The organism is Mycobacterium sp. 3519A (assembly GCF_900240945.1).
Taxonomy (GTDB): domain Bacteria; phylum Actinomycetota; class Actinomycetes; order Mycobacteriales; family Mycobacteriaceae; genus Mycobacterium.
Genome location: NZ_OESG01000014.1, coordinates 1,718,267 through 1,775,479, shown reverse-complemented (window position 1 = coordinate 1,775,479; position 57,213 = coordinate 1,718,267). Strand labels below are relative to the sequence as shown.

General features: G+C 65.3%; 56 protein-coding genes (2 of these 56 only partly in view). 28 read left to right on the top strand and 28 right to left on the bottom strand.

Features of this window, described 5'->3' with window-relative positions; all coding sequences use genetic code 11:
* On the top strand, positions 1-1,180 hold the 3' portion of the coding sequence (locus C1A30_RS29665) for a trehalose-6-phosphate synthase (protein ID WP_101951789.1). The gene continues 281 nt to the left of window position 1, outside the view; the window shows 1,180 of its 1,461 coding nt (coding positions 282-1,461); its start codon lies off the left edge, out of view; the stop codon is at positions 1,178-1,180.
* 39 nt (positions 1,181-1,219) lie between these two features.
* The gene (locus tag C1A30_RS29660; protein ID WP_101952973.1) at positions 1,220-2,191 is read left to right on the top strand and encodes an NAD(P)-dependent oxidoreductase; all 972 of its coding nucleotides are present in this window, start codon (positions 1,220-1,222) and stop codon (positions 2,189-2,191) included.
* Here C1A30_RS29660 and C1A30_RS29655 read toward each other — a convergent pair.
* The 13 genes from C1A30_RS29655 to C1A30_RS29595 all read right to left on the bottom strand — a co-directional run bounded on the left by C1A30_RS29655 (position 2,182) and on the right by C1A30_RS29595 (position 14,508).
* On the bottom strand, positions 2,182-2,748 hold the full coding sequence (locus C1A30_RS29655) for a helix-turn-helix domain-containing protein (RefSeq protein ID WP_101951788.1): 567 nt from the start codon (positions 2,746-2,748) through the stop codon (positions 2,182-2,184). The two genes, C1A30_RS29660 and C1A30_RS29655, sit on opposite strands and share 10 nt — an antisense overlap.
* A 6-nt stretch (positions 2,749-2,754) precedes the next feature.
* Positions 2,755-3,249 carry a mammalian cell entry protein gene (locus C1A30_RS29650; RefSeq protein WP_101951787.1) on the bottom strand — a complete coding sequence of 165 codons (495 nt, stop codon included), beginning with the start codon at positions 3,247-3,249 and terminating at the stop codon, positions 2,755-2,757.
* The gene (locus C1A30_RS29645; RefSeq protein ID WP_101951786.1) at positions 3,249-3,935 is read right to left on the bottom strand and encodes a mammalian cell entry protein; all 687 of its coding nucleotides are present in this window, start codon (positions 3,933-3,935) and stop codon (positions 3,249-3,251) included. The genes C1A30_RS29650 and C1A30_RS29645 overlap by 1 nt, the downstream gene beginning before the upstream one ends.
* Positions 3,935-5,602 (bottom strand): MCE family protein, encoded by a 1,668-nt coding sequence (locus C1A30_RS29640; protein WP_101951785.1) that lies wholly within the window; start codon positions 5,600-5,602, stop codon positions 3,935-3,937. Before C1A30_RS29640 ends, C1A30_RS29645 begins: the two co-directional genes overlap by 1 nt.
* The gene (locus C1A30_RS29635; protein WP_101951784.1) at positions 5,602-6,762 is read right to left on the bottom strand and encodes an MCE family protein; all 1,161 of its coding nucleotides are present in this window, start codon (positions 6,760-6,762) and stop codon (positions 5,602-5,604) included. Before C1A30_RS29635 ends, C1A30_RS29640 begins: the two co-directional genes overlap by 1 nt.
* Positions 6,759-8,165, bottom strand: a complete 1,407-nt coding sequence (locus C1A30_RS29630; protein WP_101951783.1) for an MCE family protein — start codon at positions 8,163-8,165, stop codon at positions 6,759-6,761. Before C1A30_RS29630 ends, C1A30_RS29635 begins: the two co-directional genes overlap by 4 nt.
* Positions 8,162-9,220, bottom strand: coding sequence for a virulence factor Mce family protein (locus C1A30_RS29625; RefSeq protein WP_101951782.1), 1,059 nt, complete (start codon positions 9,218-9,220; stop codon positions 8,162-8,164). Before C1A30_RS29625 ends, C1A30_RS29630 begins: the two co-directional genes overlap by 4 nt.
* Positions 9,213-10,247, bottom strand: coding sequence for an MCE family protein (locus tag C1A30_RS29620; RefSeq protein ID WP_101951781.1), 1,035 nt, complete (start codon positions 10,245-10,247; stop codon positions 9,213-9,215). Before C1A30_RS29620 ends, C1A30_RS29625 begins: the two co-directional genes overlap by 8 nt.
* Positions 10,247-11,446, bottom strand: coding sequence for an MCE family protein (locus C1A30_RS29615; protein WP_101951780.1), 1,200 nt, complete (start codon positions 11,444-11,446; stop codon positions 10,247-10,249). The genes C1A30_RS29620 and C1A30_RS29615 overlap by 1 nt, the downstream gene beginning before the upstream one ends.
* A 9-nt stretch (positions 11,447-11,455) precedes the next feature.
* Positions 11,456-12,298, bottom strand: a complete 843-nt coding sequence (locus C1A30_RS29610; protein WP_101951779.1) for an ABC transporter permease — start codon at positions 12,296-12,298, stop codon at positions 11,456-11,458.
* Positions 12,299-12,326: 28 nt separating this feature from the next.
* A complete protein-coding gene (locus C1A30_RS29605) occupies positions 12,327-13,091 on the bottom strand; it encodes an ABC transporter permease (RefSeq protein WP_101951778.1) in 765 nt (254 codons plus the stop codon).
* A 261-nt stretch (positions 13,092-13,352) separates the two neighbouring features.
* Complete coding sequence (locus C1A30_RS29600) at positions 13,353-14,312, bottom strand: 3-oxoacyl-ACP reductase (RefSeq protein WP_369974217.1); 960 nt, start codon at positions 14,310-14,312, stop codon at positions 13,353-13,355.
* 4 nt (positions 14,313-14,316) lie between these two features.
* Positions 14,317-14,508, bottom strand: a complete 192-nt coding sequence (locus tag C1A30_RS29595; protein ID WP_101951776.1) for a ferredoxin — start codon at positions 14,506-14,508, stop codon at positions 14,317-14,319.
* A gap of 151 nt (positions 14,509-14,659) precedes the next feature.
* Between C1A30_RS29595 and C1A30_RS29590 the strand changes: the two genes are divergently transcribed.
* The 3 genes from C1A30_RS29590 to fadD17 are packed head-to-tail and all read left to right on the top strand — an operon-like array spanning position 14,660 to position 18,486.
* Positions 14,660-15,844, top strand: a complete 1,185-nt coding sequence (locus tag C1A30_RS29590; protein ID WP_101952972.1) for an acyl-CoA dehydrogenase family protein — start codon at positions 14,660-14,662, stop codon at positions 15,842-15,844.
* An 8-nt stretch (positions 15,845-15,852) separates the two neighbouring features.
* Positions 15,853-16,944, top strand: a complete 1,092-nt coding sequence (locus C1A30_RS29585; protein ID WP_101951775.1) for an acyl-CoA dehydrogenase family protein — start codon at positions 15,853-15,855, stop codon at positions 16,942-16,944.
* Between the two features lie 3 nt (positions 16,945-16,947).
* Entirely contained in the window at positions 16,948-18,486 is a 1,539-nt protein-coding gene (fadD17, locus tag C1A30_RS29580) for a long-chain-fatty-acid--CoA ligase FadD17 (RefSeq protein WP_101951774.1), read from the top strand.
* Here fadD17 and C1A30_RS29575 read toward each other — a convergent pair.
* Complete coding sequence (locus C1A30_RS29575) at positions 18,450-19,025, bottom strand: hypothetical protein (protein ID WP_101951773.1); 576 nt, start codon at positions 19,023-19,025, stop codon at positions 18,450-18,452. The genes fadD17 and C1A30_RS29575 overlap by 37 nt on opposite strands.
* A 23-nt stretch (positions 19,026-19,048) precedes the next feature.
* Between C1A30_RS29575 and C1A30_RS29570 the strand changes: the two genes are divergently transcribed.
* A complete protein-coding gene (locus C1A30_RS29570) occupies positions 19,049-19,777 on the top strand; it encodes a helix-turn-helix transcriptional regulator (protein WP_101951772.1) in 729 nt (242 codons plus the stop codon).
* On the opposite strand, the gene C1A30_RS29565 is transcribed toward C1A30_RS29570, so the two are convergent.
* Positions 19,714-20,112: a VOC family protein gene (locus tag C1A30_RS29565; protein ID WP_101952971.1), complete on the bottom strand. Its 399-nt coding sequence runs from the start codon at positions 20,110-20,112 to the stop codon at positions 19,714-19,716. The two genes, C1A30_RS29570 and C1A30_RS29565, sit on opposite strands and share 64 nt — an antisense overlap.
* Positions 20,113-20,239: 127 nt before the next feature.
* On the opposite strand from C1A30_RS29565, the gene C1A30_RS29560 reads away from it, so the two are divergent.
* A complete protein-coding gene (locus C1A30_RS29560; RefSeq protein ID WP_101951771.1) occupies positions 20,240-20,899 on the top strand; it encodes an LpqN/LpqT family lipoprotein in 660 nt (219 codons plus the stop codon).
* A 125-nt stretch (positions 20,900-21,024) separates the two neighbouring features.
* Here the strand turns inward: C1A30_RS29560 and C1A30_RS29555 are convergent, their stop codons facing one another.
* Positions 21,025-22,146, bottom strand: coding sequence for a nitronate monooxygenase family protein (locus tag C1A30_RS29555; protein ID WP_101952970.1), 1,122 nt, complete (start codon positions 22,144-22,146; stop codon positions 21,025-21,027).
* The gene (locus C1A30_RS29550; RefSeq protein WP_101951770.1) at positions 22,146-23,798 is read right to left on the bottom strand and encodes an acyl-CoA synthetase; all 1,653 of its coding nucleotides are present in this window, start codon (positions 23,796-23,798) and stop codon (positions 22,146-22,148) included. The genes C1A30_RS29555 and C1A30_RS29550 overlap by 1 nt, the downstream gene beginning before the upstream one ends.
* 69 nt (positions 23,799-23,867) lie before the next feature.
* Between C1A30_RS29550 and C1A30_RS29545 the strand changes: the two genes are divergently transcribed.
* Positions 23,868-24,668, top strand: coding sequence for a crotonase/enoyl-CoA hydratase family protein (locus tag C1A30_RS29545; RefSeq protein WP_101951769.1), 801 nt, complete (start codon positions 23,868-23,870; stop codon positions 24,666-24,668).
* A 25-nt stretch (positions 24,669-24,693) separates the two neighbouring features.
* Positions 24,694-26,085, top strand: coding sequence for an MFS transporter (locus C1A30_RS29540; protein WP_101951768.1), 1,392 nt, complete (start codon positions 24,694-24,696; stop codon positions 26,083-26,085).
* Here the strand turns inward: C1A30_RS29540 and C1A30_RS29535 are convergent.
* From C1A30_RS29535 to C1A30_RS29520, 4 genes are read right to left on the bottom strand one after another with little or no spacing between them, the layout of a single operon-like run.
* Positions 26,066-27,820: a fatty acyl-AMP ligase gene (locus C1A30_RS29535; RefSeq protein WP_101951767.1), complete on the bottom strand. Its 1,755-nt coding sequence runs from the start codon at positions 27,818-27,820 to the stop codon at positions 26,066-26,068. The genes C1A30_RS29540 and C1A30_RS29535 overlap by 20 nt on opposite strands.
* A 55-nt stretch (positions 27,821-27,875) precedes the next feature.
* On the bottom strand, positions 27,876-29,069 hold the full coding sequence (locus C1A30_RS29530; protein WP_101951766.1) for a cytochrome P450: 1,194 nt from the start codon (positions 29,067-29,069) through the stop codon (positions 27,876-27,878).
* Positions 29,066-29,785 (bottom strand): acetoacetate decarboxylase family protein, encoded by a 720-nt coding sequence (locus C1A30_RS29525; RefSeq protein ID WP_101951765.1) that lies wholly within the window; start codon positions 29,783-29,785, stop codon positions 29,066-29,068. Before C1A30_RS29525 ends, C1A30_RS29530 begins: the two co-directional genes overlap by 4 nt.
* 43 nt (positions 29,786-29,828) lie before the next feature.
* Entirely contained in the window at positions 29,829-30,869 is a 1,041-nt protein-coding gene (locus C1A30_RS29520; RefSeq protein WP_101951764.1) for an LLM class F420-dependent oxidoreductase, read from the bottom strand.
* Positions 30,870-30,927: 58 nt separating this feature from the next.
* On the opposite strand from C1A30_RS29520, the gene C1A30_RS29515 reads away from it, so the two are divergent.
* From C1A30_RS29515 to C1A30_RS29490, 6 genes are read left to right on the top strand one after another with little or no spacing between them, the layout of a single operon-like run.
* Positions 30,928-31,917: a Zn-ribbon domain-containing OB-fold protein gene (locus C1A30_RS29515; RefSeq protein WP_101951763.1), complete on the top strand. Its 990-nt coding sequence runs from the start codon at positions 30,928-30,930 to the stop codon at positions 31,915-31,917.
* Between the two features lie 13 nt (positions 31,918-31,930).
* On the top strand, positions 31,931-32,986 hold the full coding sequence (locus C1A30_RS29510; protein ID WP_101951762.1) for a thiolase domain-containing protein: 1,056 nt from the start codon (positions 31,931-31,933) through the stop codon (positions 32,984-32,986).
* Positions 32,986-34,155, top strand: a complete 1,170-nt coding sequence (locus C1A30_RS29505) for a thiolase domain-containing protein (protein ID WP_101951761.1) — start codon at positions 32,986-32,988, stop codon at positions 34,153-34,155. The genes C1A30_RS29510 and C1A30_RS29505 overlap by 1 nt, the downstream gene beginning before the upstream one ends.
* 5 nt (positions 34,156-34,160) lie before the next feature.
* On the top strand, positions 34,161-35,039 hold the full coding sequence (locus C1A30_RS29500) for a TIGR03619 family F420-dependent LLM class oxidoreductase (RefSeq protein ID WP_101952969.1): 879 nt from the start codon (positions 34,161-34,163) through the stop codon (positions 35,037-35,039).
* A complete protein-coding gene (locus tag C1A30_RS29495; protein ID WP_101951760.1) occupies positions 35,036-35,440 on the top strand; it encodes a nuclear transport factor 2 family protein in 405 nt (134 codons plus the stop codon). Before C1A30_RS29500 ends, C1A30_RS29495 begins: the two co-directional genes overlap by 4 nt.
* Before the next feature lie 28 nt (positions 35,441-35,468).
* Positions 35,469-36,428 (top strand): aldose 1-epimerase family protein, encoded by a 960-nt coding sequence (locus C1A30_RS29490; protein WP_101951759.1) that lies wholly within the window; start codon positions 35,469-35,471, stop codon positions 36,426-36,428.
* Here C1A30_RS29490 and C1A30_RS29485 read toward each other — a convergent pair.
* A complete protein-coding gene (locus C1A30_RS29485) occupies positions 36,406-37,398 on the bottom strand; it encodes a zinc-binding dehydrogenase (protein ID WP_235010259.1) in 993 nt (330 codons plus the stop codon). The genes C1A30_RS29490 and C1A30_RS29485 overlap by 23 nt on opposite strands.
* Before the next feature lie 113 nt (positions 37,399-37,511).
* Here C1A30_RS29485 and C1A30_RS36250 point away from each other — a divergent pair, with 113 nt between their 5' ends.
* Positions 37,512-37,757, top strand: a complete 246-nt coding sequence (locus tag C1A30_RS36250) for a LacI family DNA-binding transcriptional regulator (protein ID WP_235010258.1) — start codon at positions 37,512-37,514, stop codon at positions 37,755-37,757.
* A gap of 25 nt (positions 37,758-37,782) precedes the next feature.
* Positions 37,783-38,553, top strand: a complete 771-nt coding sequence (locus C1A30_RS29480) for a substrate-binding domain-containing protein (RefSeq protein WP_235010257.1) — start codon at positions 37,783-37,785, stop codon at positions 38,551-38,553.
* Here the strand turns inward: C1A30_RS29480 and mmsB are convergent.
* From mmsB to chvE, 3 genes are read right to left on the bottom strand one after another with little or no spacing between them, the layout of a single operon-like run.
* Positions 38,550-39,794, bottom strand: coding sequence for a multiple monosaccharide ABC transporter permease (gene mmsB / locus C1A30_RS29475; RefSeq protein WP_101951758.1), 1,245 nt, complete (start codon positions 39,792-39,794; stop codon positions 38,550-38,552). The genes C1A30_RS29480 and mmsB overlap by 4 nt on opposite strands.
* Complete coding sequence (gene mmsA, locus C1A30_RS29470) at positions 39,795-41,324, bottom strand: multiple monosaccharide ABC transporter ATP-binding protein (RefSeq protein ID WP_101951757.1); 1,530 nt, start codon at positions 41,322-41,324, stop codon at positions 39,795-39,797.
* Complete coding sequence (gene chvE / locus C1A30_RS29465) at positions 41,321-42,415, bottom strand: multiple monosaccharide ABC transporter substrate-binding protein (protein ID WP_101951756.1); 1,095 nt, start codon at positions 42,413-42,415, stop codon at positions 41,321-41,323. The genes mmsA and chvE overlap by 4 nt, the downstream gene beginning before the upstream one ends.
* A gap of 334 nt (positions 42,416-42,749) precedes the next feature.
* Here chvE and C1A30_RS29460 point away from each other — a divergent pair, with 334 nt between their 5' ends.
* From C1A30_RS29460 to araA, 8 genes are read left to right on the top strand one after another with little or no spacing between them, the layout of a single operon-like run.
* The gene (locus C1A30_RS29460; RefSeq protein WP_101951755.1) at positions 42,750-43,724 is read left to right on the top strand and encodes an ABC transporter substrate-binding protein; all 975 of its coding nucleotides are present in this window, start codon (positions 42,750-42,752) and stop codon (positions 43,722-43,724) included.
* A 33-nt stretch (positions 43,725-43,757) separates the two neighbouring features.
* A complete protein-coding gene (locus tag C1A30_RS29455) occupies positions 43,758-45,293 on the top strand; it encodes a sugar ABC transporter ATP-binding protein (RefSeq protein WP_235010256.1) in 1,536 nt (511 codons plus the stop codon).
* The gene (locus tag C1A30_RS29450; protein ID WP_101951754.1) at positions 45,290-46,363 is read left to right on the top strand and encodes an ABC transporter permease; all 1,074 of its coding nucleotides are present in this window, start codon (positions 45,290-45,292) and stop codon (positions 46,361-46,363) included. Before C1A30_RS29455 ends, C1A30_RS29450 begins: the two co-directional genes overlap by 4 nt.
* Positions 46,360-47,361, top strand: coding sequence for a sugar ABC transporter permease YjfF (locus C1A30_RS29445; protein WP_235010255.1), 1,002 nt, complete (start codon positions 46,360-46,362; stop codon positions 47,359-47,361). The genes C1A30_RS29450 and C1A30_RS29445 overlap by 4 nt, the downstream gene beginning before the upstream one ends.
* On the top strand, positions 47,358-48,377 hold the full coding sequence (locus tag C1A30_RS29440; protein ID WP_235010254.1) for a LacI family DNA-binding transcriptional regulator: 1,020 nt from the start codon (positions 47,358-47,360) through the stop codon (positions 48,375-48,377). Before C1A30_RS29445 ends, C1A30_RS29440 begins: the two co-directional genes overlap by 4 nt.
* Before the next feature lie 8 nt (positions 48,378-48,385).
* Positions 48,386-50,053, top strand: a complete 1,668-nt coding sequence (araB, locus tag C1A30_RS29435; RefSeq protein ID WP_101952964.1) for a ribulokinase — start codon at positions 48,386-48,388, stop codon at positions 50,051-50,053.
* Positions 50,050-50,754 carry an L-ribulose-5-phosphate 4-epimerase gene (locus C1A30_RS29430; protein WP_101951753.1) on the top strand — a complete coding sequence of 235 codons (705 nt, stop codon included), beginning with the start codon at positions 50,050-50,052 and terminating at the stop codon, positions 50,752-50,754. The genes araB and C1A30_RS29430 overlap by 4 nt, the downstream gene beginning before the upstream one ends.
* Positions 50,751-52,262: an L-arabinose isomerase gene (gene araA, locus C1A30_RS29425; protein ID WP_101951752.1), complete on the top strand. Its 1,512-nt coding sequence runs from the start codon at positions 50,751-50,753 to the stop codon at positions 52,260-52,262. The genes C1A30_RS29430 and araA overlap by 4 nt, the downstream gene beginning before the upstream one ends.
* Before the next feature lie 240 nt (positions 52,263-52,502).
* Here araA and C1A30_RS29420 read toward each other — a convergent pair whose 3' ends face one another.
* Positions 52,503-53,489 carry an MOSC domain-containing protein gene (locus C1A30_RS29420; RefSeq protein WP_200828463.1) on the bottom strand — a complete coding sequence of 329 codons (987 nt, stop codon included), beginning with the start codon at positions 53,487-53,489 and terminating at the stop codon, positions 52,503-52,505.
* 19 nt (positions 53,490-53,508) lie between these two features.
* Positions 53,509-54,039: a gamma carbonic anhydrase family protein gene (locus C1A30_RS29415; protein WP_101951751.1), complete on the bottom strand. Its 531-nt coding sequence runs from the start codon at positions 54,037-54,039 to the stop codon at positions 53,509-53,511.
* Positions 54,040-54,172: 133 nt separating this feature from the next.
* Here C1A30_RS29415 and C1A30_RS29410 point away from each other — a divergent pair, with 133 nt between their 5' ends.
* From C1A30_RS29410 to C1A30_RS29400, 3 genes are read left to right on the top strand one after another with little or no spacing between them, the layout of a single operon-like run.
* The gene (locus C1A30_RS29410; protein ID WP_101951750.1) at positions 54,173-55,333 is read left to right on the top strand and encodes a Rieske 2Fe-2S domain-containing protein; all 1,161 of its coding nucleotides are present in this window, start codon (positions 54,173-54,175) and stop codon (positions 55,331-55,333) included.
* Complete coding sequence (locus C1A30_RS29405) at positions 55,334-55,795, top strand: hypothetical protein (RefSeq protein WP_101951749.1); 462 nt, start codon at positions 55,334-55,336, stop codon at positions 55,793-55,795.
* Positions 55,770-56,417, top strand: a complete 648-nt coding sequence (locus tag C1A30_RS29400; RefSeq protein ID WP_235010252.1) for a sensor domain-containing protein — start codon at positions 55,770-55,772, stop codon at positions 56,415-56,417. The genes C1A30_RS29405 and C1A30_RS29400 overlap by 26 nt, the downstream gene beginning before the upstream one ends.
* A gap of 4 nt (positions 56,418-56,421) precedes the next feature.
* Here C1A30_RS29400 and C1A30_RS29395 read toward each other — a convergent pair whose 3' ends face one another.
* Positions 56,422-57,213 carry the 3' portion of a sulfotransferase gene (locus C1A30_RS29395; protein ID WP_101951748.1) on the bottom strand. The gene runs 357 nt beyond the window's last position, so only the last 792 of its 1,149 coding nucleotides appear in the window; its start codon lies off the right edge, out of view; it ends in the stop codon at positions 56,422-56,424.

Genomic DNA, 57,213 nt, shown 5'->3' with positions numbered 1-57,213 from the left:
CGAGGGCTTCTCGAACGCGACGCTGTGGCCGCTGTACCACGACGTCGTCGTCAAACCGATCTACCACCGCGAGTGGTGGGACGCCTACGTCGCGGTCAACCGCCGGTTCGCCGAGGCCACCGCGAAAGTGGCGGCCGAAGGCGCCACGGTGTGGGTGCAGGACTATCAGCTGCAGTTGGTGCCGAAGATGTTGCGGATGCTGCGGCCCGACCTGACCATCGGCTTCTTCCTGCACATCCCCTTCCCACCGGTCGAACTGTTCATGCAGATGCCGTGGCGGACCGAGATCACCGAAGGTCTGCTCGGCGCCGACCTCGTCGGCTTCCATCTGCCCGGCGGCGCACAGAACTTCATGATTCTGGCCCGTCGGCTCGTCGGGGCGAACACCTCTCGAGGGTCGGTCGGCGTGCGGTCAAAATTCGGCGAAGTCAACGTCGGCTTCCGGACCGTCAAGGTCGGCGCCTTCCCGATCTCGATCGACTCCACTGCGTTGGACCACCAGGCGCGCACCCGCGCGATCAGGCAGCGGGCCCGCGCCATCCGCAGCGAGTTGGGCAACCCCCGCAAGATCCTGCTTGGCGTGGACCGCCTCGACTACACCAAGGGCATCGACGTCCGGCTGCGGGCGTTTTCGGAGCTGCTGGCCGAGAACAGGGCCAAGCGTGACGACACGGTCCTGGTGCAGTTGGCGACACCGAGCCGGGAACGCGTCGAGAGCTACATCGAGATGCGCGAGGACATCGAGCGTCAGGTCGGGCACATCAACGGTGAGTACGGCGAAATCGGCCACCCGCTGGTGCATTACATCCACCGGCCGGTCCCCCGCGACGAGTTGATCGCGTTCTTCGTGGCCGCCGACGTGATGCTGGTGACGCCGCTGCGCGACGGCATGAACCTGGTCGCCAAGGAGTACGTGGCCTGTCGCAGCGATCTGGGCGGCGCATTGGTGCTCAGCGAATTCACCGGCGCCGCAGCCGAACTGCGCCAGGCGTACCTCACCAACCCGCACCACCTCGAGGGCGTCAAGGACGCTATCGAGGCGGCCCTGAATCAGACGCCGGAGGAAGGCAGGCGGCGGATGCGGGCACTGCGCAGGCAGGTGCTGGTGCACGACGTCGACCGCTGGGCCCGGTCGTTCCTGGACGCGTTGGCCTCGACGAAGGACGACGACGCTACCTGAGTGCAATTTCGGTACCACTGGCACGCTAATATGACGGCCATGCGGATAGCCGTCACCGGGGGAACGGGTTATGTCGGTGCCCAGTCGACGAAGGCGTTGCTCGCTGCGGGACATTCCGTGCGCCTTCTGCTCAACCCGAACCCCGCCGACGAATCGGCGGCGGGACACCTGGCTCAGCTGGGCAAGGTCGAACTCGTCCGGGGCGACATCCGCGACCGCCATTGTGTGGCCACCCTGCTTGAGGGTTGCGACGCACTGCTACACGGTGCGGGGGTGGTCGGTACCGACGGCCGACGCGAGAAGCTGATGTGGGAGATCAACGCATACGCCACCGAGGCGGTCCTGCAGCAGGCCGTCCGCAACGGTCTGGATCCGGTCGTTTCCATCAGCAGTTACAGCGCATTGTTTCCGGCTCCCGACGGCGTCATCGGCCCGAATACGCCGACCGCCGTTGGACGTAGCGCATACGCCAAGACGAAAGGATACGCCGACGCGGCCGCCAGGCGGCTGCAGCGAGACGGCGCGCCGGTCGTCGTCACCTACCCGTCCAGCGTGGTGGGGCCTGCCTTCAACACCGCACCCGGAGTGACCGAGCGCGGCTGGGCACCGATCGCGCGGTGGGCGGTGGCGCCTCGGCTGAGCGGCGGCATGCAGATGATCGACGTACGCGACGTCGCCGAGGTACACCTCCGCGCCATGGTCCCCGGACGAGGCCCGCGCCGATATGTCTGTGGCGGTGTGATGATCCCGTTCAACGAGATGATAGACACGCTCGAGCGGGGTATCGGCCGCCGAATCCGGCGAATCCCCTTGACTGCGAACGCTTTTCTGGCTCTGGGGCGTGTCGCTGACGCCTTGGGCGGCCTGGTGCCGCTCGGGGACGGCTTCAGCCTCGAGGCCGCCCTGCTGCTGACCGCCGCGACCCCGACCGACGACTCGGCCACGTTACGCGAGCTGGAAATGACGTGGCGGTCACCGCAGCAGGCGATGCTGGCGTCCTTTCAGCGCTGAAGCATCGCCTCAACCCGCCGCAGGATCGCTGCCGAATCCTGCTCCTCGGCAACGGTTGTCAGGAACAGCGCGGCGCCCGCCGCCATCGCGAGTAGTGCGCGCGCCTCGAGTTCGGCGTCCGCCGCGTCGGCTTCGGTCGCTGAGTCCGCGGCGAACAGCCGCACCGCAGGCCCGGTGAAATCCGACCACATCTGGTGGCGCAGTTGACTGTTCTCCTCGAGCGCGCGCATCAACCCTGGGACGGCTGCCTTCATGTCCGGCCTGCTGAAGAGCTCGAGACTACCCCTGACCACCCAGGAGATCCATCCGTTGCGGTCGGTGCCCTCGAACGGCGTCAGGTCCGGCGAGGCGCCCAGGATCGCATGCAGGACGAGTTCGGCCTTCGACGGCCAGCGCCGGTTCAGGCTGGAGCGGCTCACGCCTGCCCGCGCGGCGACCAACCGGATACTCAGTCCGTCCCAACCGAGTTCGACGAGAAGTTCCCGCGTCGCTGACAGCACTCGTTCATCGATCGACGAATCCCGCGGCCTGCCCGCGGCGGCGCGATTGGGCGGCATCGCGGATCAGATGGGCGTGATGTACTGGATGAGCCACTTGCCGCCGATCTTCTGATAATCGACGCGCAGCCGGCTGCCGTCGTAGATCGGCTCCTTGGACTTGTCGGTGAGCGTCCGGTTCATGTACACCATCACCGATGCTGAATCACGTTCGGCCTCAAGGACTCCCACGCCAACCACGTTGGCCTGACTGACCAGCTGACGATCCCGCGCCTGCGGGATGATGTCCCTGGTGGCGCGGTCCTCGAATTCGTGGCGGTAGGCCGGCGTCAGCATCGGATAGACCTCGTTGAGGCTGCGCTCGACGGTCTGATAGTCGTAACCGAACACCTTCGGAATCTGCTGGGCCGCCAGGGAGCCGAGCTGCTCGCGGGCTTGTTGTTCGGACTTGAGTTCGACTCGATGCCAATAGACCCATCCGCCGACGCCGGCGACCGCGACGAAGCCCGCGGCGATCAGCACGGTCACGGTGGCGAGCAGCCGAGCCACCCAGTTGCGCATCAGTTGCCGCCGTCCGGGTACTTCAGGTCGTACGCGGTCATGTTGCCGTTGTCGTCCTCGTGCACGATCACCCGCAGCCGATACGGCTTCGACGGCGCGTTCACCCCGTCGAGGTCGGTGACCGTCACCCGCACCGACACCAACACCTTCGCGTTCTTGGCCACCTCGTCGATGTCGCCCTCCATCGCGGCACCGTTGATGACGGCCTCGGAACTGGCGTTGGTGTCCCGGAACAACGCCTTCAGGTTGTCCACGTTGCCCGGCTGGGTCATCATCGCGCGCAATGGCCCACTGGTGCCGTTGACGAACCGGTTCACGCTTTCGTCGATGTTGTTCTGGTTGTAGCTGAACATGTTCACCACGGCCTGCGACGCGGTGTCGACGAAGCGCTGCTGACGATCCGCGCTTGCCTCCATCTGCCGGTTCGAGTCGAACGTCAGCCAGGCGAACACCGCGGTGACCGCCGCCGCGATGGCCACGGTGGTCAATGCCACCGCCGCCACCAACGTCCGCTGCGGTTGCCGTCGCCGCGGCGGCGCAGGCCTACTGACACGCACCGCGATCGGCTTGGGCGCCTCGACGCTGACGCCCGACGGCGCCGCCCCGTTCGCGGGGCCCGCTGCTCGGGACGCACGCCGCCGCCGCACCGGCTTCGACGCGGCCGCCGAAACCGTGTCTTCTGCCATCACGCCTGCCTTGGAGCCAACATCAGATCAACCCAGTTCTCTGCAGGCGCCAGTTTGTCAGCACCGGCAGCGAACACGCCAGTTCCCCCGGCTGGGTCGACGAATTTACCGTTCTGGTCGTAGGTGGCGATCGCCGGCCCTGCTGCCTGCGGCGCCTCCGCAGGCAGTGGCGGCGGCGCGGGCGGCCCCGGAGGAGGCTCAGGGGCCGGCCTGCCGTACGGCGGCACCACCTGGTCCGGCGGCGCGTAGTAAGGCAGCGGAGGCGGCGGGCCGTTGTCATTCGGAGGCACCGGCAGCGGGAACGGGGCGTGCGGCGCAGGGCCCGGCCCCGGCGGAACTCCCGGCGGCAACTGCACCACAGGCGGTCCCGGGTCCGGGTCGACTTGCGGCGGGATGAAGGGGAACTTGTTCATCGGCAGCGTCATCCGCGGATCCTCGACCGGCGTGCCGTACGGCACCGGCGGCCCGCGCCACGGGTTGGTCCCCAACGGCACGTATCCCTTGGGATCGCGGCACAGCTGGATGGTGGGAGCGCGCTTGCCAGGGAACTCCTGGCACGGGTAGTTGCGCGCACCGCGCACCACGGCCGGGTCGTTCGGCGCGGTCTTGCAGTACAAGTCGGTCGGCAGGTCGCGCAGGGTGGTGTCGGCGGGCGACCGGATCTCTGTCGGCGGGATGAAACCCGTGGAGCAGGGCGGCGGGTCCTGCAGATCGATCTTGAAGTCCAACTTGCCGCCCTCGTCGGCGGGCAGGCCACCGCCGACGGTGATCAGAGCCGCCATCAAGGCGGGGAAGATCACCAGCGCCTGTTCGATCGACTTGCGGTAGATCACCCCGATCCGACCGAAGTTGGCGAGGTTCGCCGCCAGCACCGGGAACGTCGGCCGGATGCCCTCGAACGTCGTGTTGGCGGCCTCGGTGGTGCCCGGCACGTTCTGCAGCACCGACCGCACCTGCGGATCGGCACCGGCCACCTCGCCGGTGAACCGGGCCAGCCCTTCGGCCAGTGACTTGATGTCGTCACCGCTTCGGATCTGCGAATCCAGGAACGGGCCCGCTTGTTCGATCAGCTGGTTGACCTGGGCATAGTTGGAGTTGGCCTCGTCGATCAACAGCCTCGACGACTGAATCAGCCGGGCCAGTTCGGGCCCAGAACCGTTGAACGCCTTGAACGTTTCGCGCAGCAGGTCCTGAATCCGGCTGTCACCGACGCTGCTGACCAACTTGTCCGCTTCGGTCAGCAACCCGGCGATGTCCTGGCCAATCCGGGTGTGTGCCTGGTCGATGGTCGCGCCATTGCGCAGCTTGCCCTTCGAGGGCTGATCGGGCGGCACCAGGTCGACGTACTGCTCGCCGACCGCCGACACGCTCTTCACGGTCGCGATGACATTGTCGGGCACCGGGGTGCCGCTGTTGAGCCGCATGTCGGCAACGACACCGTCGTTGGACAGGCCGACCGACTCCACCCGGCCGACGGTGACGCCGCGGTACGTGACGTTGGCGTTCTGGTAAAGACCGCCGCCCGCAACGAAATTCGCCTTCACGTTGTACGAGCCGATACCCAGTGCCGACGGCACGTGCAGATAGAAGATCGAGATCGCACCGACGGTGAGCACCGTGACGATCGCGAAGATCGTCAACTGCAAACGGGTCAGCCTGTCGAGCATCAGGGCTTCCCTCCGTGCTGGGTGGCGGTACCCGGCGGGATCTTGAACGGATCGGCGGCCTGTCCCGACAGATTCGCCATCGCGCCGGTGAGGAAGTCGGGCGGATTGACCACCTCGGACAGGTGCTTCATGTTCGGGTCCAGCCCCAGCGACGTGGTGAACAGCGATTCGCCGGTGCGCCGAAGCGTCAGGTCGAAGGTGGTGTACACGTTGAGGTAGTCACCGCGCACCGCGTTGCGGAGGTACTTGTAGTGGAACGGGAATGTCGGCAACAACTCGAGGTCTTTGATCACGTCGTCGGCATTGTCGTTGAATGCCTTGATGATCGGGTAGAGGTCCTTGAAGTCGGCCGCGAAGTCGTCCTTCGTCTGTTGCAGGATCCGCGACGCGACGGTGGCGAAACTGCGCAGCGCACCGAACGCGTCGACGATGTTGGCGCGATTCTTGTTCAGCACCTCCAGCGCCGCTGGAAGCGAGTCCAACGTGCGACCGATGCTGTCCTTGCTGCGGGCCAGGATCCCTGCGAACCGGTCGAGCCCCTCGGCCGATCTGATGATGTCGTCGGTCTGCTGCTGCAGCGAGCTGGTCAGCTCCGCCAGCCGCGGTATCAGGTCGGCGAAGGTACCCTGGCGTCCCGCGATGGCGTTGAACGTCTCGTCGGTGATATCTTGCAGCGCACCAAGATTGCCCTTGTTGACCACCACCCCGAGTGAGGACAGCACCTCTTCGGTGGTCGGATACCGGCCGGTGCGGTCCATTCCGATGTTCGACCCGTTGGTCAGCTTCCCCGTGCCCGCCTCACCGACCGGCGGCGCCAATTCGATGTGCTGCGAACCAAGCAGTGAGGTCTGCGCGACCTTCGCGGTCGCATTGGCTGGCAGGTTGACGTTCTTGTCGAGGGACAGTTGCACCGCGGCGTAGAACGTTCCGTCCGGTCGCTGGACCGCATCGATGCCGGACACGCTGCCGACCGTGACGTCGTCGACCATCACCGGCGAGTTCTGCGGCAGCGTCGCCACATCGGGCAGTTCGACGGTGACCTTGTACGAGCCGCTGCCGTGTCCGGCCGTACCCGGCATGTTGAGCGAGTTCAACCCGCCGAACGAGCAGCCCGTCAAGACCACCGCACTCGACGTGACGACCAGAACCTTGCGCATCATCCGCCCGCCACCTCCGCAGGAAGCGGCGCCCCTGGCACCGGCGCGTCCGGATCGGCGGGCGCGGGGGCGGCGGGCGCGGCCGGGCCACCCGCGTGCGAGGTCGCGGCCGCTCCTTCTGGGGCCGGTGGCACCAGAAGCGAAGTGAGGTCGGCATCCGGCGGTATTTCGCGCGGGGTGACGCCGGGCGCGTTCTGCCACTGCAGATAAGGCACCGGGGTCTGCGCCTTCGCCTCGGTCTCCGGGCTGTCGTAGATGATCTGTCCCTTGTACGCCGTGATGCTGTTGATCGGATGGAACATCAGCGGCGGGTAGTTCATCGTGATGCGCTTGAACACAGGGCCCATCCGTTGCCTGCAGATGTCGGCGCGCTTGTAGTTGTCCGGCGAAGCACCGGCATCGAATGTGCCGCAGATGAATTGGACGGGGTTGGCGAAGTTCGGCAGCGTCAGCAAACCGCCGACGGTGCCCTGCGCCGGGTTGTAGATGTTGTAGAAGTTCGCCAGACCGTTCGGGGTGACGTGCAGGATCTGTTCGATGTCGTCGCTGTGGTCGGTCAGGATCTGGGTGAACTCGGACAGCTTCGAGACCTGTTTGATCAGCGCGTCATTGTTCTGGTTCAAGAATCCCTTCACGTCAGACAGCGCCTGGTTCAGCGTCGCCAGCGTCTGATCGAGGCCCGCCGAACTGTCCGCGAGCACCTGCGACACCGATGCGACGTGGCCGGAGAACTGCACGATCTGCTCGTTGCTGTTGGACAGGGCATTGACCAACACCTGCAGATTGCGAATGGTGCCGAACAGATCGGTGCGTGAATCACCAAGCCGGCCTGCGGTTTGCGAGAGTTCGCGCAGCGCCTGGCGGAACGAGTCGCCGTTGCCGTCGAACGTGTCGGCGGCTTGGTTCACCACCGACGCGAGAGGGCCCTGCAGCGACCCGGGCTGCGGTCCGAGCTGACTCGACAGTGCCGTCAGCTGTTCCTTGACCTCGTCCCACTCGACCGGCACCGCGGTGCGGTCAAGGCCGATCTCGGCACCGTCGGCCATCGCCGCACCGCCGGTGTACGCGGGCGTCAGCTGAACAAAGCGGGCGGACACCAGATTTGGCGCGATGATCAACGCCTTCGCATCGGCGGGAACCTTGACGCCGTCCTTCACCGACATGGTGATCTTGACGTCGGTGGCCCGCGGCTCGATCGAGTCGATCTTGCCGACGGGCACGCCGACGATCCGCACGTCGTCACCCGGATACAGGCCGACGGCGGAGGTGAAGTAGCCCACCACCTTGTGTCCGGCGCGCGACGGCCACACCGTGAAGACACCCAGGACCAGCAGCGCCACCAGCGCGGCAGCCAGGGACACCCGCACCCAGCGGCTGCGCATACCGGACGAATTGTCGTATGTCATGGCGACTTCGGCCTCACGATCAACCGCTCGGAGATGTATCCGCGCAGCACGTCGGCCAGGCTGTCCGGCAGCTTGCCGGGCTGGAAGTAGAAGTCCATCATCGCCTCGGCGATGCTTGGTGGCGGCAGGCCGTACAGGTTGATCTGGAAGCCCGGCCCCGAGCCGACCACCTCACCGAGCGCGGTGGCGTACGGCGGCAGCCGGCGAAGTGCCTCGCCGATGTGTTCCTTGCGCTCCAGAAGGTTGTCCATCACCGCGTTCAGCGCATCCAGCGCGGGCTTGAACTCGCGCTTGTTGTCCGCGACGAAGCCGGAGAGCTGGCGCGAGACGTCGTCGATGCCCGCGATCAAATTGCTCAGCGCCTGGCGGCGCTCGTCCAACGCCGCGAACAGCATGTTGCCGTCGGTGATCAACTGGTTCACCTGACCGGCCCGCTGGGCCAGCGTGTCAGTGACGTTCTTGGCGTGCGCGAGAAGCTGTTCGAGAGCCTCGTCGCGCTTGTTCAGCGTGCGCGACAGGTTCGCGATGCCGTCGAGCGCCCCGCGCAGCTGCGGAGTCGCATCGCGCAGGGTGTCGGTGATTGTCTGCAGAGCCTGCTCGAACTTCGGTTTGTCCAATTCGCTGGCGTTCTGCCCGAGATCTTGCAGCGCGGTGTTCAGCGTGTACGGGGTTGTCGTGCGGCCCAACGGAATGACGGTCGCGCTGCCCGCACCCTTCGGTGTGACTGCGAGCGACTTCTCACCGAGCACGGTGTCGGTCTTGATCGCGACCAGCGACTGGTCGCCCACCCGCACGTCGCGGTCGACGGTGAACGTCACTTTGGCTGCGTCCCCGGCCAATTGGATGTCGGTGACCTTGCCGACCCGGATGCCTGAGACGTTCACGTCGTTGCCGGGCGAGATTCCGCCCGCATCGGTGAAATACGCCTCGTACGGTTTGCCCTGCGGCCAGAACGGCAGTTCGGTGTAGCCGAACGAGACCAGCACCAGGCAGCCAACCAGGGCGATGCCGAAGATCCCGGTGCGCAGCGGATTTCCGCTGTCAGGCCTAGCCATTCTCCGAACACCTCCCCTTCGACGGATCCGGCGGGCCACCGGCCGGGATCAGGATGTCGCTGCCTGCCGGCCCGTTGATCTTCAACCTGACCGAGCAATAGTAGATATTGAAGAACGAGCCGTATGCGCCAAGGGCGTTGAGCCGCAAGTAGTTTTCCGCCAACGGTTCGATGACTTTGTTGACGTCGGCCTTTCTCTCGTCGACCCGCTGCGCGAACGGCCGGACGTTCTCGAGGACACCCTGCAGCGGCCTGCGTGATTTGGTCAGCATGTCGGTGAGGTCGTTCTCGGCTGACGCGAGCGGACCGATCGCGCCCGCAATCGGGTCACGGCCCTCGGCGAGGCCGGTGATCAACTGCTGCAACTGGTCGACGCTCGCGTTGAACTGTGCGCCCTTTTCGTCGATGGTGCCCAACACGGTGTTCAGATTGTTGATCACGTCGCCGATGAGTTGATCTCTGGCAGCGAGGTCGGAACTGAATGCGCTGGTGCTGGACAACAGGTTCGACAGCGCACCACCCTGTCCCTGCAGCAGTTCGATGACGGCGTTGCTCACCTCGTTGATCTTGTTGCCGTCCAGGCCCTTGAGTACCGGCCGCAACCCGCCGAGCAGTGCATCGAGATCCAGCGCCGGCTGGGTGTTCTGCTTCGAGATCGTCGAACCCGGCGGCAGCTTGCGCAACTCGCCAGGACCGGACGTGATCTCGAGATACCGGTCCCCGACCAGGTTTTCGTAGCGGACCACGGCCCTGGTGGACGTGTACAGCTGATAGCGCTTGTTGATGTTGAAGGCGACGTCGACGGTGTTGTCCGGATTCAGCGTCACCTTCTTGACGCTTCCGACCGGCACACCGGAGATGCGCACGTCCTGACCGGCCTTCAACCGACCGGCGTCGCTGAAGGTGGCGTGATACGACTTGTCTGACGCGAACCGGAACTCGCCGAACACGACCACGAGGAAGCCGGCCACCAGCAGCATCGCCACCGTGAAGACGACGACCTTGAGCAACGTCCGGTCGCGCCGCATCAGTACTCGTCCCTTTCGGCGAAGGCGCCGTTGAACAGGAACTGGATCGTGGAGGGTGCGTCGAACTGCAATTCGGTGTTCGGTTGGTATGGCACGTAGGCGTTGTCGGTCACCAGGAACGGGGTGTGGTACCAGGAGCCGCCGTATTGCTTGGAGGGCACGTTCGGAAGGCCACGGCAGTTCGGCCCGCCCGATGCGTTCACGTAGGGAAGGCTTTCCGGGTAGGTGTACCCCGGCGAGCCGGGAAGGAAGTTCGACGCGACGAACAGGCCAGGCCGGATGCCGCCGATGATCGGAGCGAAGGTGTCGATGGCTTTCCGGACGCCCTGGAACAGGCAGCCGAACTCAGGTGAGTAGTCGGCCGACACCTTCAGCGGGGCACGCAACCGCTGGATCGCGGCGATGTAGTCGTTCTCGGCAGGCTCCAGCGTCGCGGTGCCGTTGTTGGCCAGGCCGGTGGCTGCCAGCAGGGTGGCGTTCAGGTTGTCCTGTTGGTCGACGATGGTGTTGCTGATGGTGGGTGCGTTGTCGAAGATGCGAGCCAGATCCGGGCCTGCGTCGCCATAGATGTTGGCGACCTCGCCTGTCTTCCGGATGTCCTCACGCAGCGTCGGCAGGTTCGGGTTCAGTTGCTGCAGATAGTAATTCAGCCCTGACAGGGTGGCGCCGAGGTTGTCCCCGTTGCCGCGCAGGCCCTCCGCGAGCGCCGACAGCGTCGCATTCAGGTTGATGGGGTCGACCTTGTGCAGCACGTCGGTCAGCGTCTGGAACAACGTGTTGACTTCCAGCTGAACGTCTTTCGCCTCGACGTTGGCGCCAGGCCGCAGTTGTCCGCTGGGCTGCTCGGGTGGCAGGAACTCGACGGACTTGGCGCCGAACACCGTGGTGCCGCCGATCCGAACCAGCGCGTTGGCAGGCACGTACGGCATTTCGCTGCTCTTGATCGACAGCGTCAGCTTGGCTTGATTTCCGGCGTATTCGATGTTTTTCACTTCACCGATCTGGATGCCGCGGTATTTGACCTTGGCATCCTTCTCCATCACCAAACCGGCCCGCGGGGAGGTCACGGTCACCGTTTCGGTGTCGGTGAAGGCGGCGGTGTAGGCCAGGTAGGTGAACACGGTGGCGGCCACCAGGATCGCCGCCAGAATCGCCGCCGCGATCCTGACGTGGCTGCGCTTGGCTTCAATGTCTGGCATCTTCGCGGCCTACCCGGACAGATTGAAGTTGCCGGACGCGCCGTAGACGGCGAGTGAGATGAACAGCGTGATGGTGACCACGACGATCAGCGAGGTGCGCACCGCCTGACCGACGGCGATGCCGACACCGACTGGGCCGCCGGATGCGTTGTATCCGTAGTAGGTGTGCACGAGCATCACGGCGATCGCCATCACGATCGCTTGCAGGAACGACCACAACAGGTCGGTGGGCACCAGAAAGGTGTTGAAGTAATGGTCGTAGAGGCCCGCCGACTGATTGTTGATGAACACCGTCGTGAATCTGGCGGCGAAGAACGCGGCCAGCACCGACAGCGAGTACAGCGGAATGATCGCGATCATGCCTGCCATCAACCTGGTGGACACCAGGTACGACACCGAGTGCACAGCCATCGATTCGACGGCATCGATCTCCTCGGCGACCCGCATGGCGCCCAATTGCGCCGTGGTGCCCGCACCGATGGTGGCGGCCAACGCGATTCCTGCGATCACCGGCGCGACGATGCGGACATTCAGGAAGGCCGACAGGAAGCCCGTCAGCGCCTCGATACCGATGTTGCCGAGCGAGGAGTAGCCCTGCACCGCGATGACGCCGCCGGACGCCAGGGTCAGGAACGCGGCCACACCGACGGTGCCGCCGATCATCACCAGCGCACCGGTGCCCATGGTCATCTCGGCGATGTTGCGGATCGTTTCCTTGCGGTAGCGGGTCAGCGCGTTCGGGATGTAGCGAATGGTCTCGCCGTAGAACAGCGCCTGCTCGCCGATCGAGTCGACGGTCTTCGGCACGCCGCGGAACGCGCGACGCAGGCGGACAGTCAGGTCGTAACTCATCGAGGCCCTCGGCTCTTCACGCAAGCGTTCATCGCACCAGCACCCTCACGCCCACCGCCGTCATGATCACATTGATGACGAACAGGCAGATGAACGCGTAAACGACGGTCTCGTTGACCGCCGTTCCGACACCCTTCGGGCCGCCCTGCACCGTCAGCCCGCGGTAACAGCCGACCAGTCCGGCGACCACCCCGAACAGCAGCGCCTTGAACTCGGCGAGCACCAATTCACCGAGGCCGGTCAACACGGTCAGCCCGTTGATGAACGCGCCCGGGTTGACGCCCTGCAGGAACACGGAGAAGACATAGCCGCCGGCCAACCCGATGAGGCAGACAAGGCCGTTGAGGAGAAGCGCGACGAACGTCGACGCCAGCACGCGCGGCACCACCAGACGCTGGATCGGATCGATGCCGAGCACCCGCATCGCGTCGATTTCCTCGCGGATGGTGCGAGCACCCAGATCCGCGCAGATGGCGGTGGCGCCCGCGCCCGCCACGACGAGCACCGTCACCACCGGGCCGAGCTGGGTGATGGTGCCGAACGCCGTGCCCGCGCCGGACAGGTCGGCGGCGCCGATCTCGCGAAGCAGGATGTTGAGGGTGAACGCGACCAGCACGGTGAACGGGATGGCGACGAGCAGCGTCGGGACCAGCGAGACGCGGGCGATCATCCAGGTCTGTTCGAGGAACTCCCGAAATTGAAATGGCCTGCGGAAGATCTTGACGAACGTCTCCAGGGACATCTCGACGAACCCGCCCACGGCCCGAGCCGGTGCCGCAAGCTGTTCGATCAACCTCGGCTCCGTTCTCGGTGCGGTGGGTTTCGCGCGTGCGCCACGGCGAAGAGTTTCTGACTCCTCGGCTCGGCGGTTCTCCCACCCCTAAGTTAAGCGTGGCTCGTAGTGAGCCGGATCATACTAACTAGAACACGTTCGCAGTGTCAAAGAACAGGAAATCTAGTCGAAATTGTGACCTTTGCGCAGGTCAAGGCCACTGTGACCTGGATCATTCTGTAACACGTTCTAGCTCGCTCACAGCGTGGCGAACTGAGAACGTCATTCTCCCTGGGACATCAGTGCCGTCGCCGAGAAATTGCGCTCGAAATCGCGATTAGCAAAGTAATTCTCGAGTGTTGTCGACAGGTCCGCCGGGTCCCACGCGTCGGATTCCGCACTGAACCGGTGCTCGGCCGTCGGTGCCGCAACAAGGCTCACTGTCGGACCATAGACGATGAACAACTGGCCGTTGACGTTTCTTGACGCGGGCGATGCCAGGAAGCGCACGAGGTTGACGACGTGCTCGGGCGACAGCGGGTCGATCTGCCCGTCGGCCAGTTCAGGTGAGTCACCGAAAACGTCAGCGGTCATCGCGGTGCGGGCGCGGGGCGCGATCGCGTTCGCCCGCACCCCGTAACGCTCCAGCGCGCGCGCCGCGGTCAGCGTCAGCGCGGTGATGCCGGCCTTGGCCGCCCCGTAGTTGGCCTGCCCGACCGGCCCTGCCAGTCCCGCCTCCGAGGAGGTGTTGATGATGCGGCCGTACACGGTGCCGTCGCTGTTGCCTGATGTCGCCGGCCTTCCGGCTCCGGCTTTGGCTTTGGCCCGCCAGTACGTGGCCGCGTTGCGGGTCAACAGGAAGTGGCCGCGCAGGTGGACGGCGATCACGGTGTCCCAGTCCTCGTCGGACATGTTGAACAGCATCTTGTCGCGGGTGATGCCGGCGTTGTTGACGACGATGCCGAGACCACCGAGACCGTCGGCGGTCTCGACCAATTCGTCGGCCGTCGAACGCTCGCTGATGTCTCCGGCCACGGCGACGGCTTTGGCGCCCGCCGCCGTGATCTCGTCGATGACGTCGGACTTGTCGAGCGCGCCGGGGATGTCGTTGACGACGAGCGTCGCGCCCGCGCGGGCAAGTCCGACGGCCTCGGCCCGGCCGAGGCCCGCGGCCGCACCGGTCACCACCGCGACCAGTCCGGACAGATCGGTCGCGTCCTGCGAAACAGTCACTTTATGAATACCTCTAGTCTCTGCGGATCAGGGCAGCTCGTGGGCACTCGTTGATCGACTGCTCCGCCACGTCCTCCCGGTCGGCCGGCACCGGGTCGGCCTTCACGACGGCGTAATCGTCGTCATCGAGTTCGAACAGGTCGGGGGCGATTCCGACGCAAACGGCGTTGCCCTCACAGCGGTCGCGGTCCACTTCCACTCGCATGAGAACCTCCTCGTGGTCGACGCGGGTATGCGCGCCAGTGCGGCACCGGCCTAGACCCCAAGACTAGAACGTGTTACAACCGGGGGTGAAAGCGGGCCACCTGACGGCTTTCTTAATACACCAGAAGTACCCCCGAAGTGAGGACATGGCGATGCGGATCGGCTACACCCCGGAGCAGGAGGAGTTGCGCCGCGAACTGCGGTCCTACTTCACCAAACTCATGACGCCGGAGCGCGCCGAGGCGCTGAGCGCCGGCGACGGCGGCGAGATGGGCCGAGGCAACGTCTACCGCGAGACGGTCGCGCAGATGGGTAAGGACGGCTGGCTGACGCTGAACTGGCCCAAGGAGTACGGCGGGCAGGAGCGCTCGCCGATGGACAGCCTGATCTTCAACGACGAAGCCGCAATCGCGAACGTTCCCGTGCCGTTCCTGACCATCAACAGCGTCGCGCCGACGATCATGCATTTCGGCAGCGACGAGCAGAAGAAGTTCTTCCTGCCCAAGATCGCCGCGGGCGAACTGCACTTCTCGATCGGCTACTCCGAGCCCGGCGCAGGCACCGACCTCGCCGCGCTGCGCACCACGGCGGTGCGTGACGGGGACGACTACGTCATCAACGGCCAGAAGATGTGGACCAGCCTGATCGCGTACGCGGACTACGTGTGGCTGGCCGTGCGCACCAACCCGGAAGCCAAGAAGCATCGCGGCATCTCGATGCTCATCGTGCCGACCACCGCCGAGGGCTTCTCGTGGACGCCGGTGCACACCATGGCGGGTGTCGACACCAGCGCCACCTACTACCAGGACGTCAGGGTGCCCACCAGCAACCTGGTCGGCGAGGAGAACGCCGGCTGGAAACTGGTCACCAACCAGCTCAACCACGAACGCGTCGCGCTCGTGTCGGCGCAGCCGATCTTCCTGGCGCTCAACGGTGTTCGCGATTGGGCGCAGAACACCAAGGACATCCATGGCAATCGGGTGATCGACTCGGAGTGGGTGCAGCTGAACCTGGCCCGCGTGCACGCCAAGGCCGAGGTGCTCAAGCTGATCAACTGGGAACTCGCGTCCTCCGACGACGCCGCACCGTCGCCCGCAGATGCGTCGGCGGCCAAGGTGTACGGCACCGAACTCGCCACCGAGGCGTACCGACTGCTGATGGAGGTGCTCGGCACGGCAGGCACGCTGCGCACGAACTCCCCCGGCGCGCTGCTTCGCGGACGTGTCGAACGCATGCACCGCAGCTGCCTGATTCTGACGTTCGGCGGCGGCACGAATGAGATTCAACGCGACATCATCGGAATGGTCGCCCTCGGCCTGCCCCGCGTCAATCGGTAAGGAACATCATGGATTTCAAGACGACGGAAGCCGCTCAGGATCTGGGCGGTCTGGCCCGCACCATCACCGACTCGGTCTGCACCAACGAACACCAGCGTGAGCTCGACAAGCTCGACGAACGGTTCGACCGCGACCTGTGGGCCAAGCTGATCGAGGCTGACATCCTGTCGGCCGCCGCGCCGGAGTCGGTGGGCGGCGGCGGTTTCGGCGTGCTGGAGCAGGTGGCGGTGCTCGAGGCGCTGGGCCGCCAGTTGGCCGCGGTGCCTTACCTGGATTCGGTGGTGCTCGGCGCGGGCGCACTGGCGAAGTTCGGCTCCGAGGCGCTGCAACAGGAATGGGCGCAGCCCGCGGTCAGCGGGGAGAAGATCCTCGCGGTCGCGCTCGACGGCGAGATGGGCGAGGGCCCGGTGAAGGCCACCGGTTCCGCCGCCGGGTACACGCTGACAGGCGCCCGTACCCAGATCGGTTTCGGGCCCGTGGCAGATGCGTTCCTGGTTCCGGCGGAAACCGATTCAGGCATCAAGGTCTTCGTGATCCCCAAGGGCGATGCCGGGGTGACGGTGACCAGTCTGGACACCACCGGTCTGGGCAGCGTCGGCCACCTCGAACTGCAGGGTGTCGAATCGGATCGGGTCGTCGGCGGCGAGGACGTTCTCGGGTGGCTGACCACCCACGGAGCTCTCGGCCGCAGCGCATACCAACTGGGGGTGCTCGACCGGGCGTTGGAGCTCACCGCGCAATACGCGCGTGAGCGTGAGCAGTTCGACCGGCCGATCGGCAGCTTCCAGGCCGTGTCGTCGCGACTGGCCGACGACTACATCAACGTCAAGGCGCTGCGCCTGACGGTGACACAGGCGGCTTGGCGGCTGTCCGAGGATCTTCCGGCGGACATCGACGTCAACACGGCCGCATTCTGGGCGGCCGACGCCGGTCATCGCGTCGCGCACACCACCGTTCATGTGCACGGAGGCGTCGGCATCGACCTCGACCACCCGGTGCACCGGTACTTCCTGGCGGCCAAGCAGAACGAATTCGCCGTCGGCAGTGCGACTGGCCAGCTGTTGCGCATCGGCCGCGAATTAGCCGATACCCCAGCGTGACTCGTGGCTGAAGGCCTGCCGACCGTCACCGAACTGCTGGCCCCGCTGATCGACGTCGACGAGCGGGGGGTGTACTTCGAGGACACCTTCACCAGTTGGCGTGACCACATCCAGCAGGGCGCCGCGATCGCTGCGGCGTTGCGGGCACGCCTTGATCCGGGCAAGCCGCCGCACGTGGGTGTGCTGCTGCAGAACACGCCGGTGTTCTCCGCTGTGCTGGTCGCGGCGGCGCTGACAGGGATCGTGCCGGTGGGCCTGAACCCGGTGCGGCGTGGCGCGGCCCTGGCTCGCGACGTTGCACATGCGGATTGCCAAGTGGTGCTGGCGGATTCGGCATCGGCCGACGGCCTGGACGGCGACTACGTCGACGTCGACTCGCCGGGGTGGGCGAACGAGGTCGCCGCCTTTTACGACGTCCCGGTCGAACCGTACGACGCGGACCCCGGCGACCTGTTCATGCTGATCTACACGTCGGGCACCAGCGGTGACCCCAAGGCCGTGAAATGCAGCCAGGGCAAGGTCGGCATTGCGGGCGCGATGATGACGCAACGCTTCTCGCTCGGGACAGCCGACATCTGCTACGTGTCGATGCCGCTGTTCCATTCGAACGCGGTACTGGTCGGTTGGTCGGTGGCGGTCGCGTGCGGTGGCTCACTTGCGTTGCGGCGCAAGTTCTCCGCGTCGCAATTCATGCCCGATGTCCGACGCTTTCGTGCCACGTACGCCAATTACGTCGGCAAGCCGCTGTCCTATGTGCTCGCCACTCCCGAGCGCCCCGACGACGCGGACAATCCGCTGCGCGCGGTGTACGGGAACGAGGGCGCACCGGCGGATGTCGAGCGGTTCGCCGAGCGGTTCAACACCGTGGTGATGGACGGGTTCGGGTCGACGGAGGGCGGCATCGCGATCGGCCGAACGCCGGACACTCCGCCGGGGGCGCTGGGCCCACTGCCGCCGGGCACCGAGATCATCGATGTCCAGACCGGCGAGCCGTGCCCGGCCGGCGTGACCGGTGAGCTGGTGAACACCTCGGACGCAGGACGTTTCGAGGGTTATTACAACGATCCCGATGCCGAGGCCGAACGGATGCGCGACGGCGTCTATCACAGCGGCGACCTCGCCTACCGCGACGAGAACGGCTACGCGTACTTCGCGGGGAGGCTCGGCGACTGGTTGCGGGTGGACGGCGAAAATCTCGGGTCTGCCCCGATAGAACGCGTGCTGCTGCGTCATCCCGATGTGGTCGAAGTGGCGGTGTACGGCATCCCCGCCCCCGATGTCGGCGATCAGGTGATGGCTGCGGTGGTGTTGCGCGACGGCGCACGATTCGACGCCGACGAGTTCAGGACCTTCCTGGCCGAGCAGTCGGATCTCGGGCCCAAGCAATGGCCGTCGTTCGTCCGCGTCGGCACGGAGCTGCCGAGGACCGAGACCTTCAAGGTGGTCAAACGGCAGCTCCAGGCCGAGGGCACCGAGTGCAAGGACCCGGTGCACCCGATCGAACGTCAACGTTCATGGACGAATGGGCCGCTCCACAACTGAGGGCGGTAGCGGCGCACTGCATTCTCGACGCGCGCCGCGTCGTCGCCGTACGGCGAGACGTTGTAACGGAAGCAGCCTGAGGAGTAGCCCGCTGCCGGTGGATCGACGCGATGCCAGTCACCGCGTATACGTCGCCGTCCAGCCGCGAAATCCGGTTGTGTCAAATAGATTTCCAAAGCCGACAATGTCTTGGTCTTGATGCCGCGGTAGGTGCCTTCGTACGAGCCGAAACCGACAGCCGCGATCTCCGACCATTCGATCGTGTCGCCTCGCCTGCCGTCGAACGGGTGGATTCCTTCGTCATCGATCGCAATACCCATGCCGCGCAATGTCTTCGGCACCCGCCACGCCGTCCATAGAAACGGGATGGCGAAGACGACGGTGAGCACGCCCATGACCGCCTGTTCGACGCGCGTAGTCGTGCCCGACAACAGCGTGATCAGCGGTCCGGCGGCCAACGCCGCCGTCACCGCCAGCACACCGAATGCCATCCACGGGCTCCAGCGGGTGAGGACAATGCGCTCCTCCGCCGTTGTCATGGGGCAACGGTAACCTGGCCACCGTGGGCTATCGCGAGTTTCTGCCCCCGAACGCGCTGCGCGACCTGGTCGAATGCGCGTGGGTGGTGGATGGCCCCGCCGAAGAGGTGCGTGTGCTGCCCGACGGCTGTATGGACCTGATACGCATGAACGGCCGCGTCGTGGTGGCCGGACCCGACACCAGCGCATCGGTCAGTCCGCGCGATGGAGAACCGTTCGTGGGCTTGCGGTTTCATCCGGGCACGCTGCCGCGCCTGCTTGGCGTACCCGCTGCCGAATTGCGCAACGAGCGCGTGCCCCTGGCCGAACTGCGCAGCGGACTGTCCCGGCACGCGTCGCTGACCGACCTGGCAACGGCCCTGGCATCGCGGGAACCAACCGTCGAGACGGCGCCGTGGCCGCTACCGCTCCTGCAGTTCGTCACCAGCAGGGTGGCCGCGGGGTGCGCGGTCGGTGACATCGCGAGTGAAATCGGTTGGTCGCGTCGAAGCCTGCAGCGCCAATGCGCTTCGGTGTACGGCTACGGTCCGGCGATGTTGCGTCGCATCCTGCGATTCCGGCGCGCGCTTGTGCTGTTGGATCGCGGCCTGCCGCCCGGCGAGGTGGCCGCCCGCGCCGGGTATGCGGACCAACCGCATCTGCACCGCGAAGTGCGCAACCTCGCGGGTGTCCCGCTTGCGTCTTTCCGTCAGGACGGTAGTGCGGCGAACACGTCGACCCAGTTGCCGTCCGGGTCGGCGACGGTCGCGTAACGCATCCCCCACGGCGCGTCGTAGGGCGCCAACGGACCGGCATGCCCCGCCGCGGTCACCTTCTCGAACAGCGCGTCGACCTGCGCGGGCGACCCGACGCCAAGCGCCAGCGCCAGCCTGCCCGCCGAGGGCGGTGGCGGTGTCCAGCCTGGGTGCATTCCGGCGATCGTCTCGTCTGTGTCGAGCGAGAGGGTATTTCCGCCGGGCAACTCGACCGCCACGTGCGGCACCTCCGGGTCCGGCACCGGCAGGCCGAGGAGTCGGTAGAACTCGATCGAACGGGCCAGGTCGCTGGCGAACACCTGGAAAACGGCTGAAGTGAGCGCAATGTCCATGCCCAGCACGCTAGGCGGGCGGGCGCGGACCCGTCGTGAACAAATCGGACAAAGCTGACTTTCAGGACCACCGGCTAGCCTCGCCACGTCGGCGACCGCCGGCACCGGACTGACAGGAGTCTTTTTCGTGAAGCGCGCAGCCATCGGTGGTGCCGCCGCGGTAGTCGCCGGGATCGCGATCGTGCTGTCCGGCTGCGGCTCTGACACCAAGACGGCACCCACCGCCTCGACGCCGCCCACCCATTCGTCGACAACCGCCAAGGGCCCGCAGCCGACGATCGCCAGCTACATCGCGGAGAACAACATCCAGGAGACGCCGGTCAAGCACGGCGACGCGGGGTCACCCAAAATCGATCTGACGCCACCGGCCGGCTGGGCGGACGCGGATTCCGATACACCTGATTGGGCTTACGGCGCACTCGTTTACAAGGGTCCGGGCGCCGGTGACTACACGCCAAGCATCGTCGCGCTGATGTCCAAGCTGACCGGCAGGGTCGACCCGCAGAAGATCCTCGACGTCGCGCCCGGTGAGCTCACCAACCTCCCGGGCTGGAAGCCGATGAGCGCGGCCCGGCCCAGCACTCTCGGCAACTACCGCGCGGTCCAGCTCAGCGGCACGTGGACGCAGGACGGCCAGACGAAGGTCGTCGCGCAGAAGACGGTCGTCATTCCCGAGAAGGACGGGGTCTACGTGCTGCAACTCAACGCCGACGGTCTGGAGGCCGAGAAGGAGATCGTCGGCGCGGCGACCGATGTGACGGATTCGGACACCAAGATCACGCCGTGACCCTGCGATCGTCGAAAGTGACGTTTTGCAGATGTCCACTCGAACTTTCTCTGCGAAACGTATCTTTCGCGATTCCAGGCTAAGCGAGCCGATCCAGTGCGGCGGCCAACTCAGCGGGACTCTAGCTAACCCTCGCGGATTTCGTCGAGCTTGCGCGTGGCGTCCTCGAAACCCGCGACCAGCTCGGCGATGATGTCGGCCACCGGCCGGATCTCGTTCATCCGGCCGACGATCTGGCCTACCGGCATCGCGACGGTGTCCGGGTTGTCGGACTCGTTCATCCGCTGATGGGCCTCGCTGACGAGGATGTTCTGCAACGGCATCGGCAATGGCTCCGGCGCGTCGGGGGCGTCCCATGCGTCGGTCCATCGAGACTTGAGCAGGCGGGCCGGCTTGCCGGTGTAGATGCGGCGGCGCACCGTATCGCTGGAGGTGGCTCGCAGCAGCGCCTCCTGGATCGTCGACACGCCGGTGGGTTTGCGGTGCCCGAGGTCGTACTCGGCCGACGTCAGGAACGCCGAGCCCATCCAGACCCCTTGCGCGCCAAGGGCCAACGCTGCGGCGACCTGCCTGCCGGTACCGATACCGCCCGCCGCGAGCACCGGCGCCCTGCCGCCCAACGCGTCGACGATCTCAGGCCACAGCACCATCGACCCGATCTCGCCGGTGTGCCCGCCGGCCTCGTGACCCTGCGCGACGACGATGTCGACACCGTTGTCCACATGGCGTTGCGCGTGTTTGGCGCTGCCTGCCAGCGCGGCAACCGGGACACCGGCCCCATGCGCCTGGTCGATGACGTCCTTCGGCGGCGAGCCAAGAGCGTTGGCGATCAACTTGATCGGATGCTTCAACGCCACCTCGACGTGCGAACGCGCCACCGAGTGCAGCCAGCCAAGCACCCCTTCGTTGCGCTCGCCGTCTTCCGGCAGCGGCGGAACGCCAAGATCGGCAAGGGTTTTGGCGACGAAGTCGCGATGGCTCTGCGGGATCAGCTTGTCGATGTCGACGGCCGAACCCTCCTGCGGCACCTGGGCAGGCATCACCACGTCGACGCCGTACGGCTTGCCGTCGGTGTTCTCGTCCATCCAGCGAAGCACGTTCTCGAGGTCGTCGGCGTCGTTGAACCGCACGCATCCGAGCACCCCGAGGCCGCCCGCCTTGCTGACCGCCGCCGCCACCTTCTCCGACGGCGTGAAGACGAAGATCGGGTACTCGATGCCGAAGCGGTCACACAGCGCGGTCCGCATCACGTACTGGACCCCACATGGTTTGCGTGCGCGTCATCGGCAGGGCGCTCCTCGGTGGTGTCCTTGGCCCACCGGTAATCCGGCTTGCCCGCCGGGGTGCGGTGAATCTCGTCGACCCACCAAACCTTGCGCGGCACCTTGTATCCCGCGATCTCCTGACGGACGAACGCGTCGAGCTCGGCCAGCGTCGGATTGGTGCCCGGCCTGCGGTGCACGACGGCGGCCACACACTGTCCGTAACGCTCGTCAGGCACCCCGACCACCAGCGCGTCGAACACGTCGGGATGTCCCTTGAGCGCGGCCTCCACCTCTTCGGGGTAGATCTTCTCGCCGCCGCTGTTGATCGACACCGAACCGCGGCCGAGCATCGTGACGGTCCCGTCGGCCTCGACCTCCGCGTAGTCACCCGGGATCGCGTAGCGGACACCGTTGAACGTCTTGAATGTCTCCGCGGTCTTTTTCTCGTCCTTGTAGTAGCCGACCGGGATGTTGCCCTTCTTGGCGATGACGCCGCGCACGCCCGACCCGGGTTTGACCTCGTTACCGTTCTCGTCGAGCACCACGGTGCGATGGTCGATCGTGACGCGCGGTCCGCCGGTGTGCGACTGGCCCTTTGCGACGATGCTCGTTCCACCGAACCCCGTCTCGGACGAACCGATCGAGTCGGTGATGACCCGGTTCGGCAGCAGTTCGAGGAACTTTTCCTTGATGCTGGTCGAGAACAGCGCCGCGGTGCTGGCGAGCAGGAACAGGCTCGACAAGTCGGGCTCGTGCCCGTCGTCGTGCAACTTGGTCAACGCGTCCAGCAGCGGCCGCGCCATCGCGTCGCCGGTGAAGAACAACAGATTGACCTTGTGCTTCTCGATGGTCCGCCACACCTCGTCGGCATCGAATTCCGGTGCGAGCACGGTGGTTTGGCCCGAGAACAGCGACATCCAGGTCGCCGATTGCGTGGCGCCGTGGATCATCGGCGGGATCGGGTAGCGGATCATCGGCGGATTCTCGGCGGCGGCCTTCGCCAGGTCGTACTCGTCCTTGACGAATTCGCCGGTGGCAAAGTCCGTGCCGCCGAACAGGACTCGATAGATGTCCTCGTGGCGCCACATCACGCCCTTCGGGAAACCAGTGGTGCCGCCGGTGTACAGCAGGTAGATGTCGTCGGCGCTGCGCTCACCGAAGTCGCGCTCCGGCGAGCCCTGCTCCAGGGCCGTGTAGAACTCCACACCGCCGTAGCGCTCGAAGTCGTCGTCACTACCGTCCTCGACCACCAGGACGGTCTTCACGTTCGGCGTCTCGGGCAGCACGTTGGCCACCCGGTCCGCGTACCGGCGCTCGTGCACGACCGCGACCATGTCGGAGTTCTCGAACAGATACTTCAGTTCGCCCTCGACATAGCGGAAGTTGACGTTGACCAGAATGGCGCCGGCCTTCACGATGCCAAGCATCGCGATCACGATCTCGATGCGGTTGCGGCAATACAGACCGACCTTGTCGTCCTTCCGCACGCCCTGGTCGACGAGGTAGTGAGCCAACCGGTTGGCCTTCTCCTCCAACTGGGCGTAGGTGATCTGTTCGTCACCGCAGATCAGGGCGACACGGTCAGGCACAGCGTCGATGGCGTGCTCGGCGAGGTCGGCAATGTTCAGGGCCACGAGACCTAAACTAGAACGTGTTACATTTTCATTCAAGTCTGTGGCATCGACGCAGGAAGGCGGACGCCCGTGAGCCAACCCGAAAAGGGTCCCGACGCCCTCATTGAGCAGCGCGGACACACGTTGATCCTGACGCTGAACCGGCCCGAGGCGCGCAACGCGCTTTCCACCGAGATGCTCTCGATCATGGTCGAGGCCTGGGACCGCGTCGACAACGATCCGGAAATCCGTTCCTGCATCCTGACCGGCGCGGGCGGCTACTTCTGCGCCGGCATGGACCTGAAGGCCGCGACGGCCAAGCCGCCGGGCGACTCGTTCAAGGACGGCAGCTACGACCCGTCGCGCATCGACGCCCTGCTCAAAGGTCGACGGCTGACCAAGCCGCTGATCGCCGCGGTCGAAGGCCCGGCGATCGCGGGCGGCACCGAGATCCTGCAGGGCACCGACATCCGGGTCGCCGGCGACAGCGCCAAGTTCGGCATCTCCGAGGCCAAGTGGAGCCTGTACCCGATGGGCGGCTCAGCGGTTCGACTGGTGCGCCAGATTCCCTACACCGTCGCGTGCGATCTGCTGCTGACCGGCAGGCACATCACCGCCGCCGAGGCCAAGGAGATGGGCTTGATCGGCTACGTGGTGCCCGACGGCACGGCGCTGGACAAGGCGCTGGAGATCGCCGAGGTGATCAACAACAACGGGCCGCTCGCCGTACAGGCGATCCTGCGGACCATCCACGAAACCGAGGGTCTGCACGAGAACGAGGCGTTCAAGATCGACACCAAGATCGGTATCGAGGTGTTTCTGTCCGACGACGCCAAGGAAGGGCCCTTGGCGTTCAAGGAGAAACGTGCGCCGAACTTCAAGATGAAGTAGGGCAAGCGCCACTACAGTCATCCCGATGGTCCCCCTGTCGGGCAAACGCGTTGCGTTCATGGTCGCAGCGTTGCTCGTTGCGGTGATGTCGTTCCAACTCAACGCGACCATGCTCGCTCCCGCGATCCGCGACATCGAAACCGAACTCGGCGACGGCGCGTTCGCGGCGATGTCTACGTACTTCTATCTCGCGGGTGCAGTCGGCAACGTGGTGCTGGTCCGGTGGAGCGATTTCGTCGGACGCAAACGGATGATCTTCGGTGTACTCGGCGTGCTGTTCATCGGCTGCCTGATGTGCGTCGTCAGCACGTCGCTGCCGATCGTGCTGATCGGCCGGTTCCTACAGGGTGTCAGTAACGTGACGTTCGGGCTGGCGTTCCTGATCATGCGAGAACGCCTGGACGGCAAGACATTCGGATTCTGCAGCGGCCTGGTCACCGCGATGTCGGGCGGGGTCGCGGGTGTCGACGGCCTGGTCGGCGGTTATCTGTCGGACAACTTCGGCTACCGGTCGATTTTCGCCCTGATCGGCGTCGTGGGCCTACTCGGCATCGTGCTGTGCGCGGTGTCGGTGCCCGCCGACGAACCGGACCGGGTCGCGCCGGGCCGGATGGATTGGGCCGGTGCCGCCTTGATCGCACTGGGCGTGGCGGGCATCAACCTGTTCTTCTCGTCGGGCGGAAATTCGGGATGGACGTCGCCGCTCGCGCTCGGGTTCATCATCGCCGCCATGGTGGCGCTCGTGGCACTCGTCGTCGTCGAGAAGCGGTTGGCGCATCCGCTGGTGAACATCGACCAGATCCGGTCGCGCGAGGCGTGGCCGCTGATCGTCTTGACCATCCTCAACATGGGGTCGTTCCTGGTGGTACTCGGCTTCATCGTGCCGTACATCGCCGAGGACAAGGACTCCGGTTTCGGTTTGAGCGGCGTGATGACGGCGCTGCTGTTCATCACGCCCGCGGCCCTCATCCAGTTGGTCGTCTCACCGTTGGCCGGGCGCACGGCGGTACGCATCGGTTTCGTGACGCTGCTGCGCGTCGGTATGGTCAGCGCATTGGTCGTGATGGTGCTGCTGGCGCTCTTCGCGCACAGCTTGGCGCTGCTCGCGATCTTCGTGGCGCTGCTGGGCGTCACATACTTCGGAATGGCGATGACCGCGATGGGGATCCTGGGCGTGGTGCAGGCCCCCGAGGACGAACCCGGATCGCTGCCCGGTATCAGCAACGCGGCCTACGGCATCGGCTCGTCGCTCGGATTCGCCTGGGCCGGCCCGATCGTCGGCTCGGGCACGGCATCGAGTTTCCAATTGGCGCTGTGGATTTGCATCGGCATCGGCTCCGTGTCGCTGGTGATGAGCCTGATTCTGCGGCCGCGGAAGAACGCGAGAGTCGCAGGGCCTATTGCTCTGCACCACTGAGATAGCGGGCGCGACTGGCCCACCGGGCGAGCTTGCCGCTGGTGGTGCGCGGGATGGCGCCTGCGGGCACGAAGCGGACCTCGAACACCGGCAGGCCGTGTTTGTGCGCCACCAACTTACGGATCGCGTCGATCGCCGGTGCGGGATCCTCGCGGGCGGTGCCCGCCGCCCGCTCGGCGATGATCACCAGGCGCTGCTGGTCGTCGGTGAACGCGGCGACGTAACCTCGCCGCACCATCGATGATGCCTCGGCCGTGGTGGCCTCGATGTCCTGCGGATAATGCTGCGCACCGTCGACGGTGATGAGGTCCGCGATTCTGCCGGTCACGTACAGTTCGCCGTTGAGGTACACGCCAAGATCGCCGGTACGAAGCCAATTACCTGGCCGGGTCGGCAATTTCGCCTCAAACGTGCGGCGGCTTTCTTCGGGCCTGCCCCAGTAACCCCGGCAGACGTTGTCGCCCTGCAGCCAGATTTCGCCGACGCGCCCCTCGGGCAACTCGGCACCGGCGCAGGGGTCGACGATGACAGCGCGCTGGCTGCGTGCCACCTGACCGCACGCCACATGAGCCATCGCGTCGGGACTGTCAGCACTGGTGCGCACCGCTTCGCCGTGGGCCAACCGCCGCCGGTCGAAGTAGCTGACGCCTGCCTGCGCCGCCGGTGCGATGGTCGAGACGAACAGCGTCGCCTCGGCGATCCCGTAGGACGGTTTGATCGCCGTTCGCGGTAAACCAAAGGGCGCGAACGCGTTACTGAACGCTTCGACGGCGTCCATGCTCACCGGTTCGGACCCGATGATCATCACGACGTTGCTCAGGTCGACGTCGTCACCGGCCTGCGGTACGCCGCGCTGGGCGGCCCACTCGTAGGCGAAGTTGGGTGCGGCGGTGACGACGCGACCGTTGCGAGAACCTGCGGACAGCGCCCTGATCCACCGCTGCGGCCTACGCAGAAACGCAGTGGGCGCCATCAGCGTCGAGTGGCCGCCGTACACCGCGGGGAAGCCGATCATGGACAGCCCCATGTCGTGGTAGAGCGGTAACCAACTGACGCCGTGGGTGTTTCGGTCCAACAGGTCGATCGACAGAATCATCTGGATCAGGTTGGTTCCGACCGCCCGGTGTGTGACTTCGACGCCGACGGGAGGTCGCGTGGCACCGCCGGTGTACTGCAGATGCGAGACGTCGGCGACATCGAGGACTATCGGGGTGAACGCGTCCGCCGCGGAGTCAGGTATCTCGTCGATCGCAATGACGGGCGGCCGACGGGCGGCGGGGACGGTCGCCAAGAACTCTTCCACCGGCCCCCTCGCTGCCGCGGTGGTGAGCACCAGCGCGGGCCTGGCGTCGTCGAGCGCAACTTGAAGACGCTCCGCGTGACCGGGCAGCTCGGGGGCAAACAACGGCACCGCAATGGTTCCCGCCTTCACCGCCGCGAAGAAGCCCGCGACGTAGTCGAGTCCCTGCGGCGCCAGGATCGCCACCCGATCACCGCGCACGGTGGCCTGCTGCACGCGCGCGCCGATCGCCCGTAACCGGACCCCGAGCTGGGTCCAGGTGATCTCGCTGGGCTGTCCCGCCTCCGAGCGGGTGAAGTCCAGATAACGGTAGGCCACCGAGTCGCCGACGTTGTCGATGTTGCGGTCGATGAGCGATATCAACGTGACTCCGGGCGGAAGCGCGATATCGCCGTGAACGTCGAGGCAGTCCTCGATCTGCAGCAGCCCGGCCATGACCGCAGTGTAGGCACGTCCGACGACCGATGGCCGCTGCCTGTGACGGACCTCGCTAGCCCCCGAGCACCCGTTTGGTGGGGGTGAAGGTCACCGGCATCGACTCCAGGCCGCTGACGAAGTTCGCCGGTCGCAGCGGAAGGTCCGCGTCGTCGGCGAGTTGCAGGTCCGGCAGCCGCTGCAGGACCCGACGCGTCATGTTGACCAGCTCGATTCGGGCCAGCTGGTTACCGAGACAGAAATGCGTACCGAAGCCAAACGCCAAGTGGCTGTTCGGATCTCGCTGAACGTTGAAGGTGTCGGGATCGCCGAAGACTGCTTCATCGAAGTTCGCCGACTCGAACATCAGCATCATCTTCTCACCCTTACGCAGTTCCGTACCGTGGAACTCGGTGTCGGCAGTGAGCGTGCGACACATGTTCTTCAACGGCGACGTCCAGCGCAGCATCTCCTCGATTGCGGTGGGAACCAAGTCGGGATCGGCCCGCAGCAGGTCCCACTGGTCGGGATGCCGAATCAGCTGCTCGGTTCCACCTGAGATCGTGTGACGGGTCGTCTCGTCGCCACCAACGAGGATCAGCAGGCTCTCCTGCAGGATGTCGTCGTCGGACAGTCGTTCACCGTCGACCTCCGCGTGCACCAGGACACTGATCAAGTCGTCGGTGGGCTGGGCGCGTCGCTGTTCGATCTTGTTGCGGGTGTAGTCGTTGTAGGCGATGAAGGCGTCGAGGGTGACCTGCATATCGGCTTCGGAGACAGTGGAACTGAGTCCGACCATCATCTCGTCGGACCACTTCAGGAACATCTCCCGCTCGTCGGGCAGCACCCCGAGCATGTCGCCGATGACCGCCATGGGCAGGGGTGCGGCGATGTCTCGGACGAAATCGCATTCGCCGCGTTCGCAGACCGCGTCGATGAGCCAGTCGCACAGCACGCCGATGGAGTCGCTCTGGACCTTCAACCGCTTTCGGGTGAAGCCGGCGTTGACGAGCTTGCGGCGCAACAGATGTGCCGGATCGTCCATGTCGATCATCATCGGCAGCGGATCTTGATCGGGGCGGATGCCGCCCGCATTCGAGAACAACTCGGGATTGCGCTCGGCATCGATCACCGCCTGGTAAGTCGTCGCGGCGGCCAACCCGTTGCGATCCCGGAACACCGGCTCGTTGGCCCGCATCCAGCGGTACGCCTCGCGGGGCCGGTCCGCGTAAAAAGAGCCATCGGCCAGATCCACATCGGGCTTGGTCATCGTCGAACCTCCTGCGCGTCCACGAACGACATCTCCACGTTGTCCGCCGAACTCGAGACCAACGCGCGTTTCGGGAAGCCCAGCGAGGCCAGCTCCTTCGCGTAGGAGTGCTCGCCTAACCGCACCCGCGCGCCGCCGATTCGATAGCGCACGCCCTGAAACGAAACCTGATAGGGGCTTTCTCGTGTCAGCCCGTCCAGGCAGGAGTACGCGCGCAACTCCTGCGACCCCGGCATGAGGGCCGACGGCACCGTTAGTCCCCGGTTGAACTCCATCCCGATCACGAACTGGCCGTCGATGCTGGCGTCGAAGCCGAACTGCTTGCCATCGCGAATAGTGAAGTCGGCCATGACTTTCGGGAAGCCCCAGATTGTCCGGCCGGCTTCCAATGTGAACGCTTGATCCACGAACATATGCGCGACGAAGGCCGATTGCAGTGCGGGTGCATCGCCGCGGGGCGGCTTGACCATCACGCACGTGCTGTACTCGTAGTACGGCCCGAGGTCACCGTCGATGAAGTGCGTCAGAATCAGCGTCGCAATAGCGCGGCCGCGAACAGGCCGGTACACCTGAAGACCGCTGTAGTCGATCAACCGCTGTGCGGCGTCCGCATCGACGGCGAACATCGCGTTGTGCTGGCTGGCCTTGCGGATCTTCACCGGCATGGTGAGCACGGTGCCTGCGATGGTGTGCTGCGACGACCCTGAAGCAGTCATTCGGCCAATCTAGAACGCGTTCTAGACAAGTAGCAAGAAGTGTCTACACCAGTCCGGCGAGGTCGCGGATCTGCTCGGGGGAGCGGGCGCCGACGACCATCATCGTGACACCGGCGGCCTCCCAGGCCTTGATCTGCTGCTGCACGTAGGGGAGGTCACCGACGATCGCCGAATCATCGACGAGTTCGTCGGGGATGATCTTGGCTGCTTCGTCTTTGCCGTCGGGGCGGCCCGAACGGAAATGGCGAGTCACGTCGTCGACCACCTCGGCGTAGCCCATCCGGCGGTAGACGTCGGCGTGGAAGTTGGTGTCCTCAGCCCCCATGCCGCCCATGTAGAGCGCCAGGTGCGGCTTCATCAACTCCATGACCGCGGGCCGATCGTCGGTCACCACTACCTGTGCGGTCGCGCAGATCTCGAACGTCTCCCTGGTCCGGCGTGCCCCCGGCCGGGCGAAGCCCTCGTCGAGCCACTCGTTGTACATGCTTGCGATCCGGGGAGAGTAGAAGATCGGCAGCCAGCCGTCACAGATCTCGGCGGCCAGCGCGACGTTCTTCGGGCCCTCGGCTCCCAGCATCACCGGGATGTCCGCGCGCAGCGGATGCGTGATCGGTTTGAGGTTCTTGCCGAGGCCGGTGGTGCCCTCGCCGGTCAGCGGCAGCGGGTAGTGCGGGCCGTCGCTGTGCACCGGGGCCTCGCGTGCCCACACCTGCCGCAGGATGTCGATGTACTCGCGGGTGCGAGCCAGCGGCTTGGGGAACTTCGCGCCGTACCAGCCCTCCACGACCTGTGGCCCCGACACTCCGAGCCCGAGGATGTGGCGCCCGCCGGACAGATGGTCGAGGGTCAGCGCCGCCATTGCGCACGCGGTCGGGGTCCGTGCCGACAACTGGATGACCGAGGTGCCGAGCCGCATCCGCTTGGTTTCCCGACCCCACCAAGCGAGCGGGGTGTAGGCGTCCGAGCCCCAGGCCTCCGCGGTGAACACGGTGTCGAAGCCCGCGTCCTCGGCCGCCGCCACCAGCTCGGCGTGGTTGTCCGGCGGCTGCGCGCCCCAATATCCGAGTTGCAGACCCAGCTTCATTTGCTCGCCACTCGACCCATGGTTGAAACTATTATTAGAACCTGTTCTACTCGAATCCGTGACCACCAGCCAAAGCAGCCCGGTGCAGATCGACGAGCATGAGCGGCCACTCTCGGCGCCACTGAAGCTCTCATTCGACTACACCCGTTCAGTCGGCCCACTCCTTAGCCAGTTCTTCACCGCCCTGCGCGGACGGCGGATCGTCGGTGTTCGCGGTTCGGATGGGCGAGTGCACGTGCCGCCTGCAGAGTACGACCCGATCACGTACGAACAATTGACCGAGATCGTACCGGTGAGCAGCGTCGGGACGGTGCTGTCGTGGACATGGCAGTCGACTCCGCTTCAGGGCCAACCACTGGATCGACCGTTCGCCTGGGCGTTGATCAAGCTGGACGGCGCAGACACCCCGATGTTGCACGCGGTCGACGTCGCCTCTGCCGACGCCATCAACACCGGCGACCGGGTGCACGCGCACTGGGTCGACGACCCGGTCGGCGCGATCACCGACATCGCCTATTTCCTGCCCGGCGAAAACGCCGAGCCTGAGGGCGGGCCGGACGATCGTGAACCGGTCAAGGTGCAGGTGGCGCCGTCGTCGATCGAGATCCAGCACACCGCATCGCTTCCCGAGAGCAAGTTCCTGCGCGCACTCGAAGAGGGCAAGCTGCTCGGCGCGCGCACCGGCGACAGCGGGAAGGTCTACTTCCCACCGAAGGAGGCCGATCCGGCCACCGGTCTGGAACTCGACCAGTTCGTCGAATTGCCCGACAAGGGCACGGTCACCACGTTCGCCATCATCAACATTCCGTTCCCTGGCCAGCGCATCAAGCCGCCCTACGTCGCGGCTTACGTGCTGCTCGACGGCGCCGACATCCCGTTTCTGCATCTGGTCACCGAGATCGATCCGGCCGACGTCCGGATGGGCATGCGCGTGCAGGCGGTGTGGAAGCCGCGCGAAGAGTGGGGCCTCGGCATCGACAACATCGACTACTTCCGGCCGACGGGCGAACCCGACGCGGACTACGACTCCTACAAGCACCACCTGTAAAGGGCTTGAAACAATGACCGATATCGCAGTCGTGGGCTTCGCGCACGCACCCCACGTCCGCCGCACCGACGGCACCACCAACGGCGTCGAGATGCTGATGCCGTGCTTTCACCAGCTCTACGACGAGCTCGGCCTGCAGCAGACCGACATCGGATTCTGGTGCTCGGGCTCGTCGGATTACCTTGCCGGCCGGGCCTTCTCGTTCATCTCGGCGATCGACTCGATCGGCGCGGTTCCGCCGATCAACGAGTCGCACGTCGAGATGGACGGGGCATGGGCGTTGTACGAGGCCTACATCAAACTGCTGACGGGCCAGGTCGAGACCGCACTGGTGTACGGGTTCGGCAAGTCGTCGGCGGGCACGCTGCGCCGGGTGCTGGCGCTGCAGACCGACCCCTACACCGTCGCGCCGCTGTGGCCGGATTCGGTGTCGATCGCCGGACTGCAGGCACGGATGGGCCTGGACACAGGCAAGTGGACGGCCGAAGACATGGCGCAGGTGGCGCTGGATTCCTTTGCGGCAGCGGGACGCACCGACTCCGAGAAGCCGGCCAAGAGCATCGATGAACTGCTGTCCCGACCCTACTTCGCCGACCCGCTGCGACGTCACGACATCGCACCGATCACCGACGGCGCATCGGCCATCGTGCTGGCGGCGGGCGACCGGGCTCGCGAACTGCGCGAAAACCCGGCCTGGATCACGGGTTTGGAGCACCGCATCGAAACCCCGATCCTCGGTGCCCGGGACCTGACCACCTCACCGTCGACGGCGGCGTCGGCTGAGGCCGCGACGGGTGGTGACACCGCATCCATCGACGTCGCCGAGATCTATGCGCCCTTCACCCACCAGCAGTTGATCCTCACCGAGGCGATCGGGTTGGGGTCGTCGACAAAGGTGAATCCGTCCGGCGGCGCGCTGGCTGCCAACCCGATGTTCTCAGCCGGACTGGAGCGCATCGGCTTTGCCGCACAGCACATCTTCGATGGTTCCGCCCAGCGCGTGCTCGCGCACGCCACGAGCGGCCCTGCGCTGCAACAGAATCTCGTCGCGGTCCTGGAGGGGAAATAGTGGCCAAGCAACTCGCCGCGGTGCTGGGCACCGGGCAGACGAAATACGTCGCCAAGCGCAAGGACGTCTCGATGAACGGCCTGGTGCGCGAGGCCATTGACCGGGCGCTGGAGGATTCCGGTTCGACGTTCGACGACATCGACGCCGTGGTGGTCGGCAAGGCGCCCGACTTCTTCGAGGGCGTGATGATGCCGGAGTTGTTCATGGCCGACGCCATGGGCGCGACGAACAAGCCGCTGATCCGCGTGCACACCGCGGGCTCGGTGGGTGGCTCCACGGCGATCGTCGCGGCCAGCCTGGTGCAGTCCGGTAAGTACCGCCGTGTTCTGACGATGGCATGGGAGAAGCAGTCGGAGTCGAACGCCATGTGGGCGTTGAGCATTCCGGTGCCGTTCACCAAGCCGGTGGGTGCGGGCGCAGGCGGGTACTTCGCCCCGCATGTGCGCGCGTACATTCGACGGTCCGGCGCCCCAACGCACATCGGCGCGATGGTGGCGGTCAAGGACCGGCGCAACGGCGCCAAGAACCCCCTTGCACACTTGCATCAACCGGACATCACTGTGGACAAGGTGATGGAGTCGCCGATGCTGTGGGATCCGATTCGCTACGACGAGACATGCCCGTCATCGGACGGTGCGGCGGCGATGGTGATCGGGGACGAGGCAGCCGCCGATGCGCGGGTGGCCGACGGTCATCCGGTGGCCTGGATCCACGCCACCTCGCTTCGCACCGAGCCGCTGGCCTATGCGGGTCGTGATCAGGTCAACCCGCAGGCGAGCCGCGATGCCGCGGCGGCGTTGTGGAAGGCGGCGGGGATCAGCAGCCCGATCGACGAAATCGACGCCGCCGAGGTGTATGTGCCGTTCTCCTGGTACGAGCCGATGTGGTTGGAGAGCCTGGGTTTCGCGCCGGAAGGCGAGGGCTGGAAGCTCACCGAAGCGGGCGAGACCGAGATCGGTGGCCGCATCCCGTTCAACGCCTCCGGCGGGGTGCTCTCGTCGAATCCGATCGGCGCGTCAGGGATGATCCGGTTCGCCGAGTCCGCGATCCAGGTCATGGGCAAGGCAGGCGATCATCAGGTGCCCGGCGCCCGTAAGGCCCTGGGGCATGCGTATGGCGGTGGTGCACAGTACTTCTCGATGTGGGTCGTAGCGGCGGATAAACCGTGAGCAAGATGAAGTACACGGTCAGCGTGGCGATGAGCCCGATCGAGCAACTGGTCGAAATCGCGAGGACCGCGGAGGAAGTCGGCTTCGACTCGATTGCGTTGCCCGATTCGATCTTCTACATGGAGAAGCAGTCGGCCGATTATCCGTACACCGCCGACGGATCGCGGATGTGGAACCAGGACACTCCGTGGGCCGATCCGTTGATCGTCGCAGGCGCGATGGGTGCGGTGACGTCGACGCTGCGGTTCTACACCAACGTGATGAAGTTGGGGTCGCGCAATCCGCTGCTGCTGGCGCGGCAGGTCGGCTCGGTGGCCAATCTGACGAACAACCGGTTCGGGTTCGGTGTCGGTATCGGTTGGGCACCTGAGGAATTCGAGTGGTGTGGGGTGCCGTACGCCAAGCGCGGCAAGCGCGTCGACGAGATGGTCGAGGTGATCAAGCTCGTCCTCGCCGGCGGCATGGTGGAATTCCACGGCGACTTCTACGACTTCGACAAGCTGCAGATGAGCCCGGCGCCGACTAAGCCGGTGCCGTTCTATGTCGGCGGGCACACCGACGTCGCGTTGCGGCGGGCCGCCCGCGTCGGCGACGGGTGGACAAGCGCGATGTTGACGTGCGACCAACTCACCGAGATCATCGGCAAACTGCAGGCCCTGCTTGCCGAATTCGGCCGCGCCGACGTGCCGTTCGAGTTCCAGGCGGTGTGCATCGACAAGTTCGATGTCGACGGGCACCGCGAACTCGCCGAGGCGGGCGTCACCGACAACATCGTCATTCCGTGGATCTTTGACGGCCATGGCTTCGACGCGCCGATCGAGAAGAAGAAGGATTCGCTGAAGCGGTTCGCCGACACCTTCATCCACTCGGGTTGGCAGCAGTGAGTGACGCGCCGGTCCACCTGGCCGGCAAGCGGTCCCGCGAAGCAGCGATGGCCCATGACAAAGAGGCGTGGCTTGCGGTGTTCGCCGACGACGCGGTCGTCGAGGATCCGATCGGGCCCTCGCACTTCGATCCGGAGGGCAAGGGCCACCGCGGCAAGGAAGCCATCGCCAGGTTCTACGACATGGCGATCGCACCGAGCGAACTCACGTTCAACTTCGAGAAGACCTATCAGTGCGGCAATGAGGAAGCCAACGTCGGCCACATCGGGATCAAGGCCGCCGGGTACGAGGTCACAGCCGAAGGGGTGTTCACCTACCGGGTGAACGACGAGGGCAAGATCGTTGCGCTGCGGGCCTATTGGGAACTCGACAAGGCCACCGCGAGCGCGCGCAAGATCTAACGCGCTATGTTAGCGCTAACATGGCTAGGTGTCATATCAACCATGGTCGGCACTCGGTGAACAGCACGAGCTGAAGCTGGGATCCGACGGGCCATCCGTACGCGCGGTGATCACTGAGGTCGCCGCCGCGATACGGCACCTGTCGGTCGACGGTGTGCAACTCACGGCCGGCTACGAGGACGACGCCCCACCGCCGTTCGGGTCTGGCATCGTCCTCGTCCCCTGGCCCAACCGGGTCCGCGACGGACGATGGACGCACCGCGGTCAGACACTGCAACTCGACATCACCGAGCCTGCGGGAGGCAACGCCTTGCACGGTCTACTGCAGCACGCGCCGTATCAGGTCGTCGAGCGCAGCGGTCGTGCGATCACGCTACGGGCTCAGGTGTTTCCGCAGAACGGCTATCCGTTTCGGTTGGACACCACCGTGCGGTACACGCTCACCGCCGACGGCATGCAGGTGATGCACACGGTCCAAAATGTCGGATCCGACTGCGCCCCAGTGGCAGTCGGTGCCCACCCGTTCCTCGCTCTTGGTGACGTGCCGACTGATGCGCTGACCTTGACCGTGTCGGCGGACCGCCACATTGACGTCGACGACCGGCTCAATCCGGTCGGCGTCACGCCTGTCGACGGCACGAAATGGGACCTGCGCGCGGGGCGGCTGATCGCCGATCTCGAACTCGACGACTGTTGGTCGGGGCTGACCATGAGCCTAGGTGGCAGCACCCACTGGTTGAGCGCTGCCGACGGCCGAGCCGTATCCGTCTGGGCCGACGACCAATTCGGCTATCTGCAAGTCTTCATCACTCGACAGTATCCGCACGCTGGTGGGTCGATCACTGCTGTCGCGATCGAACCGATGACCGCACCGGCTGATGCTTTCAACAGCGGCGAAGGACTTCGATGGCTCTCACCCGGCGAGCGATGGTCGATGTCGTGGGCGATCCGTTACCACGACAACCTCAAGGCTCGACAACGACCTTGAGGCCGGTCCTGTCCGCGGCGACGGCGAAAGCCTCTGCGGCGCTGTCGATCGGATACCGGTGCGACACGAGCGATGAGACGTCGATCAGGCCTTGCTGCGCAAGCCGGATCGCACGCGGGTACGCCTCGTTCATGCGGCGGACCAACGCCAGCGTCAGACCCTTACGGCGGGCCATCGACGCCTGAAATGACGTGCGGTCACCGTCGGGTATCCCGCCCAACACCACCCTGGCGCCCGGTCGCGCTGCGCGGATGGCGATCTCGACCGCTTCGTCTGTCCCGGCAAGTTCGAACACCGCATCCGCCCCGATGTCGTCAGCCGGTTCTGCCACGTCGAGCACGACATCGGCTCCAAGTCGTTTCGCTGCATCCCTGCGATGCGCGCGTGGTTCGACCACCACGACCCGCGCCGCCCCGGCACGCCTCGCCGCCTGCGCCAACAAGAGGCCGATCGGCCCCGCTCCGACGACGGCGGCGGTCGCACCAAATCGCAAGTGGCCCAGGTCCAATGCGTGCAACGCTACACCGAGCGGTTCGAGCATCGCACCGTCGGCCGCGCTCAAGGTGTCAGGAAGCGGATGGAGCGCCCACGACGGCCAACTCAGAAACTGTCGCAGCCCCCCGTCCTGGCCGCCGTGCCCGGCGAACACGACGTCAGGGCAGAGGTTCCGGTAGCCGCCCATGCAGATCTCGCATTCCCGACAAGGCAGCGCCGGGTCCACCGCGACACGCAGGCCACGCCTCGGACCGCTCTCGATGACACCGGCGAACTCGTGGCCTGGCACCACCGGTCGCGTCAGCCTCGCGTCGCCGATGCCTGCTTCGGCGAACCAGTGCAAGTCGGATCCGCACAGCCCGACCGCTGTGATGCGTACCAATTCTTCCCCCGGCGCGACGTCGGGAACGGGTTCGGCGTGGATCCTGATATCGCGCACACCGTGCAGTCGCGCGACGGTCATCGAGCCTGACATGATCCAATGTTAGCGTTAACATTCCGCCGATCAAAGCGTCGTGAGCGCTCACATTCCGACTACTATGCGACAGCAAACCTAGTCCTCGCCGACACGAGAGGGGGTCGCATCGAATGGCGGGCAGCGTCGAGGGACCCGGGCGGCGTCGTGAGGGTCGGCCGGTCAACATGTTCGACGTCGCCAAGGCGGCAGGCGTCTCGCATCAGACCGTTTCGCGCGTGCTCAACGACTCTGCCGCGGTCAAGGAGTCGACTCGCCGCCGGGTGAACGCCGCGATCGAGACTCGGCTACCGCCGCAATCTCGCGGCGCGGGCGCTTGCGACCCACCGATCAAACACGCTGGGAGTCATCTGCTTTGACAGCACGCTGTACGGACCGGCCAGCATGCTGTACGCCATCGAGCATGCCGCCCGCAGCGCGGGCTATTTCGTCAGCGTGGCCAGCGAGTCGACCATCGACAGCACCACGCTGCCAAGGACATTGAACCGATTGGCTGAACAAGCGGTGGAAGGTGTGGTGGTGATCGCACCGCTTTCCGAAACGCGCGAAGCGCTCTCGCGACTGCGTCGCGACATGCCCGTGGTCGCCGTCGACGCCACCGGTGGGCTCGGCCTTCCCGTGGTGAGCGTCGATCAGTTCGACGGTGCACGGCAGGTCACCCGGCACCTGCTCGACCAAGGCGCATCGACGGTGTGGCATGTGACCGGCGCCGAAGGGTGGACGGAAACCGAGACCAGAATGGCCGGCTGGCGTGCAGAGCTGACCGCCGCCAAACGCTCCGTTCCCGAACCGCTGCACGGCAATTGGTCGCCCGCATCCGGGTACCAGGCCGGCATCGCACTCGCCCGCCGCGCAGATGTCGAGGCGGTGTTCGTCGCAAACGATCAGATGGCCTTGGGCGTGCTGCGCGCATTCGCCGAAGCCGGTCGCGCCGTACCCGACGACGTCCTGGTCGCAGGTTTTGACGATGTGCCGGAAGCAGAGTTCTACTCACCGCCGTTGACCACTGTCCGCCAGGATTTCGGCACCGTGGGCCGCACAAGCGTCGAAATGCTGGTCACCCGAATCGAACACAGCGACTCCGCACCCGCCGACGTTCAACCGGTGCTGGTGCCCGCACAACTCGTCGTCAGGCAGAGCACCCGACGGAGTTAGCGCCCGCCCTTGCGCTTGTTGTACACGTCGAATCCGACGGCGACCAGCAGCACGAGACCCTTGATCACTTGCTGGATATCACTGCCGATGCCGAGGATGGACATGCCGTTGTTCAACACGCCCAGTACCAGGCCGCCGACGATTGCGCCGAACACCGTGCCGACCCCACCGCTGGACGACGCGCCGCCGATGAATGCCGCCGCGATGGCCTCGAGTTCGAAGTTGATACCGGCCTGCGGTGTCGCGGAGTTCAACCTGGCAGCGAACAACAGCCCCGCGACGGCGGCGAGCATCCCCATGTTGACGAACACCAACAACGTGACGCGTTGGTTGCGGATGCCGGAAAGGCGTGCGGCCGCGGAGTTTCCGCCGACGGCGTACACCCGGCGCCCGAGAACAGTGTTGCGCATGACGAACGCGTAGATCAGGGTCAACACCACCAGGATGATCCCGACGATCGGCACTCCGCGGTAGCTGGCCAGCAGCAGCGTGAACGCCGCCAGCGCCGCGACGATCGCGGCACACTTGACCGTGAAGAACACGGTGCCCGAAACTTTCTGTCCGTGGCGGACTTGCGACTTGCGGCGACGGATCTGCGCCACCACCGCGGCCACCGTGATGACAGCGCCGAGAATTACTGTGGGCCAGTGGTAGACGGCGTTGGTCCCGATCTCGGGTAGGAATCCACTACTGACTTGCTCGAGTCCGCGCGGCATCGGAGCGATGGACTGGCCTTCGAGCAGATACTGCGTCGCACCACGGAACACCAGCATCCCGCCGAGCGTGACGATGAACGACGGAATGCCGACGTAGGCGATCCAGAAGCCCTGCCAAGCGCCGATCAGTGCGCCGATACCCACGCATACCGCCACCCCCAACACCCACGGCATGTCGTTGCGCACCATCAGAACTCCCGACATTGCGCCGATAAAGCCAGCGATGGACCCCACAGACAGATCGATGTGGCCGGAGATGATCACGATGACCATCCCGATGGCGAGGACCAGGATGTAGCCGTTCTGCTGGATGATGTTGGTGACGTTCAGCGGTTTGAGCAGAATGCCGCCGGTCCAGATCTGGAACAGCAACACGATGGCGGCCAACGCCACCACCATGCCGGACTGCCGCACGTGGGACAGGAGGAAGGCCGACAAGCGCTGGCGCAGACCGGGCGGGGCCGGCTCACTGGACTCTGGTTGCGCCTCTGGCTTTTCAGACGCTTGCTCGACGGTGGTGGTCACCTAGGCACGCCCTTTCATCATGTACCGCATCAGGGTTTCCTGCGTCGCGTCGGTCCGTGTCACCTCGCCGGTCAACCGACCCTGGCTGAGCGCATAGATGCGATCGCAGATGCCGAGAAGTTCAGGTAATTCCGACGAGATGACGAGCACGGCCTTTCCACGTGCGGCGAGTTCGTTGATGATCGTGTAGATCTCGTACTTCGCTCCGACATCGATACCGCGGGTCGGCTCGTCGAGAATCAGTACGTCAGGGTCGGTGAACAGCCACTTGCTGAGTACGACCTTCTGCTGGTTTCCACCCGAGAGCTTGCCCGTGATCGCCGAAACCGACGATGCCTTGATCCTCATCGAGGCGCGGAACCGCTCCCCGACGCTGACCTCCTCGTGCTGATCGACGACGCCTCGCGTGCTGACCTTGCGCAACGACGGCAGCGTGATGCTTTCGGCGATGCTGTCCATCAGGTTCAGGCCCAGATGCTTGCGATCCTCGGTCGCGTAGGCGATACCGTTGCTGATCGCGTCCGATACGGTACGCGTGCTGACCTCGTGGTTGCCTTTGAAGACCTTGCCGCTCACGTACTTTCCGTACGACCGGCCGAACACGCTCAGGGCGAGTTCAGTACGGCCCGCGCCCATCAGTCCGGCGATACCGACTATCTCACCGGCCCGCACATTCAGCGATACGTCGTCGACAACCTTGCGATGTTGGTCGATGGGGTGGAGGACAGTCCAGTTCGCCACCGCGAATGCAACGTCACCTATCTCGCGGTCGGGGCGGGGCGGAAATCGATGCGTGAGGTCGCGCCCGACCATACCGCGCACGATGCGGTCTTCGGTCAGTTCTTGGTCGACGCTGATCGTCTCGATGGTGTGGCCGTCCCGCAGGATGGTGACGGTGTCGGCCACCTCCATCACTTCATTGAGCTTGTGCGAGATGATGATCGAGGTGATTCCCTGGTCCCGCAGGTCCACGATGAGGTCGAGCAGGTGACGACTGTCGGAATCGTTGAGCGCCGCGGTCGGTTCGTCGAGGATCAGCAGGCGGACCTTCTTCGACAACGCCTTGGCGATCTCCACCAACTGCTGCTTGCCCACCCCGATGTCGGCCACCCGGGTCTGCGGGCTCTCCCGCAGCCCCACCCGGTCGAGCAGGTTCTGCGCCTCGACAAGGGTCTGTTCCCAGTCGATCACCCCACGGCGCCTGATTTCGTTGCCCATGAACACGTTCTCGGCTATCGACAGGTAGGGCACCAGCGCCAGCTCCTGGTGGATGATCGCGATACCGGCTCGTTCACTGGACCGAATGTCCTTGAACTCACAGACCCTCCCGTCGAGAAGGATCTGACCGTCGTAGTCCCCGTGCGGGTATACGCCGCTGAGCACCTTCATCAAAGTCGACTTACCCGCCCCGTTCTCACCACAGATGGCGTGAATGGCACCGGCTTTCACGGTCAGGTCAACACCGGAGAGAGCGGTGACACCGGGAAACTGCTTGGTGATACCCCTCATCTCCAACAGCGTCGACGTCATTGCACCTGGGCGTCGGTGTAGTAGCCCGAATCGACCAGCACCGCTTTGTAGTTCGACTTGTCGACACTGACCGGCTGAAGCAGGTAAGAGGGGACGACCTTGACGCCATTGTTGTAGGTCGTCGTGTCGTTGACTTGGGGTTTCCCGCCCGTGAGTACCGCATTGGCCTCCTGCACCGCGGCCTTCGCGAGCTCACGCGTGTCCTTGAAGACGGTCTGCGTCTGCTCCCCCGCCACGATGGACTTCACCGACGCCAACTCGGCGTCCTGCCCGGTGACGATGGGCAGCGGTTTCGCCGCGTTACCGTAGCCGGCGCTCTTCAGTGCTGAGAGCACGCCGCGCGAAATCCCGTCGTACGGCGACAGCACGGCATCGACCCTGGCCGTGGTGTAGGCCTGGCTCAGCAGGTTGTCCATTCTCGACTGCGCCAACCCCCCGTCCCACCGCAGCGTCGCGATCTGGTCGAACGAGGTCTGGCCGCTCTTGACCACCAGCTTTCCGCTGTCGATGTAGGGCTTGAGCACGCTCATCGCGCCGTCGAAGAAGTAGGTGGCGTTGTTGTCGTCGGGTGAGCCGGCGAACAGTTCGATGTTGAACGGTCCCTTGCCCTGCGCCAGACCGAGTTTGTCGATGATGTAGTTACCCTGCAGCACACCGACTTTGAAATTGTCGAACGTCGCGTAGTAGTCGACGTTCGGCGTCCCCTTGATCAACCGGTCGTAGCTGATCACCGGAATCTTCGCGTCCGCAGCATGCTGCAGGGTCGTGGTCAGCGACGAACCGTCGATCGGTGCGACGACCAGGAGTTTGACTCCCTTGGTGATCATGTTCTCGATCTGCGACACCTGGTTCTGGACGACATCGTCGCCGTATTGCAGGTCGGTGGTGTAGCCCAAGGCCTGGAACTGGTCCACCATGTTCTTGCCGTCGGCGACCCAGCGCTCTGACGATTTGGTGGGCATCGCGATGCCCACGGTGCCCTTCTCGCCCTTCTCCCCACTGCCTGCGGCGGTGTCAGTGGACCGACCGCAGCCTGAGAGAACCAGAGTGGCCAGCACCGCCAGCACGGCGAGCCAGATCAACTTCCTCACGAGATCCTCCTTCGGGGGACGCTCGGCGCGCGCCTGCGCGGCCGTCAGAATGTGAGCGTTAACATGCCGGGCGTTAGTATGTGAGCCACTTCACTGGCTTGTCAACAACTTCCCGAGATTTGCCCATTGACCTGCCATCTTTGCAACTTCAGCGGCACGGACCCGGCGCTCGGGCGGCCCGGGAACCACGCGAGCCAGACCGTTGACACGTTCAATTTGTTAGCGCTAACATCCACGCTCTGTAATGCCGGTCACACCCACAGGTGCGATGCGCAGGCATGCCGACCCGGCCCGCAGCGACCGACTTCGGCAACCGAACAAGTGAGGAGTTGCGGTGAAGAGAACCCTTGCAGCGGCGCTGGGTGCGCTGCTCGCAGCAACGATGGTGGGCTGCGGAAGCGGTCCGGCGCCTGGCGGATCCGCCACCGACGGCAAGATCACGATGGGCTTCGCTCAGGTGGGTGCGGAAAGCGGGTGGCGGACCGCGAACACCAAGAACATCCAGGAATCCGCGGCGGCGGCCAATGTCGACTTGAAGTTCTCCGATGCCAACGGCAAACAGGAGAACCAGATCTCGGCCATCCGCTCGTTCATCCAGCAACACGTCGACGTGATCGCATTCAGCCCTGTCGTCCGGACCGGTTGGGACGCGGTGCTGTTGGAGGCAAAGAACGCAAAGATCCCGGTGATCCTCACCGACCGCGCCGTCGACACCCAGGAGACCGACGTCTACAAGACGTTCGTCGGCGCCGACTTCGTCGAGGAAGGTCGGCGCGCGGGCGACTGGGTGGTCAAGCAGTACGCCGCCGCGCCGGGTCCGGTCAACATCGTCGAATTGCAGGGCACCACCGGTGCCGATCCCGCCATCGACCGAAGCAAGGGCTTCTCTGAAGCCATCGCCGCCAATCCAAACCTGAAGGTGATCGCGTCGCAGACAGGCGATTTCACCCGGTCCGGCGGTAAGCAGGTGATGGAGGCCTTCTTGAAGGCACATCCGAAGATCGACGTCGTCTTCGCCCAGAACGACGATATGGGACTTGGCGCGATGGAGGCCATCGAGGCGGCGGGCCTCAAGCCGGGGCAGGACATCAAGATCGTTGCGGTCGACGCAACCCACGACGGCATGCAGGCGCTGGCCGACGGCAAGTTCAACTTCCTCGTCGAGTGCAATCCCCTGCTTGGGCCGCAACTGATGGACCTGGCCAAGAAGGTGGTAGCAGGTGAGAGCGTGCCGCCGCGAGTTGTCGTCCCCGACAAGACATTCGATCAGCAGCAGGCCATTGCGGCCCTACCCGATCGCAAGTACTGAGCGCAGCACGGCCCGTCACAGAAGCGAGTCAACATGTCATCGACACCCATCGCCGAGCCGCAGGCTCCTGTGGTCGAGATGCGTGATGTCAGCGTCAGCTTTCCCGGAGTGAAGGCTCTCGACGGTGTAACGCTGCGATTGTTGCCCGGCGAGGTGCACGCCTTGATGGGTGAGAACGGCGCAGGTAAGTCGACTCTCATCAAGGCGCTCACCGGTGTCTATGACATAGATGGGGGCAGCATTGCCGTGGCCGGTGTTCCGTGCCGATTCTCCGGGCCGCGGCAGGCGCAAGATGCCGGGATCAGCACGGTGTACCAGGAGGTCAACCTGTGCACCAATCTGACAGTTGCGGAGAACATTCTGCTGGGTCGCGAACCGCGCCGATTTGGCCGCATCGACCATAGAGCGCTCAATAATCGTGCCCGCGAGCTCCTTTCGCACCTGGAACTCGACATCGACCCGAGGTCGACACTGGGCACGCATCCGGTCGCGGTCCAGCAACTCGTCGCCATCGCACGGGCCACCGCGGTTTCGGCGCGAGTGCTGATCCTCGACGAGCCGACGTCGAGCCTGGACGCCGACGAAGTCGCCGAGTTGTTCAGGGTGATCCGGCAGTTGCGCGACGGCGGAACGGCAGTGCTCTTCGTTTCGCACTTTCTCGATCAGGTGTACGAGATCTCCGATCGAATGACGGTGCTGCGCAACGGGGAGCGGGTCGGCGAGTACCTGACCGCCGATTTCAACCGCCACAAATTGGTCACCGCGATGCTCGGCAGGGAACTCGACGTGCTCGACGAAATCGGCGAGGCCGAGCCGGGCGCCCACCGCAATGACATCGCCGTACCGATCGTCAGCGCCGAGGCTGTCGGCCGTGCGCCGCGGGTTCATCCCGTCAGCCTCGACATCTCTTCTGGCGAGGTGGTCGGACTCGCGGGGCTGCTCGGCTCCGGTCGAACGGAATTCGCGCGACTGCTGTTCGGCGCGGACAAACCGACGAGCGGACAGATCAGCGTCAACGGTAAACCGGCGCGGCTGCGCTCACCGCGGGCGGCGATCTGGCACGGTTTCGGGTTCACGTCAGAGGATCGAAAACGTGAGGGAATCGTCGGCGATCTGAGCGTGCGGGACAACCTGGTGTTGGCGCTACAAGCCCGCCGGGGCTTCGCCAGGCCGCTGTCGGCCAAAGCCAAGACCAGGTTGGTCCGTGCGTACATGGATATGCTCGACATCCGCCCGCGAGATCCGAACGCGCTGATCAGGAATCTCAGTGGCGGCAATCAACAGAAGGTGCTGTTGGCGCGCTGGCTGATCACCCAGCCCAAACTGCTCATTCTCGACGAGCCCACCCGCGGCATCGACGTCGGCGCCAAGGCCCAGATCCAAAAGCTCGTCACCGAACTGGCCGCCGACGGCATGGCCGTGCTGTTCATCTCGGCCGAACTCGATGAGGTCACCCGGATCAGCGATCGCATCGCGTTGATGCGCGACGGACACAACATCGCCCAGATCGACGGCGGCTGCCCGGCTTCGGAGCTCACCCGGCTCATCGCGAGCGGAGCCCAACAGTGATACGCCGTCTGCTGGCTTCGCCCCTACTGTGGCCGGTCCTGGCATTGATCGCACTGCTGGCCCTCAATGTCGCGATTACACCGGCCTTCTTGACCATCCGGGTACAAGACGGCCACCTCTACGGCAGCTTGATCGACATCCTGCGCAATGGCGCGCCGACCATGCTCGTCGCGCTGGGGATGACGCTCGTCATCGCATCCCGCGGTATCGACCTGTCGGTCGGTGCAGTGGTCGCGATCGCCGGGGCGCTCGCCTGCGCTCACATCGCGTCGGCGTCGGACGGGAGCAGCGTGTTCGCCGTCGCCACCGCGATGCTGATCGCGCTCGGCGCCGCCGTCGCACTGGGGTTGTGGAACGGAATCCTGGTGTCGAGCTTCGGGATTCAACCGATCATCGCCACGCTGGTGCTGATGACCGCCGGCCGCGGCATCGCGCTGCTGGTCACGGGCGGGCAGATCGTCACCGTCAGCAGCGATCCGTTCAAGGTCCTCGGCGCCGGCTATGTCATGGGACTTCCGGTGGCGATCCTGGTCAGCCTGGCCGTGTTCGCCGTCGTCGGGCTCACCACTCGCCGCAGTGCGCTCGGCATGCTGCTGGAGGCCATCGGCGTCAACCCGGAGGCCAGTCGGTTGGCCGGCGTGCGGTACCGGACGATCGTGTTCGCCGTCTACGTGTTCAGTGCGCTGTGCGCTGGCGTCGCCGGCCTGATGATCGCCTCCAACATCTCTGCCGCCGATGCCAACAACGCCGGGCTGTGGATCGAGATGGACGCGATTCTCGCGGTGGTGATCGGCGGCACATCACTGCTCGGTGGCCGCTTCAGCCTGACAGGAACGATTCTGGGCGCCCTGATCATCCAGACATTGACCACCACGGTCTACACCGCGGGCATAACGCCGGAAACCACTCTGGTCTTCAAGGCGGTGGTCGTCATCGTCGTCTGCCTGATGCAAGCTCCGAAGTTCCGGCGACTGCTGCGGCGAGGCCGCGGCGACGGGAAGCAACGCGCGGTGCCGACCACAGACGTCGTCGCACCCGCCAGAGACACGGACAAGGTGGCGGCATCGTGAGCACCCAGGTTCTGCGTCGCCGTTCCGTCGACATGTCCACGGTGGCTGAACGTTTCCGGGGGCGGTATCTGTCTCCGGCCGCCTCTCTAGTCCTGTTTGTGGCGCTGTTCGGCACTGTCGTCGTGCGGTATCAGTTCGCCAGCCCCGGCCAGGTGTTTCTCAACCTGCTCGTCGACAACGCCCACCTGATCGTGCTGGCGGTCGGCATGACGTTCGTGATCCTGACCGGCGGCATCGATCTGAGCGTCGGCTCCGTCGTCGCGCTGTCGACGGTGCTGCTGGCCAAAACCCTCCAATCCGGTTGGCCCGCCCCGATTGCGATGCTGACCGTGTTACTGGTCGGCACGGTGCTCGGATTGTTGATGGGCACAATCATCGAACTGTTCGACGTTCAGCCGTTCATCGTCACCCTCGCCGGAATGTTCCTCGCCCGCGGGCTCTGCTACGTGATCAGCGTCGACACTCTGCCGATCAAAGATCCGTTGATGCGGGCACTCGGCCTGAACTACCTGTACCTGTATGAAGACAAGTTCATCCGCTGGACGGTTGTCATAGCGTTGATCGTCGTAGCGGTTGCGGTATACGTGCTGCACGAAACCCGCTTCGGGCGAACATGTTACGCGATCGGCGGAAACCGGCAGTCGGCCCAGCTGATGGGTCTCGCCGCCGCGCGAACTCAAATCTCGGTGTACGTGATCAGTGGCTTCTGCGCCGCACTGGCCGGGTTGCTGCTGGGTGTCCAGAAGCTGTCCGGATACAGCCTCAACGGCATCGGGCTCGAACTCGATGCGATCGCCGCCGCGGTGATCGGTGGCGTATTGCTCTCCGGTGGCGTCGGTTTCGTGCTCGGCTCGCTGATCGGCGTACTCGTGCTTGGCACCATCCAGGTGTTCGTCACCGCCGAGAATCTCGACTCTTATTGGACCAGGATCATGACCGGTCTGCTGCTGCTGGTGTTCGTGCTGGTGCAGCGCGTGCTGGTGAGGAACACCCGGTGACGGCGGAGCCGACCCCGCGCCGCCCGGTGATGGCGGATGTCGCCAGGCTGGCCGGCGTCTCACATCAGACCGTGTCGCGTGTCATCAACGGCTCGACGAGCATCCGGCCCAGCACCCGCGAGCGGGTGGAACGCGCGATCGCTCACCTCGGCTACCGTCCGAATACCGCGGCCCGCGCCCTGGTCACCAGGCGATCGAAGACCATCGGGATCATCGGGAGCAACACCGCCCTCTACGGACCGACCAGCATCCAGTTCTCGATCCAGGACGCGGCAAGGGCCGCGGGCTACTTCACCAGCTTGGTGACGCTCGCCGCGGTCACACACGACGAATTGCGCGGTGCACTCGACTATCTCGGTCGTCAATCGGTGGAGGCGATCGTCATGATCGTCACCCAACAGGACGCGCTTGCCGTCGTACGCTCAGAGGCCGTCACCATCCCGCTGATCGTCGTCGAGGGTGAGCTGACCGGTCGCGGCCTCAGCGTTGGTGTCGACCAAACCGAAGGCGCCCGATTGGCGACACGACACCTGGTGGATCGCGGCCACCGCGACATCGTTCATGTGAGTGGCCCTCTGACGTGGACCGAGGCACGTGCCCGTCGCGCCGGCTACATCGAGGTCATGCAGGCGGCGCGGCTGCCGGTCCTGGCCGATCTCGAGGGCGACTGGAGCCCTGGCCGTGGCTATGAGATCGGCCGAGAGTTGGCCCGTCACAAGGATTTCTCCGCCGTCTTCGTCGCCAATGACCAGATGGCGATCGGCATCCTGCATGCGTTCGCGGAAGCCGGCATCGCCGTACCGGACGACGTCAGCCTGGTCGGCTTCGATGACGTTCCCGAGGCGGCCTATCTGAATCCGGCGCTGAGCACGGTGAGACAGGACTTCCACGCGGTTGGGCAGCGCGCGATCGAACTGCTGACTGCCGTGCTCGACGGAGTCACCGTCTCGACGCCGCTGCTCGCTCCCGAACTCGTCGTTCGCGCAAGCACCCGCCCGCATACCGGAACCAAGTGAGGACCGAGATGTCCCGTCAGAAATACACCGTCGGAATCGATTTCGGCACGCTGTCCGGACGCGCCGTCGTGGTGCGAGTCGACGACGGCAAGGAAATGGGCAGCGCGCTGCACGACTACGAACACGGTGTGCTGACGCAATCACTACCGATCGGCGCGGCCCGGTTGCCCGCCGAGTGGGCGCTTCAGGTGCCTGAGGACTACCGCCAGGTGCTCAAACATGCTGTCCCTGAGGCTATTCAGCGGGCCGGGATCGACGCAGGCGACGTCGTCGGAATCGGTACCGACTTCACCGCCTGCACCATGGTTCCTGTGCTCGCGGACGGCACGCCACTGTCGGAGACAGCTGCCTTCGCTGACCGGCCGCACGCGTACGCGAAACTGTGGCGGCACCATTCCGCTCAGCCACAGGCGGACCGGATCAACGCGCTCGCCGCGGACCGGAAGGAGCCGTGGTTGCGCCGATACGGCGGCTTCATCTCCAGCGAATGGGAGTTCGCGAAGGCGTTGCAGATCCTCGAAGAGGACGCCGAGGTGTATCACGCGATCGACCGATGGGTGGAGGCCGCGGACTGGATCGTGTGGCAGCTGTGCGGGACCTATGTACGCAACGCATGCAGCGCCGGTTACAAGGGCATCCTCCAGGACGGGTGCTACCCGGCCAGGGACTTCCTCGCGGCATTGCATCCCGAGTTCGCCGACTTCGTCGACACCAAACTCGACCAGCCCATCGGCGCGCTGGGTGCGGCCGCGGGCACCCTGACTGCGGACGCCGCCGGGTGGACCGGGCTACCTGCGGGCATACCGGTCGCGGTCGGCAATGTCGACGCGCACGTCACGGCCGCCGCAGCCGATTCCCTCGAACCCGGCCAACTGCTGGCGATCATGGGCACGTCGACCTGTCATGTGATGAATTCGAACGTCCTGCAGGATGTTCCCGGCATGTGCGGCGTCGTCGACGGCGGCATCGTCGCCGGATACTGGGGATACGAGGCGGGTCAGTCCGGTGTCGGCGACATCTTCGCCTGGTTCATCGACAACTGTGTTCCGCCGTCCGTCCACCAACAGGCGCGGGCCCGCAACATCTCCGTGCACGATCTACTCACCGAGCTCGCCGCCGGGCAGCGGGTCGGCGAGCACGGCCTCGTCGCACTCGATTGGCACAGCGGCAATCGGTCGGTGCTCGTCGACCATCAGCTCTCGGGTGTGATCGTCGGGCAGACGTTGGCCACCACGTGTGCGGACATCTACCGGGCACTTCTGGAGGCGACGGCGTTCGGTACCCGGATGATCGTCGAGACCTTCATCAACAGCGGTGTTCCCGTCACCGAACTCGTCGTCGGAGGCGGCCTCCTGAAGAACCGGTTGCTGATGCAGATCTACGCCGACGTCGTGGGATTGCCTCTGTCGACCGTTGATTCCGACCAGGCACCCGCGCTTGGCGCGGCGATCCACGCCGCCGCGGCCGCTGGCGCGTATCGGGACGTGCCCGCCGCAGCCAAACAGATGGGCGGGCGTACCCGCAACGCCTATACACCGATCCCCGACCACGCCGCGCGGTACAACGCGCTGTACGCCGAGTACGTCAAGCTCCACGACTGGTTCGGCCGCGGCAACCCGATGATGCGAACGCTGCGCGCGATATCCGCCGACGCACGAGCCGAGGAAGACGAATGACGGTTACGTCCGACATCCACACGACCGTCGCGGATCTCCGCCGCGAGGTCTGCGCACTGCATGCCCAGCTGACCAAGTATCAGTTGGTGATCTGGACTGCGGGCAACGTCTCGGCCCGGGTACCGGGACACGACCTGATGGTGATCAAGCCGTCCGGTGTCGACTACGACGCACTGAAGCCCGACGACATGGTGGTCTGCGACCTGCACGGCAACCTGGTGGACGGTCAGTTCGCTCCGTCGTCCGACACCGCGGCGCACGCCTACGTCTACCGGCACATGCCGGAGGTCGGCGGAGTCGTGCACACCCACTCCACGTATGCCACCGCGTGGGCGGCACGGGGTGAGCCCATTCCTTGTGTGCTGACGATGATCGCGGACGAGTTCGGCGGCGACATACCGGTCGGGCCGTTCGCCCTGATCGGCGACGACTCGATCGGCCGCGGAATCGTTGAGACGTTGCGGGACAGCCGTTCTCCGGCTGTGCTGATGCGCAACCACGGGCCGTTCACCGTAGGCGCCAACGCCCGGTTGGCCGTCAAGGCGGCCGTCATGGTCGAGGACGTCGCGCGCACCGTGCACATCGGACGGCAACTCGGCGCGCTCGACCGCATCGACGACCGCGACATCGACGCGCTGTTCGACCGCTACCAGAACGTGTACGGCCAGCAGGCCGTAGCAGAGGAAGGCTCACCACGATGATCGACTCACGGATGGTCGACGGCGAAGTGTGGTTCGTCACCGGCAGCCAGGCGATGTACGGCCAGGACACCCTCGACCAGGTGGCCGGCCAATCGCGTCAGCTCGCCGAACAACTCGATGGCTGTTCGGAGATCCCGGTGAAGATCGTGTGGGTGCCGACGGTCGTCACCTCGGACACCATCGCGTCGGTGATTCGCCAGGCCAATGACAACGCGCAATGCGTTGGCGTGATCGCGTGGATGCACACGTTCTCCCCGGCGAAGATGTGGATCCGCGGGCTGAAGGCACTGCAGAAACCGCTGCTGCATCTGCACACCCAGTTCGGTGTCGAGTTGCCGTGGGACAGCATCGATATGGACTTCATGAACCTCAACCAGGCCGCACACGGCGACCGGGAGTTCGGTTACATACAGACGCGGCTGTCTGCCGCGCGCAAGACCGTCGCCGGGCATGTCAGTGATCCGCGCACCCGGTCACGCATCGGCGCGTGGACGCGCGCCGCGCTCGCCAACGCCGAACTCGCCACCCTGCGGGTGGCACGGTTCGGTGACAACATGCGCAACGTCGCTGTCACAGAGGGTGACAAGGTCGAGGCCGAAGCGCATTTCGGCGCGTCGGTCAACACCTATCCTGTCAACGACCTGGTCGAGGCGGTGGACCGCGTGCCCGCGACCGAAGTCGACAAGTTGGTCCGCGAATACGAGCACGCCTATCGGCTGGCACCCGAGTTGCGGCCAGGCGGTGAGCGCCACCCATCCCTTCGGGTCGGTGCACAGATCGAAGCCGGGCTGCGGAAGTTCCTGGAAACTGGTGGCTTTCATGCATTCACGACCAATTTCGAGGACCTGGGCAGTTTGCGCCAGTTGCCGGGCCTCGCTGTGCAGCGGCTGATGGCCGACGGGTACGGCTTCGGCGCCGAAGGCGATTGGAAGACGGCGGTGATGCTACGGGCGGTCAAGGTGATGGCCGAAGGGCTACCCGGCGGCACGTCGTTCATGGAGGACTACACCTACGACCTGACCGCCGGCGCGGAACGTGTGCTCGGCGCCCACATGCTGGAAGTGTGCCCGTCCATCGCCGACGGTGTGCCGTCGCTGGAAGTGCATCCGCTGTCGATCGGCGGCCGCGAAGATCCCGTCCGGTTGCGTTTCACCGCGGCGCCTTCGGACGCGGTGATCCTCGGGATCAGCGACGTCGGCTCCCGATTCCGTTTGGTGGCCAACGAGGTTCGAGTGGTCGAGCCCAACGCACCGTTGCCCAAGCTGCCTGTCGCATGCGCGGTCTGGGAGCCGCGCCCGAACTGGTCCGTCGCCGCGGAGGCATGGCTGATCGCAGGCGCGCCCCATCACACCGTGCTCACCACGGCGGTCGGAACGGAGATGCTCGAGGACTTTGCCACGATGACGGGTACCGAACTACTGGTGATCGATTCCGACACCACCGTGCGCGGCTTCCTTCGTGAGCTCAAGTGGAACGACGTGTACCACCACGCCGCTGCCGGGCTCTGACCGGACACGTTGGCGCATGCGGCAATTGGATCGCTTCGACCGTGACCTGCTGTCGTTTGTGGTGAGTTGGGCACCGTACGGCGGTCCGCCCGACAACGAGTGCTTCGTCGAGTTCGGCATGAGCGCCGATCGGCTGCGTCAGCGCTGCGTGCAAGTGGTTTCGACGACCCGCGCCGCCGACTGCGCCGAGGACGAGCGCGAGCTACTGCTGCGCACCTGCCGGTTACTGTTGGGCCAACGTCACCGCGAGAGCCGGTCAATTCCCATGTTGACCAAGCCGAATGTGATCCGCTTCGCGCGTCGTCCCGCCTCACCGAATAACCGTCGCGAGGAGGCGGCGGGACGCAGTCCGACGTCATCGCCGACCCGAATACTGCCGCCGGTGTGGACCCAGCAGTAGACACCAAGGCAGCGATCGGCGCGAGTGGCCACGGCCTTGGTGATTCGCCGATCGACCTCGAACCCGGGTTGCGCGCGACTGGGGATGACGCACCGTATCGTCGGCATCGCGACGTTGAGGATCGTGCGTCCGATCGCGAGACGCCCTCCGGTCCAATGAGATTCCGGTAGGCCGTCGTCGGCATCATCGACCGCCAGTAGCACATTGGGGCGGAATCGACGTACATCCAGATCAGCGCCGAGCTCGGACCCGATGGTGGCCAGGCTGGTCGTGGTCAACACGTGCACCGGAGCCAGATCGACGAACATGCCCGGTGGCGTCGAGTAACGGGTGAAGTTGACCATATCGGAGAACCGCATCATCGACAGGTCGGGCAACTTCTCGTCGTGCGAGAGGCCGAAGGCGGCCCGCAGCCATCCGGCCGACATCGTCTCGGATCGCTCCGCGCGAGGAAGCTCATGCAGGCTGGTGTCCTCGACAGGCGGCAGCGCGGTCAACTCGACCTCGCGGTCGACCAGTTCGGAGAGTTTGGTGTGCACGGCGCCATCGCTGCTCGACACCGTCGTGCCGTCCGGGAAGGTGATCTCCACTTCGGGAACGTTCCCCGGTCCGGCATCCGGCCGAACCGTGTCGACATAGCTGGCGGTCGCCGTCAGCAGTAGCGGAAGTTGCCTTGCCGACGCCGTGACACCCTTCTCGACATCCCGGACGGCCCAGAGTCGGTCACCGAGGACACCCCTGGGGCCCACCTCGGCCTGCTCGATCCGCGCGCCGCCCAGCGACTTGACGGGATAGCGCCACAGTTCGGCGACTCGGCCAAGGGGCATGGCGCCACGGTACGGCGCGCTACTCGGAAACGGGCCGCATTCCGGTCATGTAGCGGCGGGCCAGGTCCTGATAGGCGCCGGGGTTGGTGTCCACCCACATCTGCGCGCCGGTGCCGGCCACCGGGCCGCGCACCTTCGCCGGGGCGCCGGTCACCAGCACCTCGTCGGGGATCTTGGTGCCGCCGACCACCAGCGAATGCGCGGCGATCAGGTTGCGAGCACCGATGACCGCGCCGTCGAGGACGGTGCAGTGGTTGGCGAGCACTGCCTGGGCGCCGATGTGCACGCCGTGCACCACGCACCCGTGGGCGATCGTGGCGCCGGGGCCGACGTCGACAGGGATGCCCGGCGGCGCGTGCAGCACGGAGCAGTCCTGCACGTTCGCTCCTTCGCGGACGATGATCGGTGCGAAGTCAGCGCGGATGACCGCGTTGAACCACACCGACGCGCCTGCCTCGACGTGGACGTCGCCGACGAGCGTCGCGGTGGGGGCGATGAACGCACCTGGATCGACCGTCGGTGATCGGCCCTCGAATGAGTACAACGGCATCGTTTAGGTATACCGCAGGTAAACCCGCCGACGAGCGCTTGCGCGTGGGAGCCGATCAACCGCGTCGATTGCGCCCCGCGGGGCAAAAACTGTAACGTGTTCTAGTTAGAGAGCACAGATTGGGAGACCAGAGGTGACCACCGAAACCGCAGGCATTCGCGAGATCGACGCCGGCACGCTGCCGGACAGGTACGCGCGTGGCTGGCACTGCCTAGGCCCTGTGCAGGACTACCTGGACGGCAAACCGCACGGCATCGAGATTTTCGGCACCATGTTGGTGGTCTTCGCCGACTCGCATGGCGACGTCAAAGTGCTCGACGGCTACTGCCGCCACATGGGCGGCAACCTGGCGCAGGGCACCATCAAGGGCGACGAGGTCGCCTGCCCGTTCCATGACTGGCGCTGGGGCGGCGACGGCAAGTGCAAGCTCGTGCCGTACGCCAAACGCACCCCGCGGTTGGCCCGCACCCGGTCGTGGACCACCGACGTGCGCGGCGGCCTGCTGTTCGTCTGGCACGACCACGAGGGCAACCCGCCGCAGCCGGAGGTGCGCATCCCGGACATCCCGGAGGCCGCCAGCGACGAGTGGACCGACTGGAAGTGGAACTCGATTCTGATCGAGGGGTCCAACTGCCGCGACATCATCGACAACGTCACCGATATGGCGCACTTCTTCTACATCCATTTCGGTCTTCCGACGTACTTCAAGAACGTGTTCGAGGGCCACATCGCGTCGCAGTACCTGCACAACGTCGGCCGGCCGGATGTCAACGACATGGGCACCACTTACGGTGAGGCGCATCTGGATTCGGAAGCGTCCTACTTCGGTCCGTCGTTCATGATCAACTGGTTGCACAACAGCTACGGCGGCTTCAAGGCCGAGTCGATCCTGATCAACTGCCACTACCCGGTCACTCAGAACTCGTTCATGCTGCAATGGGGTGTGATCGTGGAGAAGCCGAAGGGGTTGGACGAGGCCACCACCGAGAAGCTGGCGACGGTGTTCACCGAAGGCGTCAGCAAGGGCTTCCTGCAGGACGTCGAGATCTGGAAGCACAAGACTCGCATCGAGAATCCGCTGCTCGTCGAGGAAGACGGCGCGGTCTATCAGATGCGCCGGTGGTATCAGCAGTTCTACGTGGACGTCGCGGACGTGACGCCCGATATGACCGACCGGTTCGAGATCGAAATCGACACCACCGCCGCCAACGAGAAGTGGCACGTCGAGGTCGAAGAGAACCTCAAGGCGAAGGCCTTGGAGAAGGACAGCGAGAAGGAAAAGACCGGCTCCTAGATGACCGCGCGCGACGACGCCCCCGACGTCGACCAGCTGGCGCGGTCGATGCTGGAACTCTACGGCGCACACGACGACGACGGGCACGGTGCACCGGCGGACACCGGCGCGCGAAAGTCACCTGGCGCACCGAACTTCGCCTCAGATCCGCACCGCGCCGCGGCGGTGCGGGAGGCCACCAGGCGCGACCGCGAGCGCTATCTGACGTCCGGGCTGGTGTCCGTCGACTGCCGGTTCTGCCACGTCGCGGTGCAGGTCAAGAAGCTGGGTCCGGGCCACACGTCGGTGCAGTGGAACACGGAAGCCTCACAGCGCTGCGCGTACTTCACCGAAATCCGACAATCCGGCGGCCAATCCGCTCGCGCCAAATCATGCCCGAAGCTCGCCGACAGCATCAGGCACGCCGTGGCCGAAGGGTGTCTAGAGGAAATGTCCAGTGCCCCTTCGCCGGGCGACGGCTAGCCTGCTGATCAGCCTCGCCGTCGCGGGCTGCACACGAAACGTCGAGGGACCCACGCCGCGGCCGGAACGGCCGGTGGCACCGATCACCACGCTTCAGGTCGAAGACCTGTTGAGCGACAAGGTCCAGGACAGGGACGGCAACTTGTTCGTCGCCGTCGAACCGCAGGAGTGCAACGGGATGTCGCAAGAGGTCGACCCGCCACTGATCTTCGATCTGGATCCCGCGGCGACCGACGGCGGGCACTGGGTGGACACCGAGAACGGCAGGGACGTCGTGATCGACGAGGCGGCGGGCGTCTACCACGCCGACTTCGACCCCAAGCAGGCGCTCGCGCAGACCGAGCGCACCATCGAAGCCTGCCGCGGTGTGCCGTTCACCGTCACCGATATGCGCGGTCGCGAGTACCACTTCCATCTGCTACCGCAGGTGAATTCGGGCTCGCCCGACATCGTGCTCTACTCGTTCCAAGCACCGGACTGGGCGTGTGACAACGCGTTCGTCGCCGCACACAACGCGGCCGTGCGGATTTCGACGTGCGCGGCCGTCAACGGCTACGAGGTGCTGTCGCTGGCCCAGGATGCGCTCAACCGCATTGAAAAACTGGCCAATACGACGGCCTGAGCACTCACAGCCCTTTGAACCGGTCCTTGACCTGTTCGTCGGTCAGACCGTAGTCGGCCAGTGAGTAGGTGTGTTTGGGCGCGCGGGGCCCCTTTTTGCTCTCGGCGTGGGTGTCCTGCGCCGCCGTCCTGGCCGCATCGGTGAACTCGATGCCGAAGTGGCGGTAGATCTTCTCGAGTTCGCGGAGCGGGTCGGCGATGAAGTCGAAGTAGTCCATATCGTAGAACTGAGCCGAATCATGTTTGGCGCGTTCGGTATTGAACAACTCGAGACCGCGCGACCAGGTCTCCAGCGCATCGGCGCCGATGGTTTCACCGACGAACGTCGTCGACCATCCCTCGGTGGTGTGCTGCGCCAACGAACACATCGACGCCATGATCGTCTCAGGGGGCCGGTGACACTGGATCACCAGGGCGTCCGGATACGTGGCGAACAACGCGTCGAGGGCGAACAGGTGGCTCGGGTTCTTCAACACCCACCGCTTCTTCTCCGCCTCGTTCAGCCCGATCAACTGTAGGTTCCTGCGGTGCCGTTGATACGGTCGCGTCCAGTCCTGCCGGGCCAGCCACTGCGAGTAGGTCGGGATGTGCGCGAGCGTCTCGTAGGACACCGAGTGCAGCGACTGGCGTAACAGCTGCCAGCACTCCTCGACGTCGTCCGCGGTCATGTAGTGCAGACCCGTGTAGTCCGGGTTCTCCTCGTGAGCCTTCTTGAACCGGGCATCCAACTCGGCGAAAACCGGGTTCTGCGGCCAGGTTTCGCGCGGGGGACGCGGTTGCGGGAACTCCGCGAGCCA

Excerpts from the sequence above, each read along its gene's own strand:
- C1A30_RS29625 (WP_101951782.1), bottom strand. The coding sequence starts at position 9,220 with ATGGCTAGGCCTGACAGCGGAAATCCGCTGCGCACCGGGATCTTCGGC.
- C1A30_RS29575 (WP_101951773.1), bottom strand. The coding sequence starts at position 19,025 with ATGACAACGGCGGAGGAGCGCATTGTCCTCACCCGCTGGAGCCCGTGG.
- araA (WP_101951752.1), top strand. The coding sequence starts at position 50,751 with ATGATCGACTCACGGATGGTCGACGGCGAAGTGTGGTTCGTCACCGGC.
- C1A30_RS29525 (WP_101951765.1), bottom strand. The coding sequence starts at position 29,785 with ATGACTGCTTCAGGGTCGTCGCAGCACACCATCGCAGGCACCGTGCTC.
- C1A30_RS29650 (WP_101951787.1), bottom strand. The coding sequence starts at position 3,249 with ATGCGCAACTGGGTGGCTCGGCTGCTCGCCACCGTGACCGTGCTGATC.
- C1A30_RS29630 (WP_101951783.1), bottom strand. The coding sequence starts at position 8,165 with ATGACATACGACAATTCGTCCGGTATGCGCAGCCGCTGGGTGCGGGTG.
- C1A30_RS29415 (WP_101951751.1), bottom strand. The coding sequence starts at position 54,039 with ATGCCGTTGTACTCATTCGAGGGCCGATCACCGACGGTCGATCCAGGT.
- C1A30_RS29535 (WP_101951767.1), bottom strand. The coding sequence starts at position 27,820 with ATGGCCGGGCTGCTGCAGATCGAGGACTGCCTCGACGTTCACGGCGAT.
- C1A30_RS29430 (WP_101951753.1), top strand. The coding sequence starts at position 50,050 with ATGACGGTTACGTCCGACATCCACACGACCGTCGCGGATCTCCGCCGC.
- C1A30_RS29585 (WP_101951775.1), top strand. The coding sequence starts at position 15,853 with ATGGATTTCAAGACGACGGAAGCCGCTCAGGATCTGGGCGGTCTGGCC.
- C1A30_RS29565 (WP_101952971.1), bottom strand. The coding sequence starts at position 20,112 with ATGGACATTGCGCTCACTTCAGCCGTTTTCCAGGTGTTCGCCAGCGAC.
- C1A30_RS29645 (WP_101951786.1), bottom strand. The coding sequence starts at position 3,935 with ATGGCAGAAGACACGGTTTCGGCGGCCGCGTCGAAGCCGGTGCGGCGG.
- C1A30_RS29595 (WP_101951776.1), bottom strand. The coding sequence starts at position 14,508 with ATGCGAGTGGAAGTGGACCGCGACCGCTGTGAGGGCAACGCCGTTTGC.
- C1A30_RS29555 (WP_101952970.1), bottom strand. The coding sequence starts at position 22,146 with ATGCGGACCGCGCTGTGTGACCGCTTCGGCATCGAGTACCCGATCTTC.
- araB (WP_101952964.1), top strand. The coding sequence starts at position 48,386 with ATGTCCCGTCAGAAATACACCGTCGGAATCGATTTCGGCACGCTGTCC.
- C1A30_RS29590 (WP_101952972.1), top strand. The coding sequence starts at position 14,660 with ATGCGGATCGGCTACACCCCGGAGCAGGAGGAGTTGCGCCGCGAACTG.
- C1A30_RS29640 (WP_101951785.1), bottom strand. The coding sequence starts at position 5,602 with ATGCTCGACAGGCTGACCCGTTTGCAGTTGACGATCTTCGCGATCGTC.
- C1A30_RS29480 (WP_235010257.1), top strand. The coding sequence starts at position 37,783 with ATGCTGTACGCCATCGAGCATGCCGCCCGCAGCGCGGGCTATTTCGTC.
- C1A30_RS29405 (WP_101951749.1), top strand. The coding sequence starts at position 55,334 with ATGACCGCGCGCGACGACGCCCCCGACGTCGACCAGCTGGCGCGGTCG.
- C1A30_RS29455 (WP_235010256.1), top strand. The coding sequence starts at position 43,758 with ATGTCATCGACACCCATCGCCGAGCCGCAGGCTCCTGTGGTCGAGATG.
- C1A30_RS29420 (WP_200828463.1), bottom strand. The coding sequence starts at position 53,489 with ATGCCCCTTGGCCGAGTCGCCGAACTGTGGCGCTATCCCGTCAAGTCG.
- C1A30_RS29485 (WP_235010259.1), bottom strand. The coding sequence starts at position 37,398 with ATGTCAGGCTCGATGACCGTCGCGCGACTGCACGGTGTGCGCGATATC.
- C1A30_RS29530 (WP_101951766.1), bottom strand. The coding sequence starts at position 29,069 with ATGACCAAGCCCGATGTGGATCTGGCCGATGGCTCTTTTTACGCGGAC.
- C1A30_RS29510 (WP_101951762.1), top strand. The coding sequence starts at position 31,931 with ATGACCGATATCGCAGTCGTGGGCTTCGCGCACGCACCCCACGTCCGC.
- C1A30_RS29520 (WP_101951764.1), bottom strand. The coding sequence starts at position 30,869 with ATGAAGCTGGGTCTGCAACTCGGATATTGGGGCGCGCAGCCGCCGGAC.
- C1A30_RS29500 (WP_101952969.1), top strand. The coding sequence starts at position 34,161 with ATGAAGTACACGGTCAGCGTGGCGATGAGCCCGATCGAGCAACTGGTC.
- C1A30_RS29620 (WP_101951781.1), bottom strand. The coding sequence starts at position 10,247 with ATGCGGCGCGACCGGACGTTGCTCAAGGTCGTCGTCTTCACGGTGGCG.
- C1A30_RS36250 (WP_235010258.1), top strand. The coding sequence starts at position 37,512 with ATGGCGGGCAGCGTCGAGGGACCCGGGCGGCGTCGTGAGGGTCGGCCG.
- C1A30_RS29615 (WP_101951780.1), bottom strand. The coding sequence starts at position 11,446 with ATGCCAGACATTGAAGCCAAGCGCAGCCACGTCAGGATCGCGGCGGCG.
- C1A30_RS29655 (WP_101951788.1), bottom strand. The coding sequence starts at position 2,748 with ATGCCGCCCAATCGCGCCGCCGCGGGCAGGCCGCGGGATTCGTCGATC.
- C1A30_RS29635 (WP_101951784.1), bottom strand. The coding sequence starts at position 6,762 with ATGATGCGCAAGGTTCTGGTCGTCACGTCGAGTGCGGTGGTCTTGACG.
- C1A30_RS29540 (WP_101951768.1), top strand. The coding sequence starts at position 24,694 with ATGGTCCCCCTGTCGGGCAAACGCGTTGCGTTCATGGTCGCAGCGTTG.
- C1A30_RS29660 (WP_101952973.1), top strand. The coding sequence starts at position 1,220 with ATGCGGATAGCCGTCACCGGGGGAACGGGTTATGTCGGTGCCCAGTCG.
- mmsA (WP_101951757.1), bottom strand. The coding sequence starts at position 41,324 with ATGACGTCGACGCTGTTGGAGATGAGGGGTATCACCAAGCAGTTTCCC.
- C1A30_RS29610 (WP_101951779.1), bottom strand. The coding sequence starts at position 12,298 with ATGAGTTACGACCTGACTGTCCGCCTGCGTCGCGCGTTCCGCGGCGTG.